The organism is Candidatus Chloroploca sp. Khr17 (assembly GCF_004138165.1).
Classification (GTDB): domain Bacteria; phylum Chloroflexota; class Chloroflexia; order Chloroflexales; family Chloroflexaceae; genus Chloroploca.
Genome location: NZ_RYFF01000018.1, coordinates 1 through 57,033, shown reverse-complemented (window position 1 = coordinate 57,033; position 57,033 = coordinate 1). Strand labels below are relative to the sequence as shown.

Annotated in this window: 48 protein-coding genes, 4 tRNA genes and 1 other RNA gene (1 of these 53 only partly in view); 26 read left to right on the top strand and 27 right to left on the bottom strand. The window is 57.0% G+C overall.

The window, feature by feature from the left end; genetic code table 11:
* Positions 1–646, bottom strand: the 5' end (the start) of a protein-coding gene (locus EKD05_RS12490; RefSeq protein ID WP_129673164.1) for an SUMF1/EgtB/PvdO family nonheme iron enzyme. It extends 1,244 nt beyond the left edge of the window; only the first 646 of its 1,890 coding nucleotides appear in the window; its start codon is at positions 644–646; the stop codon falls past the left edge of the window.
* A gap of 149 nt (positions 647–795) precedes the next feature.
* On the opposite strand from EKD05_RS12490, the gene EKD05_RS12485 reads away from it, so the two are divergent.
* Together EKD05_RS12485 and ffs are read left to right on the top strand one after the other, a co-directional pair.
* On the top strand, positions 796–1,365 hold the full coding sequence (locus tag EKD05_RS12485) for a bifunctional nuclease family protein (RefSeq protein ID WP_129673162.1): 570 nt from the start codon (positions 796–798) through the stop codon (positions 1,363–1,365).
* Positions 1,366–1,656: 291 nt separating this feature from the next.
* Positions 1,657–1,757, top strand: an RNA gene (ffs, locus tag EKD05_RS12480) — signal recognition particle sRNA small type.
* A 52-nt stretch (positions 1,758–1,809) separates the two neighbouring features.
* Here ffs and cdd read toward each other — a convergent pair.
* The 4 genes from cdd to EKD05_RS12460 all read right to left on the bottom strand — a co-directional run bounded on the left by cdd (position 1,810) and on the right by EKD05_RS12460 (position 4,917).
* Positions 1,810–2,223, bottom strand: coding sequence for a cytidine deaminase (gene cdd, locus EKD05_RS12475; protein WP_129673160.1), 414 nt, complete (start codon positions 2,221–2,223; stop codon positions 1,810–1,812).
* Positions 2,210–3,616 (bottom strand): hemolysin family protein, encoded by a 1,407-nt coding sequence (locus EKD05_RS12470; protein ID WP_240695764.1) that lies wholly within the window; start codon positions 3,614–3,616, stop codon positions 2,210–2,212. Before EKD05_RS12470 ends, cdd begins: the two co-directional genes overlap by 14 nt.
* A gap of 116 nt (positions 3,617–3,732) precedes the next feature.
* Positions 3,733–4,671, bottom strand: a complete 939-nt coding sequence (locus EKD05_RS12465) for a ribose-phosphate pyrophosphokinase (RefSeq protein ID WP_129673158.1) — start codon at positions 4,669–4,671, stop codon at positions 3,733–3,735.
* A gap of 172 nt (positions 4,672–4,843) precedes the next feature.
* Positions 4,844–4,917 (bottom strand) — tRNA-Gln (locus EKD05_RS12460).
* 212 nt (positions 4,918–5,129) lie between these two features.
* Here EKD05_RS12460 and EKD05_RS12455 point away from each other — a divergent pair.
* Both EKD05_RS12455 and EKD05_RS12450 read left to right on the top strand, forming a co-directional pair.
* Positions 5,130–5,780 (top strand): O-methyltransferase, encoded by a 651-nt coding sequence (locus tag EKD05_RS12455; RefSeq protein WP_129673156.1) that lies wholly within the window; start codon positions 5,130–5,132, stop codon positions 5,778–5,780.
* Positions 5,781–5,796: 16 nt separating this feature from the next.
* On the top strand, positions 5,797–7,680 hold the full coding sequence (locus tag EKD05_RS12450) for a GAF domain-containing SpoIIE family protein phosphatase (RefSeq protein WP_129673154.1): 1,884 nt from the start codon (positions 5,797–5,799) through the stop codon (positions 7,678–7,680).
* Here EKD05_RS12450 and EKD05_RS12445 read toward each other — a convergent pair.
* From EKD05_RS12445 to EKD05_RS12435, 3 genes are all read right to left on the bottom strand, one after another.
* A complete protein-coding gene (locus EKD05_RS12445; protein ID WP_129673152.1) occupies positions 7,661–8,905 on the bottom strand; it encodes an ATP-binding protein in 1,245 nt (414 codons plus the stop codon). The two genes, EKD05_RS12450 and EKD05_RS12445, sit on opposite strands and share 20 nt — an antisense overlap.
* Positions 8,902–9,603, bottom strand: coding sequence for a response regulator transcription factor (locus EKD05_RS12440; RefSeq protein ID WP_129673150.1), 702 nt, complete (start codon positions 9,601–9,603; stop codon positions 8,902–8,904). Before EKD05_RS12440 ends, EKD05_RS12445 begins: the two co-directional genes overlap by 4 nt.
* Positions 9,604–9,683: 80 nt before the next feature.
* Positions 9,684–9,760: transfer RNA gene (locus tag EKD05_RS12435), tRNA-Pro, on the bottom strand.
* A gap of 185 nt (positions 9,761–9,945) precedes the next feature.
* On the opposite strand from EKD05_RS12435, the gene hisC reads away from it, so the two are divergent.
* The 11 genes from hisC to EKD05_RS12380 all read left to right on the top strand — a co-directional run bounded on the left by hisC (position 9,946) and on the right by EKD05_RS12380 (position 18,256).
* Positions 9,946–11,037: a histidinol-phosphate transaminase gene (hisC, locus tag EKD05_RS12430; protein WP_129673148.1), complete on the top strand. Its 1,092-nt coding sequence runs from the start codon at positions 9,946–9,948 to the stop codon at positions 11,035–11,037.
* A 343-nt stretch (positions 11,038–11,380) separates the two neighbouring features.
* On the top strand, positions 11,381–12,151 hold the full coding sequence (hisN, locus tag EKD05_RS12425) for a histidinol-phosphatase (RefSeq protein WP_165360715.1): 771 nt from the start codon (positions 11,381–11,383) through the stop codon (positions 12,149–12,151).
* Entirely contained in the window at positions 12,151–12,477 is a 327-nt protein-coding gene (locus EKD05_RS12420) for a nucleoside triphosphate pyrophosphohydrolase family protein (RefSeq protein WP_129673146.1), read from the top strand. Before hisN ends, EKD05_RS12420 begins: the two co-directional genes overlap by 1 nt.
* Before the next feature lie 4 nt (positions 12,478–12,481).
* On the top strand, positions 12,482–13,075 hold the full coding sequence (gene hisB / locus EKD05_RS12415) for an imidazoleglycerol-phosphate dehydratase HisB (protein WP_165360714.1): 594 nt from the start codon (positions 12,482–12,484) through the stop codon (positions 13,073–13,075).
* The gene (locus tag EKD05_RS12410; RefSeq protein ID WP_129673142.1) at positions 13,075–14,052 is read left to right on the top strand and encodes a PrsW family intramembrane metalloprotease; all 978 of its coding nucleotides are present in this window, start codon (positions 13,075–13,077) and stop codon (positions 14,050–14,052) included. Before hisB ends, EKD05_RS12410 begins: the two co-directional genes overlap by 1 nt.
* Before the next feature lie 89 nt (positions 14,053–14,141).
* Positions 14,142–14,612: a zinc ribbon domain-containing protein gene (locus EKD05_RS12405; protein WP_129673140.1), complete on the top strand. Its 471-nt coding sequence runs from the start codon at positions 14,142–14,144 to the stop codon at positions 14,610–14,612.
* 117 nt (positions 14,613–14,729) lie between these two features.
* Entirely contained in the window at positions 14,730–15,890 is a 1,161-nt protein-coding gene (locus tag EKD05_RS12400) for a glycosyltransferase family 1 protein (RefSeq protein ID WP_129673138.1), read from the top strand.
* A 9-nt stretch (positions 15,891–15,899) separates the two neighbouring features.
* Positions 15,900–16,544, top strand: a complete 645-nt coding sequence (locus tag EKD05_RS12395; RefSeq protein WP_129673136.1) for a PAP2 family protein — start codon at positions 15,900–15,902, stop codon at positions 16,542–16,544.
* Positions 16,545–16,577: 33 nt separating this feature from the next.
* On the top strand, positions 16,578–16,877 hold the full coding sequence (locus tag EKD05_RS12390; protein ID WP_240695763.1) for a hypothetical protein: 300 nt from the start codon (positions 16,578–16,580) through the stop codon (positions 16,875–16,877).
* Between the two features lie 18 nt (positions 16,878–16,895).
* Positions 16,896–17,825: a cytochrome c biogenesis CcdA family protein gene (locus EKD05_RS12385; RefSeq protein ID WP_129673133.1), complete on the top strand. Its 930-nt coding sequence runs from the start codon at positions 16,896–16,898 to the stop codon at positions 17,823–17,825.
* Positions 17,822–18,256 carry an NUDIX hydrolase gene (locus EKD05_RS12380; protein ID WP_129673131.1) on the top strand — a complete coding sequence of 145 codons (435 nt, stop codon included), beginning with the start codon at positions 17,822–17,824 and terminating at the stop codon, positions 18,254–18,256. Before EKD05_RS12385 ends, EKD05_RS12380 begins: the two co-directional genes overlap by 4 nt.
* A gap of 62 nt (positions 18,257–18,318) precedes the next feature.
* Here EKD05_RS12380 and dcd read toward each other — a convergent pair whose 3' ends face one another.
* Entirely contained in the window at positions 18,319–18,885 is a 567-nt protein-coding gene (gene dcd / locus EKD05_RS12375) for a dCTP deaminase (RefSeq protein ID WP_129673129.1), read from the bottom strand.
* Positions 18,886–19,170: 285 nt separating this feature from the next.
* Between dcd and EKD05_RS12370 the strand changes: the two genes are divergently transcribed.
* Both EKD05_RS12370 and EKD05_RS12365 read left to right on the top strand, forming a co-directional pair.
* Entirely contained in the window at positions 19,171–20,919 is a 1,749-nt protein-coding gene (locus EKD05_RS12370) for an AMP-binding protein (protein WP_205703933.1), read from the top strand.
* The gene (locus EKD05_RS12365) at positions 20,912–21,799 is read left to right on the top strand and encodes a bile acid:sodium symporter family protein (RefSeq protein WP_129673127.1); all 888 of its coding nucleotides are present in this window, start codon (positions 20,912–20,914) and stop codon (positions 21,797–21,799) included. The genes EKD05_RS12370 and EKD05_RS12365 overlap by 8 nt, the downstream gene beginning before the upstream one ends.
* Positions 21,800–21,872: 73 nt before the next feature.
* On the opposite strand, the gene EKD05_RS12360 is transcribed toward EKD05_RS12365, so the two are convergent.
* The 3 genes from EKD05_RS12360 to EKD05_RS12350 form a co-directional block, all read right to left on the bottom strand.
* Positions 21,873–23,549 (bottom strand): ribonuclease J, encoded by a 1,677-nt coding sequence (locus EKD05_RS12360; protein ID WP_129673125.1) that lies wholly within the window; start codon positions 23,547–23,549, stop codon positions 21,873–21,875.
* A gap of 168 nt (positions 23,550–23,717) precedes the next feature.
* Entirely contained in the window at positions 23,718–24,293 is a 576-nt protein-coding gene (locus EKD05_RS12355) for a hypothetical protein (RefSeq protein WP_129673123.1), read from the bottom strand.
* Between the two features lie 10 nt (positions 24,294–24,303).
* Positions 24,304–24,939: a uracil-DNA glycosylase gene (locus tag EKD05_RS12350; protein ID WP_129673121.1), complete on the bottom strand. Its 636-nt coding sequence runs from the start codon at positions 24,937–24,939 to the stop codon at positions 24,304–24,306.
* A gap of 485 nt (positions 24,940–25,424) precedes the next feature.
* Here EKD05_RS12350 and EKD05_RS12345 point away from each other — a divergent pair, with 485 nt between their 5' ends.
* Positions 25,425–26,039, top strand: coding sequence for an SH3 domain-containing protein (locus EKD05_RS12345; RefSeq protein ID WP_129673118.1), 615 nt, complete (start codon positions 25,425–25,427; stop codon positions 26,037–26,039).
* A 145-nt stretch (positions 26,040–26,184) separates the two neighbouring features.
* Here the strand turns inward: EKD05_RS12345 and EKD05_RS12340 are convergent, their stop codons facing one another.
* Together EKD05_RS12340 and EKD05_RS12335 are read right to left on the bottom strand one after the other, a co-directional pair.
* On the bottom strand, positions 26,185–28,728 hold the full coding sequence (locus EKD05_RS12340) for a WD40 repeat domain-containing serine/threonine-protein kinase (protein ID WP_129673116.1): 2,544 nt from the start codon (positions 28,726–28,728) through the stop codon (positions 26,185–26,187).
* Between the two features lie 53 nt (positions 28,729–28,781).
* Positions 28,782–30,695 carry a VanW family protein gene (locus EKD05_RS12335; protein WP_129673114.1) on the bottom strand — a complete coding sequence of 638 codons (1,914 nt, stop codon included), beginning with the start codon at positions 30,693–30,695 and terminating at the stop codon, positions 28,782–28,784.
* A gap of 57 nt (positions 30,696–30,752) precedes the next feature.
* Here EKD05_RS12335 and EKD05_RS12330 point away from each other — a divergent pair.
* Together EKD05_RS12330 and EKD05_RS12325 are read left to right on the top strand one after the other, a co-directional pair.
* A tRNA-Lys gene (locus EKD05_RS12330) sits at positions 30,753–30,827 on the top strand.
* 85 nt (positions 30,828–30,912) lie between these two features.
* Positions 30,913–31,626, top strand: coding sequence for a metallophosphoesterase (locus EKD05_RS12325; protein ID WP_129673112.1), 714 nt, complete (start codon positions 30,913–30,915; stop codon positions 31,624–31,626).
* 198 nt (positions 31,627–31,824) lie between these two features.
* On the opposite strand, the gene EKD05_RS12320 is transcribed toward EKD05_RS12325, so the two are convergent.
* Positions 31,825–32,820: a biotin-dependent carboxyltransferase family protein gene (locus tag EKD05_RS12320; protein ID WP_129673110.1), complete on the bottom strand. Its 996-nt coding sequence runs from the start codon at positions 32,818–32,820 to the stop codon at positions 31,825–31,827.
* Positions 32,817–33,506, bottom strand: a complete 690-nt coding sequence (gene pxpB / locus EKD05_RS12315; RefSeq protein ID WP_240695762.1) for a 5-oxoprolinase subunit PxpB — start codon at positions 33,504–33,506, stop codon at positions 32,817–32,819. The genes EKD05_RS12320 and pxpB overlap by 4 nt, the downstream gene beginning before the upstream one ends.
* A gap of 163 nt (positions 33,507–33,669) precedes the next feature.
* Between pxpB and gyrA the strand changes: the two genes are divergently transcribed.
* Complete coding sequence (gene gyrA, locus EKD05_RS12310) at positions 33,670–37,695, top strand: DNA gyrase subunit A (protein ID WP_129673108.1); 4,026 nt, start codon at positions 33,670–33,672, stop codon at positions 37,693–37,695.
* A gap of 91 nt (positions 37,696–37,786) precedes the next feature.
* Here gyrA and EKD05_RS12305 read toward each other — a convergent pair whose 3' ends face one another.
* From EKD05_RS12305 to EKD05_RS12295, 3 genes are all read right to left on the bottom strand, one after another.
* Positions 37,787–39,124 carry a TRAP transporter large permease subunit gene (locus EKD05_RS12305; protein ID WP_129673106.1) on the bottom strand — a complete coding sequence of 446 codons (1,338 nt, stop codon included), beginning with the start codon at positions 39,122–39,124 and terminating at the stop codon, positions 37,787–37,789.
* Between the two features lie 76 nt (positions 39,125–39,200).
* Positions 39,201–39,791, bottom strand: a complete 591-nt coding sequence (locus EKD05_RS12300) for a TRAP transporter small permease subunit (protein WP_129673104.1) — start codon at positions 39,789–39,791, stop codon at positions 39,201–39,203.
* A gap of 276 nt (positions 39,792–40,067) precedes the next feature.
* Complete coding sequence (locus tag EKD05_RS12295; RefSeq protein ID WP_129673102.1) at positions 40,068–41,906, bottom strand: phosphoenolpyruvate carboxykinase (GTP); 1,839 nt, start codon at positions 41,904–41,906, stop codon at positions 40,068–40,070.
* Positions 41,907–42,048: 142 nt separating this feature from the next.
* On the opposite strand from EKD05_RS12295, the gene EKD05_RS12290 reads away from it, so the two are divergent.
* The gene (locus tag EKD05_RS12290; RefSeq protein WP_129673100.1) at positions 42,049–42,801 is read left to right on the top strand and encodes a LamB/YcsF family protein; all 753 of its coding nucleotides are present in this window, start codon (positions 42,049–42,051) and stop codon (positions 42,799–42,801) included.
* A 33-nt stretch (positions 42,802–42,834) separates the two neighbouring features.
* On the opposite strand, the gene EKD05_RS12285 is transcribed toward EKD05_RS12290, so the two are convergent.
* Together EKD05_RS12285 and EKD05_RS12280 are read right to left on the bottom strand one after the other, a co-directional pair.
* Positions 42,835–43,233, bottom strand: coding sequence for a hypothetical protein (locus tag EKD05_RS12285; protein WP_129673098.1), 399 nt, complete (start codon positions 43,231–43,233; stop codon positions 42,835–42,837).
* A 151-nt stretch (positions 43,234–43,384) separates the two neighbouring features.
* Positions 43,385–46,675, bottom strand: coding sequence for a BTAD domain-containing putative transcriptional regulator (locus EKD05_RS12280; protein ID WP_129673096.1), 3,291 nt, complete (start codon positions 46,673–46,675; stop codon positions 43,385–43,387).
* Positions 46,676–46,770: 95 nt separating this feature from the next.
* On the opposite strand from EKD05_RS12280, the gene EKD05_RS12275 reads away from it, so the two are divergent.
* On the top strand, positions 46,771–47,070 hold the full coding sequence (locus EKD05_RS12275; RefSeq protein WP_129673094.1) for a hypothetical protein: 300 nt from the start codon (positions 46,771–46,773) through the stop codon (positions 47,068–47,070).
* A 72-nt stretch (positions 47,071–47,142) separates the two neighbouring features.
* Here EKD05_RS12275 and EKD05_RS12270 read toward each other — a convergent pair whose 3' ends face one another.
* Entirely contained in the window at positions 47,143–47,886 is a 744-nt protein-coding gene (locus EKD05_RS12270) for a 3-oxoacyl-ACP reductase family protein (RefSeq protein ID WP_129673226.1), read from the bottom strand.
* A 202-nt stretch (positions 47,887–48,088) separates the two neighbouring features.
* Entirely contained in the window at positions 48,089–49,276 is a 1,188-nt protein-coding gene (locus EKD05_RS12265; RefSeq protein WP_129673092.1) for an acetyl-CoA C-acyltransferase family protein, read from the bottom strand.
* Positions 49,277–49,662: 386 nt separating this feature from the next.
* Here EKD05_RS12265 and EKD05_RS12260 point away from each other — a divergent pair, with 386 nt between their 5' ends.
* Entirely contained in the window at positions 49,663–50,214 is a 552-nt protein-coding gene (locus EKD05_RS12260) for a GNAT family N-acetyltransferase (RefSeq protein ID WP_129673090.1), read from the top strand.
* A gap of 167 nt (positions 50,215–50,381) precedes the next feature.
* Here the strand turns inward: EKD05_RS12260 and EKD05_RS12255 are convergent, their stop codons facing one another.
* From EKD05_RS12255 to EKD05_RS12245, 3 genes are all read right to left on the bottom strand, one after another.
* Entirely contained in the window at positions 50,382–51,110 is a 729-nt protein-coding gene (locus EKD05_RS12255) for a DUF2202 domain-containing protein (protein WP_129673088.1), read from the bottom strand.
* 137 nt (positions 51,111–51,247) lie between these two features.
* Positions 51,248–53,245 carry a hypothetical protein gene (locus tag EKD05_RS12250; protein ID WP_129673086.1) on the bottom strand — a complete coding sequence of 666 codons (1,998 nt, stop codon included), beginning with the start codon at positions 53,243–53,245 and terminating at the stop codon, positions 51,248–51,250.
* 106 nt (positions 53,246–53,351) lie between these two features.
* Positions 53,352–53,443, bottom strand: a tRNA-Ser gene (locus EKD05_RS12245).
* Between the two features lie 162 nt (positions 53,444–53,605).
* On the opposite strand from EKD05_RS12245, the gene EKD05_RS12240 reads away from it, so the two are divergent.
* Positions 53,606–54,682, top strand: a complete 1,077-nt coding sequence (locus EKD05_RS12240) for a TRM11 family methyltransferase (RefSeq protein ID WP_129673084.1) — start codon at positions 53,606–53,608, stop codon at positions 54,680–54,682.
* A gap of 21 nt (positions 54,683–54,703) precedes the next feature.
* Here EKD05_RS12240 and EKD05_RS12235 read toward each other — a convergent pair whose 3' ends face one another.
* Positions 54,704–55,312 carry an HD domain-containing protein gene (locus tag EKD05_RS12235; protein WP_129673082.1) on the bottom strand — a complete coding sequence of 203 codons (609 nt, stop codon included), beginning with the start codon at positions 55,310–55,312 and terminating at the stop codon, positions 54,704–54,706.
* A 244-nt stretch (positions 55,313–55,556) separates the two neighbouring features.
* Between EKD05_RS12235 and EKD05_RS12230 the strand changes: the two genes are divergently transcribed.
* The gene (locus EKD05_RS12230; protein WP_129673080.1) at positions 55,557–56,708 is read left to right on the top strand and encodes a M20/M25/M40 family metallo-hydrolase; all 1,152 of its coding nucleotides are present in this window, start codon (positions 55,557–55,559) and stop codon (positions 56,706–56,708) included.
* Positions 56,709–57,033 lie beyond the last annotated feature (325 nt).

The window sequence follows — 57,033 nt, the reverse complement described above, 5'->3', positions numbered from 1 at the left end:
CGGGAGGCAACTGAGGGCCTTGCGTATAGGCGTGCGTACGACAACTCACCACCACTGATGCCTTGCGATAGACCTGGGGCAACCGCTTGATGGCCTCAACGAGGCGCTGACGCGGTGACGGCAGATCGACAGCGGCAGGTTCAGCAACAGAACTCACCGCATCGAGACTATCGAGACAAAGCAAGAGCTTGCGCTGAACAAGCAACGCCTGCAGCGTTTCGTTCGGTAGGCCGGCGTCGGCAAAAGGACGAAAGATGAACGACAGCAGGTGATCGAAATCATACGCTGGATCAGCGGGAAGGGCACACGCAACCTCAGACAACGAGCAGAGCAAGGGCAGACGCAACGTCGTGCGACCGGCGCGCAGACTGGTGGCGAGCGAAAGCGTCAGATGCTGCAGACCAACCGACTTACCGGAACCAGGGCCACCAAGCAGCAAAAGACGCCGTGATGAACCAACGACACTCGCCAGCGTTGCGCCACCATCGGTGATCAATGGCGTATAGACCTTGAGCAGAGGAAGCGAAGCCTCACCGCCAGCGTGACCGACGGGCAACCCATCAAACCCAAGCACGGCATGTTCGGCAATGAACGCCTGCAGATATGCGTCCACAAATTGAGCGAAATCAACCTCGGTGTCATTCATTGACGTGTCACCCCTTCTTCGGAGAGGCTTTCAGGGCAAAAGAGGCAACGGTTCATCCTTGACGTACCCTTTCAGAACGTGGTAACATCCACACAAGTATAACATTGTTGGGCAAACGTTCAGCAATTCTTTCGACGAAAGGCCTGGAGATGATACGCGTCGTGGTAGACAGTATCCGCGTCAGCTTGCTCACCCAGAACAGGGTCGTTGTGCTACGCGAAACCGACAGCAAGCGCTACCTCCCCATATGGATCGGGCCCTTTGAGGCTGATGCCATTGCCATGGCCATCCAGGGCCACGAGCCGCAGCGCCCGATGACCCATGATCTGCTCAAAGCAACCATCGGCGATCTGGGCGGTAGTATTACCCACATCTTTGTCAATGACATCCAGGACAACACCTTCTTTGCGCGCATTGTCATTGAACAACAAGGGAATACGGTTGAGGTCGACGCTCGGCCGAGTGATGCCATAGCCCTGGCTGTCCGCACAGAAGTACCCATTTTTGTTGAAGATCACGTGATTGATCAGGCCGGGGTCTTTTTTGATGAAGACGAGCAGGCTGAGATCAGCGAGCAAGCAACCGGAACTTCAGAAAGCGAATCTGAAGGCGAAGTTGAATCTGAACTAAATGATGATTCAATGTCGATTTTTCGCAATTTCATCAACACCCTTGATCTTGATGATCCCCCCAAGGGCGGGCCAGAACAGGCATCCTAGCATTCAAAGCGTACGATTGTGTGGATAACTGGCGCATATCTGTGGATAACTTTCGACAATTGTGGATAACTCTTCGCTTGACTCGTGGACGATGTGTGTACAGAATTCACTGTGGCAAGGAGAAGCAACAGTTTTCCCCACCTTGTGATCGGCTATCCACAATCTATGCCCAGCGTGCTTTGCGGCATCGGGCTGGCGAATCACTCACGTTATCCACGTTATCCACATGCCTACTGTCATTGCTCTGATCTTACTCCTTTTATCAACATGATCATGAATATGGTATAATACCCCTGGCACTGAAAAACGGCAGATACGTGCTAAACCCCGCCAGGGCCGAAAGGCAGCAACGGTAGGTGCGTTCCTCTGGGTGTTTGGAGGTGCCAAAGCTTTAAATACCAAAACGCCGCCCCTAGGGGCGGCGTTTGTTGTTGGCACAAGATGCTAGCGGTTCGCTTCGTCGAGCTGGCTCGGCCCAAAACTATGCGGCAACAATGCGTGCGGTGTCGTTAAGCGCTGGTGGCCTTGCATGTTGAGCAGTAGTACGTCACACCGTGGTGCTAGCTCGATCATTACCTGACGACACGCCCCGCATGGGCTCGCAACATCATCGGTATCGGTGACCACCGCCAGCGCCAGAATTTCACGCTCGCCTGCGGCATAGGCACTATAGAGGGCAACGCGCTCAGCGCACATCGTCAACGGATAGGCCGCGTTCTCGATGTTTCCGCCGCAAAAGATCTTGCCCGACGCAGTCAAGACTGCTGCCCCAACCTGAAAACGTGAGTAGGGCGCGTAGGCCAGGTTGCGGGCGTTCTGCGCCGCGGTAGCGAGCGCCTCGTAGTCAACCAGGGTCATGCTTCCCTCCTTCGTTCAAGATACTCATCGAGATGGCAAGCCTTGCGGTACTGGAACTTGGCATCCCTGGTGGACTAGGCTCAACAATATCGGGCGTGCCCGGTGTATGGGACGTTTCGTCGCGTACCGGCGAGGAGCGGATGAGTTGCAGTTTCTGGGCACGAATCCCCTTCACTGCCAAGACCCTTACCGTCAATTCGTCCAGCACGATCTCATCATCTACCCGTGGAACCCGTCCTAAGGTCTCGTAAACAAGCCCACCAATGCGTTCAGCCGCCGTCGACGTGATGCTGAGGTCAAGTAACTCGTTGATATCGTAGATGGGGACACGCGCATTGACAAGATAACTTCCATCGGCCAGTGGTTGCACTGATGGGCCTTCGGTATCGTACTCGTCCTGGATCTCGCCGACAATCTGTTCGATCAGGTCTTCAATGGTCGCCAGACCGGCCGTGCCGCCATACTCGTCGACGATGACGGCCAGATGCACCTTGCGGTGCTGCAAATCTTCGAGGAGCGCGTTGACCTTCATCGTCTCAGGGACAAAGTGGGCTGGACGGAGCACGCTTTCAAGCGTCTGATCGAGTTTGCCCTGGCGGAGGATCGGGATAAGATCTTTGGCATAAAGGATCCCCACGATCTGGTCAATCGTCTCGGTGTAGACGGGAATGCGGGAATGACCACTGTTACTCACCATATCGAGCGCTTCTTCGAGCGACGACTCAAGCTCAATCCCCACAATATCGACCCGGGGCACCATAATCTCGCGCAGCAGCGTATCGCCAAATTCAAAAACGCTCTCGATCATCTCGCGCTCGTCGTGCTCGATGAAGCCCTCTTCTTCCCCAACATTCACCAGCATCCGCAGCTCTTCTTCGGTGACAAGCGGGGTGGCTGGCGAGTCTTTCCCGCTCAGCCAGCGGTACAGTGGGCGGAGGGGCAGACTGACGAGGCCAATCAAAGGTGTTAGGAGAACGACAAGCAGACTCATCGGTGCCGCAAGCAGGCGTGCCGTTGCCGCTGGATTGCGTATGGCGAGTGCTTTGGGTACCACTTCGCTCATCGTCAGCATCACGACCAGCAAGCCGAGCAAGCCGGCGACCGTCGCCCACAGGTTCGAGGACCCGACCACCCCAAGCGTCAGACTGGTTGCCAGAATAGTCAGACTGATATTGAGCAGCAGAATCGTCGTTTTGAAGCGATAAGGATCATCAAGCAAGCGGGTAATGGTGCGATGCGTTCGAGGGCTACTCTGATCGAGGAGCGTATGCAAGCGGTGCCGACTGATCGAGGTAAAGGCAGCATCAACCGCCGACGTAAAGGCCAGCAGCACAAGGCAGAGGCCGATACCAACGAACAACAAACTAGGGCCAGGGTCCTCCAACAAGATCATTCCTTCTGCTAATGACCAATTGCCGCCAGTGCGGTGCAGCGGGTACGACTTCAAGCCGTGTACAACAATGAAGCACAGGCAAAGCGCCCCTCCGAGGGGCACTCAACTGGTCAAACTTATGAAAAGAGGGCGCTCAGCGAGAGATCTTTATGAATACGCATAATTGCTTCGGCGAAGAGCGGGGCGACACTAATCGTGCGCACGCGGGCCGACGAAGCCTCGCTACTTTGCGGGATCGTATTGGTAATCAAGGTCTCGATCAGATCCGAGCGTCCAATAATTGAGAGGGCATCGGCTGAAAAGACGCCGTGGGTTGCGCAGGCATAGACTTTGTTGGCTCCGCGCTCAATCAATGCCTCGGCGGCTTCAACGAGGGTACCCCCAGTTGAGATCATATCATCAACAATGATCGCTGTTTTGCCTTCGACCTCACCAACCATTTCGAGCACCTCGGAGGTATCAGGCTCGGGGCGTTGTTTGGCAATAATCGCCAGATTCGCCCCCATGCGCTCACGAAAGCGATTCGCTCGCCCTACACCACCTGCATCCGGCGAAACGACAACCGGATTTGACAAATTCATGGTGTGAATATAATCAGCCAGCAGCGGTCCAGCTTGCAGGTGATCAACTGGGATATCAAAAAAACCTTCGATGGCCGGGGTGTGTAGATCCATCGTCAATACCCGATCAGCCCCAGCGATACGGATCAGGTTTGCCACCAGTTTGGCCGAAATAGGCTCACGTCCGGCTGTCTTCTTCTCTTGCTTGGCATACCCATAGTAGGGAATGACCGCAGTGACCCGGTTGGCGGAAGCCCGACGCAGGGCATCGATCATCAGCAACAGCTCCATCAAGTGATGATCGACCGGATTGCACGTTGGTTGAATCACAAAGACATCGCAGCCCCGGACATTATCGTGAATCTTGATCCTGGTCTCACCGTTCTTAAACTGACCAACCAGCGCACGTCCAACTGACATACGCAGACACGTTGCAATCTCTTTTGCTAACTCGGGGTTGGCTGATCCGCTAAAGATGAGTAGCCGACCGTCCATCACTTCGTTCCTTATCTGTATGACTGATCCACAACCAGAAGCAAGAAAAAAGAAACACAGCGAAGCGGTGCTCCACTGCGTCGGTGATCAGCGGTACTGGCGGTCATCGGAAATGCCGTAGGGCACGTGCTCCACGCTCCATCTTTGATTCTGCCAGTCAGACAACATCCAGTGGCTGCCGGGCCAGGATTTGAACCTGGACAGACGGATTCAAAGTCCGCCGTGCTACCATTACACAACCCGGCACCACGTTTCCATTATAACACACTCTGCCAAGGACTTCACCTCAGGGCCCTACGCAGATCCGGGCGGAGTGTGATACAATCATCGCGTACAAAATCAACCAAGCGTTGCTGTTTTGTTCCTGGACTGTTCGTGGTTCCTTGTTTCATCGGCAAGCCTGGATGGTGCGTATGCCTGAAAAAACAGTAAAGCATAGCATAGAGTGAGGTGAGCTTTTGCGTTACGACATTACGAATATTGCGATTGAGGACTATTTGCTCGATTTGATGCCGCCCCGTGATGAGGTTCTGGCTACCCTTGAAGAACGTGCACGTGTTCACGGTCTGTCGCTGGTTGGCCCCGTGCAGGGCCAGTTTCTTTATTTGCAGGCGCTCTCGATGAAGGTCGGCAAGGCGCTTGAGATTGGGATTACGACCGGCTATGCCGCAATGTATTTGTTGCGGGCACTCGAGCAGACCGATGGGCATCTGACGGCGATTGAACGCCATGCTGATCGGGTGGAATTTGCTTCGCAGTTGATTGCTCAGGCGGGCCTCAGTGAGAGGGTGACCATTCACCACGGTGAATGGGCCGAGGTGATGCCCACGCTTGACCATGATTATGACCTGATCTTTCTTGATGTGCTGCGGAGTGCTTCGAGTGAGGGTCATGCCCTTGAGGCGCTTGAGTTGTGTGTTCCGTTGCTGCGCTCGGGCGGGTTACTCATTGCTGATAATGTGCTTTGTAGCGCTCAGGTGCTTGAAGAGGATGCCCCACCGCTGGTGCGTGGTATTCAGCAGTTCAACCGTACCTTGATGAACCATCCCCAGCTCGAGTCGGTGATCCTGCCGCTGCGTGATGGGGTCGCACTTAGCCGCAAGAAGTAATGCTGTTGAGTTGAGCATGCCTCCTTTTGATAGGCAACAACGCAACAATGATCTCGCGATTCTCAGTGCTTTGGCCGAGACACTGCATCATGCGGTGGATCTGCGCGAGACGCTTGATATTGCCCTGGGTCATATTGTTGACCTGATGGGGCTGACAACCGGCTGGATTTTTCTCAAAGACGAGAGCGATCACTATACGCTGGCGGCGCGCCACCATGTGCCGCCGGCACTTGCCTATCCTGGCCCAGCCTGGGATGGCGATTGTACATGCCAGGATCTTTGTCAGGCTGGTAAACTCGAACACTCGGTGGCAATGCTAGAGTGTTCGCGCCTTCGTGATGCCGTCGGTGATAAACGTGGCCTTGCTCAGCACGCTTCGGTTCCGATCACCAGTACCGATGGGTTGCTGGGGCTGTTGAATGTCGCCACAACGCGCTGGGGGCGCCTTGCGCCTGCCGATCTCCAGTTGCTCACCATCGCGGGTCATATGCTCGGAATGGCGATGGCCCGCCTTCATCTCTACGCACAGGTGAAGGTGCGTCGGGTTCAAGAGCAACGTGCGTTGCTCTCCCTCTCGCAGGATCTTTTGATGAGTGAGTCGCTTGAGCCTGCGCTGCAACGTTTGACGCGGGTGGGAACCCGTTTGCTCGAGGCCGATGCCTGTGCTTTTGTCGAGGCTGATGAACTCGCCGGCCGTGCGGTGCTGCGGGCAGCGCATGGCTGGCAGCTTCCCGCGCATGCACCCTGGCCGTTGCCCCTCGATCCTTCTAGCCCCCACCTTTGGTATTTGCCCGAACGCACGACCAGCTTGAGTGATGAGGCCTTGGCTGAGTTGCCACCGTTGCTGCGCCAGCAACACTTCAAAGGCTATCTTGGGCTACCGGTAGAGTTGGGTGGCGTCCCGGTCGGGACGCTGATGGTGGCGAGCCGTAGCCCGCGGCAGTTTCTTGATGATGAAGCGCAGTTGCTTGGCATTCTTTCTAATTTGCTTGTGCAGACCCTTGAACGTGAACGCCTCCAGTATGAGGCTATGGCCCGCGAAAAGCTTGAGCAAGAGCTTGAGCTCGCCCGTGAGATCCAGGCGAGTTTTTTGCCCAACTGTTGCCCGGTCATGGCTGGCTATCAGATCGAGGCCTATTACCGGGCGGCTCGTCAGGTTGGCGGCGATTTCTACGATTTTATTCCGTTGCCTGCACGTTCTACGCCCCTATCCGCTTTCCCTTCTGTGCAAGCACAGTCTTCTTCGGTTGTCTATCGTGGTGGCACCCGGATAGCAACACCTGAATCGCCCGACCCCTCGACGGCACAGCGCATCGGGGTTGTGATTGCCGATGTGACCGATAAAGGTGTGCCGGCGGCCCTCTTTATGGCCCTCTCGCGCACGCTGCTTCGTGCGACGGCGATTGATGGACGCCGCCCCGATGAGGTGCTCGAGCGGGCGAATCGCCTGATCCTTGCCGACTCACGGGCCGGGCTTTTTGTGACCTGTTTTTATGCGATCATCGAGATCAATACCGGGTTGGTCAGTTTTGCCAATGGCGGCCACAACTATCCGTTGCTGTGGCAAGCAGCTACACGTACGGTACGCCCGCTACGTGCCCAGGGCATTGTGCTTGGCATTGTGCCTGAACCAACCTTTGAGTTGCAAGAGTTTGTGATGGCCCCCGGCGATGTGCTGCTCTTTTATACCGATGGCATCACCGAGGCCATGAATCAGGCCCGTGAGCTCTTTGGCGATGAGCGCTTGACTGAAGTCTTGATCGCCAATCATCAGCGGAGTCCGGAAGAGATTATTCAGGCCATCCTCGCCCGTGTGACGGCTTTTGCCAATGGGCAGAATCAGTCTGATGATATTACGATGGTTGTCATCAAACGCAATGCTACGCCGTCGGCAGGGTAAAGCTGAAGGTGCTGCCCCGCCCTTCGATGCTGTCAACGCTCAACCGCCCGCCGTGCCCCTCAACGAGGTGCTTGGCAATCGCTAGGCCGAGCCCGGTGCCGCCGGCATTGCGCGTACGGGCGCGATCGACTTTGTAGAACCGCTCGAAGATGCGCGGCAGATCCTGCGCCGGAATGCCCACTCCGGTATCACGCACACTGATCTCGATCCATGTGCTGGTGGTTCCATTGTTCGCGCCTTCGTCATTGTTCAAGAGGTGGGTGCAGATGACGACGATGCCCCCGGGTGAACTGAACTTGACGGCGTTGTGCAGCAGGTTGAGCAAGACCTGACCAATGCGATCCCCATCCATCAAGATCGGCAGATCCTCGTGACTATATTCTGCCGAGACCGCGATCTGTTTGCGCTCGGCCTGCGGTTTGATGCGCTCGATCGCACGCTCGATCACCGGCCTGACCGGGGTTGGGGCCAGTTTCAACGTCACGCGCCCCGATTCGATCTGCGAGAGCTCGTGCAGTTCGTCGACGAGTTGGGTGATGGCATCAACTTCTTCGGTCATTTGCCCGAGCATCCGGCGTGTTACATCGGGTGGTGGCTCGGATTGCACCGTCTCAACCAGGAGTTTGAGAGAGGCAAGCGGGGTGCGTAGTTCATGCGAGACATTCGCAACGAGGTCGCGGCGCGAGCGCTCGAGCATGCTGATCTGGGTCAGATCGCGGATCAAGATCAAGGCCCCTGATCCGGGTTGACCTGGTTCCAGCGCGTTGCACGAGAGGCGCAAGATGCGCCCGCTGATGATTGGCTTCATGGTCATCTGACGTGGTTCGCCATCGCGCAACACTTCATCAACCAGCAGATCGGCCTGATGATCACGGAGCAGGGTGATCAAGCCTTGACCGAGCACCGGGCGGTTTAGTTCAAAGGTTTCATTGGCGCTGCGGTTAAGGTAGCGCATCTGACGGTTGCCATCCACGACAACGAGGCCAACGTCAATGGTTGCCGCAACTGCTTGAAAGAGGGGATGCTTCAACTGGTCAATGGGATCACTTGGCCCAGGACGCAGGGCAGGTTCGGGCACCGCCTGGCGCAATGGCGCAACCTTGCTTGGGGAAGTCTGGTTCTGCGGCTTGTGGTCTGCTCTTTGCCTGCCACGGAAGAAGAGCCATGCACTCAGTCCCAGACTGACCAATAATGCGATGGCAAGAACGAGTTCAACCGGGGTCATAGCGGTGTTTCGTCCGGGGCTTCAAAGCGATACCCAATGCCCCGCACGGTCTGGATGTAGCGTGGACGTGCGGGATCGGGTTCGATCTTCTCGCGCAGCCAGCGAATGTGGACGTCGACGGTACGGCTATCACCAATGAAATCGAGCCCCCAGACACGTTCGAGCAAGAGGTCACGTGAGAGGGCGATGCCCCGGTTACGGAGTAGGCAGGTGAGCAGATCAAACTCTTTCTGCGGCAACGTCAATTCGCTACTCTCACACCAGGCTCGGCGGCTACTTGTATCAACCTTGATAATGCCTGCTTCAAGCACCTCGCGTGCGGACGTACGTGGCTGCCGTTCGGTGCGCCGCATAATGGCGCGCACACGGGCGAGAAACTCACCGAGGCTAAAGGGCTTGCTGATATAATCATCGGCCCCTAGTTCAAGCCCTGCGATCCGGTCAACCTCATCCTGCCGGGCAGTTAGCATTATCACCGGTAGATCACTCTCTTGCCGCAGAATACGGCAGACCGAGAAGCCATCAAGCCGGGGTAGCATAATATCAAGCACCATCAGATCTGGCTGTGCTCGTCGGGCAAGTTCCAGCCCCTGCACCCCATCGGTCGCCGTCAGCACTGTGTAGCCTTCGCGCTCAAGATTGTAGCGTAGCGTTTCGGCGAGGGTTGTCTCATCTTCGACGAGCAAGATGGTTGGCATCGGTTTCTCCACAAAAAAACCGGTGCCAGCCTGTTCAGCGCTGGCACCGGTGCCGGTACTTCCTCACCAAGAGGATAAAATGGTCGGGGCGGAGGGATTTGAACCCACGACCCCCGCGTCCCAAACGCGGTGCTCTACCGGGCTGAGCCACGCCCCGTTCTTCTCTAAGAGTAGCAGGAAGCGGGCAGAATGTCAATTCGGGAAATGGTATGTGGTTTTGTGCGGTACGAGCGAACCCCAGCAAAACCATTTTTCTTGGGGGCCGCAGGCTCCCTGACGCCCAGATGGTATACTAAGGGTGCATCGTGCGATGATGAAGAGAACAGATAATGGGACACATCTATGACACTTGCTGCTCGCTGGTTGCGCACAGAGATTGCTGATCTCGAGCCTTATACGCCGATTTTGCCGCTTGAGGTGTTGGCACGCCGCCTCGGGTTGCCGGTCGAGCGACTGGTCAAACTTGATGCCAATGAGAATCCCTACGGGCCTTCGCCAGCCGCGCTGACAGCCCTGACGAGTGAGCAGCACTACCATATCTACCCCGACCCCGGTCATACGGCGTTGCGGCAGGCGCTGGCACGCTACACTGGGCAGCCCGCAGAGGCGCTGGTGTGTGGAGCGGGTGCCGATGAACTGATTGATATGATCCTGCGTCTCTGCCTTAATCCGGGTGATGCCGTCATTGATTGCCAGCCAACCTTCGGGATGTACCGGTTTGATACCCAGGTCTGCGGGGGGCGCGTGATCACGGTGCCACGTGGGGCCGCTTTTGAACTTGATCTTGACGCCATCGAGGCTACCGCCGCAACAAGCCAGGCCAAGGTGCTCTTTTTGACGAGTCCGAATAATCCCACGGGCAATCTGCTTGCCCCCGAGGAACTGGAGCGGTTGCTGCGTTTGCCGTTGCTGGTGGTGGTTGATGAGGCCTATATCGAATTCGCTGGTGTTGGTCAGGGCTTTGCCGAGTGGGTCGCCCGTTACGAAAACCTGGTGATCCTGCGCACCTTTAGCAAGTGGGCCGGTTTGGCGGGGTTGCGTGTGGGCTATGCGCTTGTGTCGGGTTGGCTTGCCGCGCACCTCTGGAAGATCAAGCAACCCTACAATGTGAGTGTTGCCGCCCAGACGGCGGCGCTTGCTTCGCTCGAAGATCGACAATTGCTGCTTGAACGGGTTGCCCGTCTGGTCAATGAGCGTGAACGGCTGCTGCCCTTGCTTGCCGAAGTGTCCTGGCTGCATCCGCAGCCGAGTGCGGCCAATTTCATTCTCTGTCGGGTCGAAGGGCGCAGTGCCCGCGAGGTCAAGGCAACCCTTGAGCAACAGGGCATTCTGGTGCGCTACTATCATACCAGCCTGCTGCGCGACTACATTCGCATCAGTATCGGTACACCGGCTCAGAGCGAGATCTTGCTTGAGGCGTTGCACCACTTGTAGGATATGTATAGGCTGGCTCTGGGCGTGCGGACAGTTCGCCCGCTTCGGGGGCAAAAGCGGGCGGGCCGCCCGCGCGCTCCCAGGTGTATCAACCCGCTGGTGCGTGTGAGGCCATCTGCATGTCACCCTGAGGTCTCACGGCTCGCGGGCCAGTGGCACCGCGAGCCGTGAGACCTCACCGGTCTTCAAGACCGGTGAGGTCTCAGGCGGGTTTTGTTGCTTAAAAACCATTAGACGGTAGTGCGGACTTCAGTCGGCTTCTGGCTCAGCCGACTGAGGTCCGCACTACCTACGGCACAAACGGTAACGTTCCTACGAACCATCTCTAATGAGGAAGGAAGCTATGACCAACGAGTTGCAGGATATGCTTGATTTTGCCCATCGGCTGGCGTGGCAGGCGGGCAAGATCACGCTGCGCTATTTCCAGAGCGATCTGCTGGTTGATCGCAAGGCTGACGATTCGCCGGTGACGATTGCCGATCGTGAGACTGAGACCTTTCTGCGGGCCGCGCTTAGGGAGCGTTATCCCGATCACGCGATTCTTGGCGAAGAAGAGGGCTTGACTGGCGTGGCGACGAGCAGTTATCGCTGGATCCTCGATCCAATTGATGGTACCAAAAGCTTCATTCGGGGGGTGCCGCTCTATGGGGTGATGATGGCCCTCTTGCGTGAGCACGAGCCAGTGCTGGGCGTCGTCAATATGCCGGCAACCGGCGAGATGGTGTACGCGGCGCGAGGAGCGGGTTGCTGGTGGAATGGGAGGCCGTGCCGGGTTTCGTCGGTCAGTCGCCTTCGTGAGAGCCTGGTGGTTGCGACGATTGCGCACGGTTACGAGCAGTATGGCAAAGATGCTGCGCTTGCCCGCATCCTCAATGCGTGTGGGCTCTTTCGGACGTGGGGCGATTGTTATGGTCATTTGCTCGTTGCGACCGGGCGCGCCGAGGTGGCGCTTGATCCGATCATGAATATCTGGGATAACGCGGCGTTGCTGCCAATTCTTGAAGAAGCGGGCGGCACTTTTACTGATTGGCAGGGTGTGGCAACGATTGAACGTGGCGATGGCATCAGTACCAATCGCCTCGTCCTTGACGAGTTGATGGAGGTGATCGGCTGATGGAAGCGAATGACTACCAGCGTCTGGCCCTGCGCACCGAGGCCCCTGGACGTGAACGTGACGACCGGTTGCTCAATGCAGCCCTTGGGCTCAGTGGCGAGGCCGGTGAAGTGGCTGATACGCTCAAGAAATGGGCCTTTCACGGCCATCCACTTGATGAAACAGCCCTGCGCAATGAGCTAGGCGATGTGCTCTGGTATGTGGCGCTGGCGGCTGATGCGCTCGGCTTGACGCTTGAGGAGATTATGGAGGCGAATATTGCCAAGTTGCGCCGACGCTACCCCGAGGGGTTTAGCCGTGAACGCAGCCTGGAACGTAGTGAATAAGCCTATGGAACAACGTATTGCCACCATTACGCGGACGACGGGCGAAACCGAGATTACGCTGGCCCTCAACCTTGATGGCAGCGGTGCGTCCACGCTCAACACAGGGATCGGTTTTCTCGATCATATGTTGACGCTCTGGGCGAAGCATGGCCTCTTTGATTTGACGGTCAACGCCCGTGGCGATCTGCAGATTGATGAGCACCACACGGCCGAGGATACGTGCATCTGCCTGGGCCGCGCCCTTGACCAAGCGCTCGGTGAGCGGCGGGGCATCACGCGCACCGCGCATAGTTTTGTGCCAATGGACGAGGCCCTGGCGCTGGTCGCGGTCGATCTGGGGGGCCGCCCCTATTGTGTGGTACAGGCGGAATTTGTCACCCCGCGGGTTGGTCAACTTGGCACCGATCTGATCTTCCATCTTTTTGAGAGCATCGCCATCCACGGGCGCATGAACTTGCACGCGCAGGTACTCTATGGGCGGAACGACCACCACAAGATCGAAGGGCTCTTCAAAGCCTTCGGGCGGGCACTTGATGCCGCGACCCGCTTTGATCCACGCCTTGCCGGTGCTGTGCCGAGTACCAAGGGGGTCTTGTAATGGCGTTTCTCATTGCGGTACTGCTGAGTTTCATTCCGGCCTTCTTCTATGCCTCGATCGTCTACTGGCTCGATCGTTTTGAGAAAGAGCCGATGCGTCTCCTGGTGGGTGCCTTTTTATGGGGGGCGCTCGTTGCGACCATCGGGGCGATCATCTGGACCTCGGCACTTGAAGTTGGCGTTGCGATGTTCATTGCTGATGAATTGATGCTTGAATTCACTGGCACAGCCCTGTTGGCCCCAATTGTGGAAGAAGTACTGAAGGGCATTGCGGTGGGGCTGATCTTTTTGATTGCGCCCTACGAATTTGACTCAGTGCTGGATGGGATGGTCTATGGGGCGATTACCGCGCTGGGTTTTGCGGCCACCGAAAATGTGCTCTACCTCTATTTTCTTGGCTACCAGGATGGCGGCTACGAGTCGATGTTTGCGCTCTTTATCGTGCGCGTGATCCTGGGTGGCTGGGGCCATGCTGTCTACACGGCTTTTTTTGGCATGGGCCTTGCGTTGGGGCGCTTGCGGCGCGGAACCTTCAGTCGGATCTTCTTCCCGCTGCTGGGGCTCTTCATTGCGATCTTTTTGCATGCCTTGCATAATGGCATGGCGGTGCTGCTTGGTGAAGCACTTGGCGTGGTCGGGTTGGCGTTGCTCTTCATAGTTGACTGGATCGGCTGGTTGGTGGCGTTGGGGGTCGTGATCTGGGCGCTCATGCGTGAGCGACGCTGGCTCAAGACCTACCTGCGTGAAGAGGCGTCGCGTGGCACCATCAGTGTTGCGCAGTACGAAACCGCCTCATCGTTGCGCAAACAATTGCTTGCCCGCTGGCGCAGTCGTGAAGCCCGGCTCTTCTACCAGACCTGTGCGGAACTGGCGCAGAAAAAACATCAACTTGCCAAAATGGGTGAAGAACGAGGGAACTCGGCGATGATTCTGCAATTGCGCAACCGCCTCGCTGATCTCTCGCCTCAGGTTGGCTAGAGGGCTATGCTACAATAGCTGCATCCAGGCGAAGATCAGCGTCGTCATATCAGAAGCAGAAATAGCTTAACAACAAGGGAGGTATCCCGATGGGCTTTCTTGATCAGATCAGCAAACAGATTTCCCAGGGGGTTGATCGGGCGAAATTTGAGGCTGAAAAGTTTCAGAAGACGACACGGCTGCAGGGTGAAGTCAATGAAGTGCAGCGTCAGGTTGATACGCGGATGTACGAACTGGGGCAGCGGGCCTATGAATTGTTGCGGGCTGGACAGATTCATTCGGCCAGTCTGAATGAACTCTCGGCAGCTATTGATCAGTTGCGTTCTTCATTGGTAGCCAAAGAAGAGGAACTGAAACAGGCTCAGACCGAGGTTTTTGTCGAGCCACCACCGACATATACTCCGCCGCCACCATCGCAACAGGTGCCAATTAGCTACGAAACCCCGCCCGCATCAGACCCGTATACGCCACCGCCACCAACGAAAGTCTGTGGTGCCTGTGGTTTTCAGATGCCGGTGACGGCGATGTTTTGTCCGAATTGTGGGTCACGCGTAGCCTGACTCGGTTGGGGTCTACGCCCCTAGGAAGCGTAGGCTACTGGCGCAAACAGCCCGCATAGCGGGCTGTTTGCGCCAGTAGCCTATGGGTTTCATGACGGGTTAGAGGGCGCTAGCCATATGATCATTGGGGTAGACTACACGGCTGCAGTATGGCAGGGGGCCGGGATTGGGCGTTATACGCGTGAGTTGATCCGCGCTACGGTCAAACAGGCCGCCACCGGGGTGCAGTTCAAGCTTTTGTATGCCGCGGGCGGCCTTCCTCCAGATGCACCGTACCTCGCCGAGTTGCAGTCCCTCTGTCGCGCGTATCCCCATGTACGTGCGCACCCGATTCCGTTTACGCCACGTCTGTTGACCATTCTCTGGCAACGGCTGCACGTGCCGCTTTATGCTGAATGGCTTGTTGGGCCAATCGACCTTTTGCATGCGCCCGATTTTGTCTTGCCGCCGACCCGTGCCCGCACGCTGTTGACGGTTCACGATCTCACCTTTCTTGTCTATCCCGAGTGTGCCGAGGCTGGGTTGCGGCGTTACCTCACCCGTGCCGTGCCACGTGCGTTGCGCCGCGCCGATCTCGTGCTTGTTGATTCGCAGGCTACCGCAGGTGATCTCGAACGCTTGCTGGGCGTCAGTGGCCCGCAGGTTCGCCTGCTCTATCCTGGGGTTGACCCGCGCTTTCGTCCGCTTCCGCAGGCTGAACTTGCTTCGGTGCGTGCTGCGCTGGGCCTGCCGGCACGTTTCCTGCTGTTTGTGGGTACCCTTGAGCCGCGCAAAAATCTGGTGCGCTTGGTTGAAGCCTTTGCGCAGGCGGATCTTCCGTTGGAGATGCACCTCGTTCTTGCCGGACGGCGCGGCTGGCTCTATGAAGAGGTTTTTGCGGCGGTTGAGCGTTGCAGTGTCACAACGCGTGTCCATTTTGTTGATTTTGTTGCTGATGAAACTCTTCCCGCAGTGTATAATCTGGCAGAAGCCTTTGTCTACCCATCGCTCTATGAAGGCTTTGGGTTGCCTGCGTTGGAGGCACTGGCGTGTGGTGTGCCGGTCGTGACGGCAGATGGGTCAAGTTTGCCCGAGGTGGTTGGTGATGCGGCGGTGCTGGTTGATCCGTTGAGTGTGGCGTCAATCGCTGAGGGGATCCAACAGGCATTGCAGCAGGCCACCTTGTTGCGGCGCAAGGGGCCAGCGCAGGCGTACCAGTTTACCTGGCAAGCGTCGGCCCAGACCTTGCGAACCTGTTATGCTGAACTGGGTGCCAGACGCCGTATAGCTACGGGATAGAGAGTTCTTATGTCATTACAACACAACGACCTGTCCGCCGAGGCGTTGCGTCGAGGGGCCATGCCAGGTCGAGGGTATATCGTCGCACGCCTTATTTCACAGGTGCTGCACCCGGTGATTCTTGGGGTCGTCAGCATCTTCATTGTTGGCCTGCTCGGCATTAGTCCGTTGCGCACCGGCTTGCTCTGGGCGTTGCTGGCGACGTTTTTGCAGGTCGTCCCGCCGCTGATCTTTTTTGCTATGCGCTTGCGTCAAGGGGTCTACACCGACGATGATATTTCGGTACGCTCGCAGCGCAACGAACTCTACCTCTTTGGCATTATCAATCTGCTCGTTAGTTTGTTGATCCTGCTCTTTGTCGGGGCCCCGTTGCCAATGCTGGCGATGGTAACGTCGGCGCTGATTTTGAGTGTCGTAGCATGGTTTATCAATCTCTACTGGAAAATCAGTGTGCATGCCTCGACGATGGGTTCGACGGCAACGCTTGCCTCACTCTATGCCGAACCGCTCGGCCTCTTCTTTTGGCTCTGCGCACTTGCGCTTGGATGGGCACGGGTGCGTACCCGCAACCATACGTTGATGCAGGTTGTCGCCGGTCTCGCACTGTCGGCACTCTGTGTTGTGGGTACATTTATGGCCTTTGGTTTGTTATAATAGAATATCAGCGATAAAGCCGAGGAGTATGGTATGGTGACGATGCAGCCCCCACCCGACGATGTGCAGGCGATTGTTGCAGCAAGTGATGAGCGCCTCAAGACGATCTTTCCTGCTCCTGCGCTGGTTTGGATTGTTGATGAGCATTACGATGCCAGTGGCCCGCTCTGGCGGGTGACCCTCGTTTGCCAGGAGCCAACAGGCCAGTGGGTGCGGCGGCGTTATCGTTATGATGTGCCGAGTGATACGCTCCATTTTGCTGGCGCACAACCAATCAATGAACAAGAGTTGCTAGCCGCTCGACGCAAGGGTCGGCGTCTGGTCGTTCGTTAGCTATGAGGAAGGATCATTATGTCGTTTCAGCCGATTGAGGCTCCACCTCAGGTGGTTGAGAAGCCCCTCCGTTCACGGCGTGGCTTGCTTGCGTTTGGCCTGATCGGTGCGCTTGCGCTGATTGTCGTTATTCTGAGCCTCAATACTAGTGATGAGGTTGGTTATCTGACCGGTGGTTCAAGTGTGCTGATTCTCGCCATCCCTGTCTTTTTGACGGGGTTGCTCAGTTTTCTGTCGCCGTGTACGCTGCCCATCTTGCCTGCCTATTTTGCCGTGACGTTTCAGGCTCAACGGCGTAGCATCTTTGTGATGAGTCTGGCCTTCTTTTTTGGCCTCGCGACGACCCTGACCCTGCTCGGGGGGGCCATCAGTGCGCTCAGCGGGTTGCTCTTTGGTTTCCGTGATACGTTGATGGTCGTTGGCGGCATTGTGATCATGATCTTTGGTGTGCTTGGGATCTTTGGGCTCGGCTTTGCCGGGGTGCAGATCAACGAGCGCCCCGCGACGACGCTGCTTGGCTCGTACCTCTATGGTGCGACCTTTGCCCTTGGGTGGACGGCGTGTGCCGGGCCGCTCTTTGGCTCGTTTATGACGATGCTCGCCGCGTCGGGCAATGTGGCGGTGCTTCAGGGTGCGGTGCTTGCCTTCATCTATGCGTCGGGGCTCGGTCTTCCGCTGATCTTTCTTGCGACCTTCTTCAATCGCCTCGGGCGTGGCTCCACCTTCTGGAAGATGATCAGCGGCAAGGGGTACGAAGTGACGCTCTTTGGCCGCCAGTTCTATCTCCATACGGTTGGTGTGATTGGCGGCGTGCTGATGATTCTCATTGGCGCAATGCTCGCCACCGGACGCCTTGAGATCCTGACCCAGATGGCCGGCAATAGTAGCCTCGGGGTCTGGTTTGCTGATCTCGAGACGGGTATTAGCAGGCTGTTCGGGTTGCAATGAGTAACCGTACGATTCGTGCCGCCGGAGGGGTTGTCTACAGCTATGCGCCCGATGGGTCGCTGCAGTTGCTGTTGATCTGCGACCGGTATAAAACCTGGACGTTGCCCAAGGGCCATCTGGAGCCGGGTGAGGATGATGAGACGGCGGCGATCCGCGAGATTGTCGAAGAGACGGGCATTACCTGTGTCGTCGAGCGCCCTCTGTCGCGGGTACGTTATCCGATCTATAAACGTGGGGTCTGGCGCGACAAAGAGGTTGCTTACTTCCTCGCCCGTGCCCCCTACGATCCGCCTACCCCTGCCATTGATGAAGGCATCATCCAGGCGACCTGGGTTTCCCCTGAAACCGCCTTGACCACGCTGGCCTACGCCCAGGTGCGCGAGGTCGTGCGCCGCGCCCTCGCCATCATCAAAACCCAGGGCGAACCCTAAAGAAGATGGCGCTAAAAAAACCGGCATTGCCGGTTTTTTTAGCGCCACTTTTTATGCGAACGCTACGCCTTGCGATCGATGCGTGGCAAGACAATGCCGTGCTGATCCTGGTATTTGCCCCGCTTGTCAGCGTATGAGACCTCGCAGGCCTCGTCGCTTTCAAGGAAGAGCACCTGACCAATGCCTTCATTGGCATAGATCCGCGCTGGCAACGGGGTCGTATTGCTGATCTCGATCGTCACAAAGCCTTGCCACTCTGGTTCCAACGGCGTTACGTTGATAATGATGCCGCAACGTGCATACGTTGATTTGCCAATGACGATGGCGCTGATGGTGCGTGGGATGCGAAAGAGTTCGTATGATTGCGCGAGGGCAAAGGAGTTGGGCGGGATGTCGATGTGGTCGGCTTCGATGTCCACAAACGAGCGCGGGTTGAAGTTTTTCGGATCTACCAGGGCGTTGAAGACGTTGGTAAAGACTTTGAACTGGTTGGTGACCCGCATGTCGTAGCCGTATGAGGTGAGCCCGTACGAGATGATGCCTTCACGCACTTGCCGGTCGACAAATGGCTCGATCATCCCCTGTTCGAGCGCCATTTTGCGAATCCAGTGGTCGGCTTTAATTGACATAGTTTGATCTACTCCACCTGATGTGCATAATTTTGCTTATGATACCAGATTCTTGCCAGTAGTTATCGCTTCACCCTTGTGCGAACGCGGGCGGCACGCCTGCGTTCGCACAAGGGTAAAAATTCCCTCTCTGCCCTGCGTAGAATCTCTCTAGGGTGCGTTGCGCTGGCGCTTTATACTAGTCTTCAGCCATGTATTGGAAAGTTCAAATACTTTGCTGGCGCTGCCTCTAAGGGCGGCTCTCGCTTGTTTGTGCTGCTCGCAACAGTGTCAGTTGGGAGGCCTATGTCTATTGTAGAGCTCGATGCACTTGTGGAGAGTCGCGCTACGCCGCTCTCGATGCCTGTTCCGTTACCTGCTCGCCATATCGCCGAGTTGGTGGAAACGACCTGTGCGCGTTATGCGCGCCAGCATGCCTTTACGGCGGTGCTGCCGAATGGGATGTATGGCAACCTGAAGTTTGACCAGGTCGCTCAGTATACCGATCAAGTCGCCGCGTATCTGCGGGTTGAGCTTGGTCTGGCCGTCGGCGACCGCGTGGCCGTGCAGTTGCCCAACAGCCTGGCCTATCCGCTCTGGTCGTTTGGGGCGCTCAAGGCTGGTTGTGTGCTGGTCAATATGAATCCGCTCTATACCATCCCCGAGATGGTGCATCAGCTCAACGATAGCGGGGCACGGGTTCTGGTGCTCGTCGATCTCTTCGCGGACAAGTTGCCCGAGGTGGTGGCCCAGACGAAGGTTGAGCATGTGGTGCTGGTGCGCATCACCGATCTCTTCCCGCGTCTGATTGGCTTCATTGCCCACAATATCATGAAGTACTGGAACCGCATCATTCCTGCTTGCACGGTTCCGGTGACGACGGGCCTTGAGGCGATGGCGAAGGGCGAGGCGATCCTGCGCGACGGCAAAGCCGACATCCACTCGTATACCGCCGACTTTGGCCCCGACACATTGGCTGCATTGCAGTACACTGGCGGTACGACCGGGGTGAGCAAAGGCGCGATGCTGACGCACGGCAATCTGCTGGCGAATATCGCCCAGATCGAAGAGCGTGTCGCTGGCAATGTGGAGCATGGCAAAGAGACGGCGCTGGCAGTCTTGCCGCTCTATCATATTTTTGCCTTCACCGCCAATCTGCTCTACTTCTTCCATGCTGGGGCGCGCAACATCCTGGTTGCCAGCCCTCGCCCGCTCTCAAACCTGCAACGCGCCATCGAGAACTATCCCGTCTCGTGGATCCCCGGGGTCAATACGCTCTTCAACGGCATCCTCAACGAAGAGTGGTTTACTGACTATCCGCCGCCCCAACTCAAGGGCAGCATTGCCGGTGGCACCTCGCTGCACGCTGCCGTTGCTGAGCGCTGGGAGAAGGTCACTGGTTCACCGGTGATCGAAGGCTACGGCCTCACCGAGAGCTCGCCGGTGGTTACGCTCAACCCGTTTGTTGGCAGTCGTGCCGGCAGCATTGGACGCCCCGTGCTTGGCACCGAGGTGCGCCTGCTCGATGTGTTCGGCGAAGACGCTGCGCCCGGCGAGGCCGGCGAGCTTGCAGTGCGTGGCCCGCAGGTGATGCTCGGTTACTGGCAGCGCCCCGACGAGACCGCCCTGACGCTGCGTGACGGCTGGTTGCTTACGGGTGACGTGGCCCAACAGGATGCTGATGGCTTCCTGCGCATCGTCGACCGCAAGAAGGATCTGATCATTGTCAGCGGCTTCAATGTCTACCCCAACGAAGTCGAGGATTGCATCGCCCGCCTCGAGGGGGTCAGCGAAGTCGCCGTGATCGGTGTCCCCGATGCCAAATCCGGCGAGGCGGTCAAGGCGTTCATCGTGCCTCGCAATGGGGCCACGATCACCGCCGACCAGGTACGCGAGCATTGTCGTGCTAGTATCACTGGCTACAAGGTGCCGAAATCTGTCGAGATCCGCAGTGAACTCCCCAAGACGAATGTGGGCAAAGTATTGCGCCGTGCCTTGCGCGACGAAGCGCACCAGCCGGTGGCCGAGCGCACCTTAGGAGGAACCAATGGTTAGTCAGACCGAACAGTTGCTGCTTGCCCTCATGATTGGCGTGATCATGCTCGGCATGGGTTCTTCGCTCACGTGGCGTGACTTCCGTCGTGCCTTCAAACGCCCGCAGGCGATCCTGATCGGCTTTGCCTCACAGTATGTCTTGATGCCGCTGATCGGCTTTCTCTTGGCAATTGTTTTGCAGTTGCCCCCACCCCTGGCGGTTGGCCTGATCCTGATTGCCAGCATGCCGGGCGGCTCGACCTCGAATATCTTCACCTACTTCTCGAAGGGTGACTTGGCGCTCAGCGTCACGATGACCACCTTTTCGACCCTGGCGGCCTTTGTGATGACGCCGGTCGCCATCTTGCTCTATGCGAGTCGTTTTATGACGAGCGAGATCAGTGTTGGCATGGGCAGTGTGATTAGCGGCCTCTTTGTGATGCTCATTCCGGTCATCATTGGCATGTTCATTCGTCGGCGCAATGCCAACGTCGGGGCGGTACTCGAATTGATCGGCGGGATCATGGGCGTCGTGATCATCCTGGTGCTGATCCTGAGTTGGGTACCCCGTAACGCCAGCCTGCTCGCCACGACGCCGTGGCAGGTCTATGTAGCGGCGGCTGGGATCGGTGCCATTGGCTTCTTCTTTGGCTTGATTACGGCGACCCTTTCAAAACTGGGCTTTCGTCGTTCAGCGACCGTCTCGCTCGAGACTGGCATCCAGAACGGGCCGCTCGCCCTCTCGATAGTGCTGCTCAGCTTCACTGGTGCCATCGCCAACGACATCGTCCTCATCCCGGTGCTCTACTCACTCTTCATCGTGATCATCTCCTCGGGAGTCACGATGATCTACCGCCGCATCAACAACCAGTTGCAGCAGCGTACAGTGGCGCTGTTGTAGGGTGAGCCTAAAGCCCGCACGCAAAAAAGCCAGCATAGCTGGCTTTTTTGCGTGCGCACCCTAGCAACCTGGCTCAGACCTCCATCACGACAGGCAGCACCATCGGGCGGCGCTTGGTCTCGCGATAGAGGAACTCGCTCACCACATCCTTGATCTTCCGGCTCACAAACGCACCATCAATGCTCCCGGGCATAGCCCCATTGCGCACCGTCAGGGCCGAGCGCACCGCATCTTTGGTTGCCTCAACGAGATCGCGGCTCTGGCGCATATAGACAAAGCCACGTGACACCACATCGGGGCCAGCGACGAGCTCGCCCGAAGACATATCAATGCCGACCACAACAATCAGCATCCCATCCTTGGCAAGCATCTGGCGGTCACGCACCACCACATTGCCAACATCGCCGACGGTCGTGCCATCAACATAGATATAACCAACGGGCGCCTTGCCGACCACCTTGCCCGAGCCGTGCGAAAACTCCATAATCGAGCCAGGATCGGGAATGATCACATTCTCTTCAGTGAACTTGCCACTGATACTCATCGCCAGTTTACGATACAGCACCATATGGCGATAATCGCCGTGGAACGGGATTACAAACTCGGGTTGGAGCAGGGCGAGCACGAGTTTGAGTTCTTCCTGCGCGGCGTGCCCCGAGACGTGGACTTTCGCCTCGCCGCCATAGATCACATCGGCACCGAGGCGGAAGAGGTTATTGATGACCCGACTGACACTCACCTCATTGCCGGGGATCGGGGTTGCCGAGACGACAACCGTATCACCCTCTTTAATCTTGAGATGGTTGTAATCGCGATTCGCCATCCGATTCAGCGCGGCCATGGGTTCGCCCTGGCTCCCCGTACAAACGACCGCAATCTGGTCATCGGGATAGGCTGCGAGTTCACTGGGGCGAATGAACGTGCCTTGTTCAGCGCGGAGGAAGCCCATTTCGAGCGCGATCCGCGAGTTGTTCTCCATGCTACGCCCGGCAAGCATCACCTTGCGGCCATAGGCTTCAGCTGAATCGATCACCTGTTGCACGCGGCTAATATTTGACGCAAAGGTTGCCACGATAATGCGCCCGGGGGCAACGGCAAAGATATTATCGAAGGCTTCACCAATCGTCGCCTCACTTGGCGTATAGCCTTTCGACTCGACGCGCACACAGTCGGTAAGCAACACCAGGGGCTTGCGCTGTGCCAGATCCGACAGTTTTTGAATATTGGTTGGCTTACCGTCAACCGGCGTATGATCGAGTTTCCAGTCGGTCAAATAGATCACCATCCCTGCCGGGGTCGTCAGCGCAAAACCGACGGCATCGGGAATCGAGTGAGCAATATGGAACGGCTCAACCGTGAACGGGCCAACCTGGAAGGTGTCGGTATCATTAATGATCACCTGGGTCACCTTATCAAGCAGGCGATGCTCTTTCAGCTTATTGCTGAGCAGACCGTGCGCGAGGCGTGTGCCGAAAATCGGGGGGAACCCGAGATCACTGATCAAATGGGGCACGGCCCCGATATGATCTTCGTGGCCGTGGGTCAGCAAAATGCCTTTAATTTTGCTCGTCTTTTCGCGCAAATAGGTAATATCGGGCAGCACCAGATCGACACCGAGCATATCGGCTTCGGGGAACATGACTCCACAGTCGAGAATGACAATTTCATCGTCATACTCAACGACCCACATGTTCCGTCCGACCTCACCAACACCACCGAGGGGCAGGACGCGAACTTTGTTTTTAGCCATAAGTCGTTGCTGAAGTCGCCAGAACCAGTCCACAGGCTGGAAGCAAACTTCGTCTCCTTTCGCAATTTGCGTGCTATCTCGTCATCATTGCCTTGGTACGAGCGTAGCAACGCCTGTTTCTTTTGCCATTGTCACCAGATCGGCGGGGGGCAATGGTTCCAACATTGATCAAACAGCTGGCGCAGTTTCAGCCAGCGGGTCAGCCATCCGGGTCGCACGGCGAATCTCGGCGAGCAGTTCATCGCGTGTTTCAACACCTGCATAGATAGGCAGGCGCAGTGACCCATAAGCCTGACGATAGAGCAGCCGTACGAGCGGATTGCGAATTTGGGTTGTGCAATCGGTCGTTAACACCAGTTCATCAAAAGGCTCTTCGCGATCATCATCAGTACGCCGAAGTTCACTTACGGCAGCCCATGGATACTCGATTTGTACCCCGAGCGAGGCAAACCGCAACCCATCTGGGGTCGGTGTATAGGCGGCGGCCCATTCGATGAGCAGATTCCAGATCAAAAAAGGCGTGGCGATGATCAAAACAAACATGAGCAAAGCAGGCACAAGCTGCCCAATACCAGGCCCCGACGCCAGGGTTGCTTGCAGACTTGGCCAGAACTCCAGCGGGTTATAACTCAAGCGAAGCGTACTCGCAAAACTCCAGATCGCAAAGGCCCAGATCAGCAGGGCGGCAATTAACAGAATAAGCACCAGACGCCGACCAGCGGCAGAGAGACGATAGGTATTCATGAACAACAGTTTAAAACAGGCTAAGCTGCTCGAGCGGTGGTTCATCGTTGGGACGCGTGGCTGGTGCAGGTGCAGGAGCCTCACGTTCAACGGTTGCCAGTAACTCGGGCAGGCGGCGAAAATCAGCTTCGAGCAGCGGACGATTCTGTGGCTGGTGCAAAGCCGCTGCTGGATGGAGCATTGGCACAATCAGGCGTCCCTCAACGATCCGTGGTTGCCCATGGATGCGTGAGATCTTTTCACCAGGTAAAAAGAGATTCATCGAAAAGCGCCCGAGTGTGACAATGACTTTAGGGTTGAGCGCTTCGATCTGGCGAAAGAGATAGGCCTGCGTGCATGTTGCTACTTCATCCGGTAACGGGTCACGATTCTTGGGTGGACGGCACTTGATCACATTGCCTATGAAGACATCAGCGCGTTGCAGCCCTGCCAGGGCCAGCAGATCATCAAGCAATTGACCAGAAGGCCCGACAAAGGGGCGCCCCTGACGATCTTCATGGTATCCAGGCCCTTCGCCGATTAGCATGACCTCGGCGCTTGGGGGCCCTTCACCTGGCACAGCCCGCGTCCGCCCGGTATGCAAGGCACAACGGGTACAGGTCTGCACCTCGTGAGTGATGAGTTGCAGGATGTCAACAGCAGTCAATGTTCTATCCACTAAGCTGAAAACCACATTGTACTCTTTCCATTATACGCGATCAGAGGTGAATGAGACAAGAGGCAGATTGTTCGGCTCACATCTTGCCGTTGCCTGCTCGCTGTGCTACTATGCCTGCATGATTGAATGTACGAACTATGTGCGCCCTCACGACGTCGAAGCTACGCTCCATGCTTTTGTCGAGCGCTATCCGACGCTCTGTTTGGCTTTCGTTACCATCCCCGCAAGCTGATGACTGGGGCGTTTGATGATTGGGCCTATGACCTTCCCCCGGGGAGGCGTCTGGCTCCCTCCCCCAACGGGGGAGGGCTGGGGAGGGGGCAAAGCAGGCTCGCAAAACACTACAAAACGTACTTCACAGACTAAATTAGTGTTTAGTAGTCTGTCAACAAAGTTTCCCGATGCTTTGTCACCCTGAGCGCAGCGAAGGGTCTCAGGTGTTCAGAATTACCTAACAACAGGAGGAGCGAGTCATGATCAACTTTGGCAACAAGAAGAAGCAGGAAGAGGAAGAGAAGGCCCGGGCCGAGCTCGAAGCGCAGAAGGAGCAGATGTCGAAGGCGATGCGCGAGATGAGCGGCCAGGTTGAGGCCAAAGCGAAAGAGGTTGCTGAACTCGAAAAGAAGCTGGAGGCAGCCAAAAAGGATGCCGAGAAAGTGGACGTGGCCAACAAAGCGGTTGCCGACGCTCAGGCGAAGATGCGTCAGATGCAGGCCGAGCTCAACAAGGCTCAGCAAGAGGCGAATAAAGCCAAAGCCGCGGCTGCATCAGCCGCAACCAGCACCGCGTCGGCTGCGTCACAGGCTGTTGCCGAGGGTAGTCGCGTTGTCCTTGGTGGCGCACCAAAACCGGCCGTGCTTGCCGTTGGCGTCACCGTCTGGGTGCAAAAGGCTGGCGGCAAGAACCTGCGCCTCCGTGATAAACCCGGGCTCAATTCCAATGCGTTTGATGGCCTGGCCCCTGGTACCCAGATGACCTTGCTCGAAGGCCCGACGCAACTCGATGGCTACCCCTGGTGGCGTATTCGTGCCGCCGACGGACGCGAAGGTTGGGTCGCCGGAACTGAACTCGTTTTGCAACCTGAATAGCTTATAGGGCCTGCGGTCCACAAAAAGCTTTCTTTCGCAAAAAAAGCCAGCGCAGCTGGCTTTTTTTGCGAAAGAAGCCGGTTTTTTAGGGCGGCATCCCTAAAGTTCAACTGTCACCCGGCAGGCGTTAGCCTCGTCAAGAGGCTCACGCCTGCCAGAAAAGAATCTTCCCATCGCTCCCCCCCGAGGCCAGCAGATCACCCTCAGGGCTAAAGGTGGTGCGTAAGACGCCCCCACTGTGCCCGCTCAGCGTCTGGCACAGGTGGCCGTCGTTTGTCCGCCATAGCTTGATGCTTCCATCGACGCCGCCTGACGCGATCAACAAGCCATCGGGATGGATTGCCAGGGTACGGATCGCATTCTGCTGGGCCTGAATCGTCTGTTGCAATGTGCCACGCTCGTCATCCCAGAGACAAATAAGCCCGTCGCTGCCGCCCGAGGCCAGCAGGCTGCCATCGCGACTATACGTTACGCAGTTTACCTCACTCCGATGCCCACTCAGGCTCGCTTGCAGGTGTCCTTCTTTCCCGTCATAGAGCCGGATCACCCCGTCGCTGCAACCAACAGCAAGCACTTGCACATCGGGACGGCACGTGAACGAAAGGGCGCTCTTGACGGTCTGGATTAGTTTCACCTGCTTGCCATCGCGGAGTCGCCAGTAGCGAATGGTTCCATCATTGCCATTGCTGATCAGCGCTTGGCTGTCGTAGCTAAAGTAGATATTTTCTTGATAGCTGACATGACTGGGGATCGTCAGTACCAGTTTGCGCTCGTGGGAACGCCAGATTTTGATCCCGGTATCGCTTGCCGTGATCGCGATCAAGAGGCCATCAGGACTATAGCTCGCATTCAAGGCATTGCCTGCCTGCTCATCAAGGTGGCTTACCAGACTGCCGTCAGCAACCCGCCAGATCCGTGCCATTCCATCTGCCCCCCCCGAGACCAGGTTGTTCGTATCAGGGCTGAAGGCAAGCGCCCAGACTCCACCGCGGTGGGCCTGGATGGTGCGTAGCAGCCGTGCATTGCCGACTGTCCAGTCGTTGCTACGGCTCCCGGCGACACTGCGGAGAAAGGCCCGCCAGCGCGAGAGGCGGGCCTGGAGTTCAATCTGAAAACCAGCCCCCGTCGCATCTCTCAGGATCAGCATGTCATGGAAGATGCCACTATCTTCCACCCGCCGCATATCGGCAGTAAGTTTCAGGCGCTGGTGCGTGCCGGGGGGCAAGCTCACGCTCTTGGCCCCTGGAATGACCCAGCGCGGGGTTTGAAGCGTCAGTTGGAGATAACGTCGCCCCTTGTTACTAAGCTTGAGCCACATATCGCGACGTTCATCCAGGCTCAACGCTCCAAAGTCAATGCTCCGTTGATCAGTCACTAGTTGGGGACGCTCGGCACCAAAGTTTTCGGGATCGAGGCGTGCGAGCAAGGCATCAAGGCCTGCGTGCATATCATCACTATGGGTAGCAACGGCCCGGCGCATATCAGCCGCCAGTTTGTTCCGCCCCCACAATTGCTCAACCTGGTCAGGTAAGTTGTTGTAGAGCCATGTCGCTGCATCTGTCCAGTGGGCTTCGGCCCATTGCCGCAAGGCTGTTTCGTCGGCAAGTTCACTGCCATCAGGGGCTTGCAAGTCGGTATGACTAATGGGCATCAAGAGTTCGCGCACGGTCGCAAGGAAACCCTCTGCATCAGGCCGTTGCTCGGGTTCCAGGGCAAGGCCACGCATCAAGAGCGCCTCAACTTCGAGGGGGAGCTCCGCATCAATGGTGCGCAGCGGAGGATAGGGCTGAACCTTGCCAAGCAGGAATTCGCTCAGGTTCTCACGCGTCAACGCTGGTTGAAAGCCCGTGAGCAGAATATAGAGCGTGGCCGAGAGCGCGTAAATATCTGAGCGTGGCTCGGCTTTGCCGTGCCATTGTTCAGGCGGCGTAAACCCGAGGGTGCCGGCCAATTGGGTGTCATCGGGCTTGATTTCGCCTTGTACCGGCGCAACGCGTGACAGGCCAAAATCAATGAGCCAGACCCGTCCAGCGCTGTCAATCAAGATATTTGCCAGCTTGATATCGCGATGGAGCACCGGCTCGGGTTCGCGTGCGTGCATATAGACCAGGGCATCGGCGATATCACGTGCAATCGTCAGGCTCTCTTCGACGGTGAGCCGCCCGCCCTGTTCATGCACAATCAGCCCGAGGTCGCGGCCTTCGACATACTTCATCACCAGAAAGCGCTGCTCGGGCAGATACTCATAAATCTCGGGGATATTGGGATGCCCGGGCGTATTCAGGGTGACAAGCAGGCGGGCTTCGCGATGAAAATTGCGCAGGGCTTGCTCACGCGTACGCACATCCCATTCAGGATTAGTGATCTGGCGTTTGGCCACACAGTAGCGTTGCAACTGGCGATCAAAGGCAAGGTAGGCATGGCCAAAACCACCCTGACCAATCGCTCGGGTGAGCATATAACGCCCGGCGGGATCAATGGTGATCCCGGGCATCAGCGTTTCAGCGTCAAGCTCACTCACTTCTGTTTCAGGCTGAGCCTGCGTTCGTTCGTCGTCACTCGCTCCGCTCTTGCGTTGCAAACGAAGGGGACGAATGAAGAGCAGGGAACTGCCGCACGCATTGCAAAAGCGTGAGCCCGGCGGATTGAGATGGCCACACGCACGGCATTTGATAGGCTCGAGGCTCATGGCTTTCTTGTACCTCTAGATCAGAATGCTTTAGCCTTCAGCGCTCGGCACCGCTAGCCAGTACCACGCAGAAAGATATTCGGCCAGGCGCGAAAACGGGTCACAAAGGTGTCACGGCCAATCTCGGCCCCGTTGCTGAGCAGGACGCGCTGGATGGTGATGTCACGTCCGTTGCGGGCCACATCACTCTGGCGCACTATCCCACGGGCCAGGGTGGGATCATCAATATAGACTGGCTGGGCCGGGGCGCGCACTTCGTTGCTGATCAACGGGCCTTCTAGGCGCACCTCGCGCGCCAGCGGGGTGCCATACAATTCAATGGTAAGCATCTGGTTGGCTTCGTCCATCCTGCTCTGCATCAACAGCCAATTGCCGGTATCATTGACGAACTTGAGATCCGTGACCCCGGTATAAATCGCGGCATCGAGGCCTTGCCCATCGCCGTTGGGCCCCAAACCAAAGCGATCGTACCAGCTAATATAAAAAGCATGGGCGTGGCGTTCGGTAATCGGCAACCCGGCCCAGAACGCGCTGCGAAAGACCGTGGTCGAGACCTGGCAAACCCCACCACCCCATTCGAGTTGGGTCCGGTTGCCAATGATCGCGTAGCCTTCGACAAAACCATTGGCTGCGTCAACTTCGCCAAGCTGGCGATTAAACGAAAACTCCTCGCCTGGCGCAATCAAGACCCCGTCCATGCGTGCAGCCCCAGCGCGAATGTTGGTGATCCGGTAAGCCGCCGAGCCAACAAAACTGCTTTTGCCTTCGGCGACCAGCGTATTGATGCCAAGCTCGGTGATGCGGTCAGCCGTGATCTCGGGTTCAAGCTGATCGACAGGGAGCGCGAGGGTTCGCGTGGTGGGAGCGCTGCTCAAGAGCACATTCGCAATTTCGTTGGCGGCATCTTCTTGCCGGAGGCGCCAGCCCGGGCGGCCTTCTTCAATAATCCGTACTGTCCCACCCTCAAACCGCAACCGGGGTTCGGCTGTACCTGTATCAACAATCTGGGCCAGCCCCTCAACGGCGCGCTCAAGGCGTTGCGGATCGACGCGTACTTCGAGGCGGTCTTCAACCGGTTCGACCTGGAGCAATTCAGCCAGACGCTCGGGTGCCCAGATCCAACGCTGTTCGTTGAGTTGCAGTTCGAGCGGTGTTTGCAACACCTCGGCCACCCGCGCCTGCGCTTCAACCAGGGCCTCATCACCAACCCCTGGCGCAAGCGAGCGGGTACGGATCGTTACTTCCTGGGGGCGCAACTCGAGCAGGGCAAGCAGAATATCGTTGGCGGTGGCATCAACGAGCACCTGCACGCCAGGTGTACTTGGGGTGCCAACAATTTTCGCCGAGGCGATGCTGAGCGCCGCATCCTGGGGCGGGTACTCGATCCATGGTGTCAGCGTGAGCAGGTAGCTCTGCAAGGCACCCTGGTCGACACTCAAGGCTGGCGCGAGTTCGAGCCCTTCACGCCAGAGTTGCCAGAGTTCGCGCACCCGGGTGAGTGGGTCGCCCTGCCGTCCGGCTGCGAGGGCCTGGCGGGCGATCGCTTCGCTATCGAACCGTACGCCGAGATCGGCCAGCGGCGGCTGCCAGCTTTCGTCGCGATAGATGAGCGCAATCGGGTGGTGCAAAAATTCAGCGTAACGGAGATCGATCATTGCCGCAATCTCGTTACGGTTCTTGCCTGCCACCGACTCACCTTGAATCGACACGCCTGGCAGCGCCTGGTCGCGCAAGACGAAATTGAGACCGTAGAGTGCCAGCAACGGGACAACGAGAATCAGCCCTGTGATGGGCAAGAGGCACCCCCACCAGTTGCGGCGAACGCGCTTTGGGCGACGGCGGCGCGGCTCGCGGCGGCGCGGCTCACGCGGATCCTCTGGCGGTTGTTGATCTTGTTCGCCGATCCCTGTCGTGCCACGACGCCGCCGGATCGGGCCATATTCCTGATAGTAATCGTCAATCGGCATGATTTTATACTAGTTTGACAGTCTGAAGGGAGCTTTGTATAATTATAGGCGATCTTGGGGCCTCTAGCTCAATGGTAGAGCAGTTGACTCTTAATCAATTGGTTCAGGGTTCGAGTCCCTGGGGGCCCACCATGTTGAGCGCCGCGCCGAGCAATCGAGCGCGGCGTTTTTCTTCGGGGTATGGGCGCAACTCACCTTGCGTCTGCGAGCAATACATATGATCTGGACCATTTCTGACCTACACCTTTCTCATGCTCACCCCAAACCGATGGATATCTTTGGTGCCCATTGGAGGGATCATGCGACCCGTATTGCGACGGCATGGCGTGCTCGGGTGGCACCTGATGATTGGGTACTGATCGCTGGTGATATTTCGTGGGCGCTCAAGCTCGCTGATGCACTGGTGGATCTGCGGTGGATTGATGCGTTACCGGGGCGCAAGGTTTTGATCCGTGGCAATCATGACTATTGGTGCCAGCGCAAGGTCGGTTCTATGCGTCGCCACATGCCTCCCTCGCTGAATTTGATCGGGGCTGATGCCTTTGATCTTGGTTCAGCCGTTGCCTGTGGTACCCGCGGCTGGGTGACACCCGAAATGCCGGGCTATGATGCCGTGACTGATGAGCCGATCTATCGCCGTGAGCTGGGTATGCTCGATCGGGCGATTGCGCATGGACAGCAATTGGCCGCCAACAAGCGCCCGCTTATCATCATGCTCCACTACCCTCCGTTTGTCAACCAGCAGCCCACTGAGTTTGCGCACCGGATCGCGGCTTCCGGGGCAAGCGCCTGCATCTATGGGCACCTCCACCGTGTCCATGATCACCAGAATGCGATCAACCACACCATCAATGGGGTGGCCTATCAACTTACCTCAGCCGATTTCATTGGCTTTGGGCCGGTCGCGGTGCGCGGGCTCAACAGTGTGTAACAGAAGGTTTCTGGGGTCGTTCGCCGACCACGAATTGGGGCCACGAATAAACGAATACGTGCGGCACCAAGCCCCTATTCGTATATTCGTGCTCAGTATTCGTGGTCGGCGGCACTCCCTTTGGCACAGTTATTCGTCGCACGCTTGGCGTCCAGATGTGCTCTCAATCCCCTTTGCGCCTTTGCGTCAACACGAGTGTCACCCCCCCGCCAGCGCGAGTTGCGCGACGGTATCGTCAGGCTCTAGTGGCGTTGCTTGCCATCTGGCGTAGTCGCGGCGGGCTTCAATTGCTTCATCTTCGCCGATGGGCTTTAATTGCAGCCTATCGCCTGGCAAGAGTTGCGCTGCCAGGTCAAGATCGGGCGCGCAGACGACCCCGATGATCGGGTAGCCACCTGTTGGCTGGGCGTCGGCCATCAGCAACACTGGTTTTCCGTCAGGCGGTATCTGGATGACACCAGGCAAGACGCCGAGTGAGGGCAGGTTGCAGGGATGGGTCAGTTCTACGGTATGCCCGTCGAGCCGGTAGCCCATCCGATTTGCGTGGTCGCTTACCCGTAGCTCTGCTTGCGCGAGGGCTTCGATGCTCGTGGCACCAAAACAATGCTGGTGCGGCCCCGCAGTGAAACGGAGGCTCGGCTTTGGCCCATAGGCTGGACGCGCCTCGGCAGGCCAGGGTTGCCCGGCTCTTCGCAAGGGGTCATTCGGTTGCTCCCGGAGCATCACCAGGTCGCCTGCCCTCAAGACTCGCCCTGCAAGCCCTCCAAACCGCCCTGACAGGTGCGTTCCACGTGATCCCAGTACCACAGGAACCTCAACACCTCCTGCGAGCGCTAGGTAGCTCCGTGCGCCCCAGCCGTGGCGTTTCCCGGCGAGATAGATGCGATCACCCGGCCGCGCCAGGATCGTTGTCCAGAGTGGCAGTGGGGCGTCGTTCCAATATGCTTCGATGGGTGCGCCGGTGAGGGCGAGCAAACTCGGCTGCAAGACTTCAAAGCATACCTCACTCACTAGCATTTCCACGCCAGCCTCGTCGGGGGCATTGCCCACCAGGCGATTTGCCGCAAAAAGCGCAAAGCGATCCATGGCGCCGCCTCGCGGCACGCCATAGCGCAGTGCCCCCAGGCGCCCCTGATCTTGCACCGTCGTCAATAACCCCCCTGTAACCACCCGCAAGCCGGCCCCTCGCCTCATCGCCCCCCCTCTGCGCCTCTGCGCCTCTGCGCCTCTGCGTTAAAGCGTACCCCATCCCCCGGCACCACCAGCGTCGGCGGATCACGCAACGGATCAAAAAGTTGTGCCTCAGTTCGCCCAATCACATGCCACCCACCAGGCAACCGATCCGGATAGATCCCGGTCATGCCGGCGGCGATCGCAACCGAACCAGCCGGAACCGCTGTGCGTGGCGTGCTACGTCGGGGCAGATCAAGCGCCGTTGGCAACGGCCCCAGATATGGAAACCCCGGCGCAAAACCGATCATCATCACCCGATAGATCTGGCTCGTGTGCAACGCAATCACCTCGGCCTCACTCAACCCGAGACGTGCCGCCACCTCGGCCAGATCGGGGCCATCCTCGCCCCCATAGCGCACCTGGATGTCTATCACCCGCGCAGGCCGCGCTGGGGCGGGCTCAACTTCCCGCACCAACGCACTCAACACCGCCTCAAGCCTTGCTCGCGTCAGGCAAAGTGGATCAAACAACACCAACAACGACGCCCATGCTGGCAAGGCCGCCTCAAGGCCTGGCAGATCGAGGGCCGTCACCTGATCGGCGAGGGCAAGCATGCTACGATTCGTCAGCGTATCAACGGTTGCACATTCAAGCAACAACGCCCCCTCACCAAGCGGCTGCATCGACCATGTCAAAGAAATATTCATAGAAACAAATGTTTGATAATACTAGACAAAAGCCACCGGATCGAGTATAATGATAACCGATAAACAGCGCATCAGAAAGCCGTAATTCGAGGAAACGAGCCTATTGTATTGCTTAATCTGACGGGGGCGCAGAGCCCCCGTTTTCGAGTCGATGGAGTATGACATGGAGATTGGCATTGTCCGGCCCATCAGTATCACCAGCGAAGTGCGCACCGCCTACCTGAGCTACGCCATGAGCGTCATCGTCTCACGGGCCTTACCTGACGCCCGTGACGGTCTCAAGCCAGTGCAACGGCGCATCCTCTATGGCATGTGGGACATGGGCTATCGTAATAATCGGCCCTTCAAAAAGAGTGCCGGCATCGTCGGCGACGTCCTCGGCAAAATGCACCCCCACGGCGACAGTGCCGTCTACGATGCGCTCGCACGCATGGCCCAGCCGTGGAGTATGCGGTATCCGTTGGTAGATGGTCAAGGGAATTTTGGTTGTTTTACTGGGGATACCCGCATCAAGTTGCTCGATGGCACTGAGCGTACGTTTGCTGAACTAGCAGAGCTTTCGCCTGACGAGATCTTCTACGTCTATTCAGTCAACAGCACTGGGCAGATTGTTATTGGTGAAGGTCGCTACTCACGCATTACTCGTCGCGATGCAGAACTGGTTGAGCTCACCTTCGATGATGGCTCGACCGTGCGCTGTACGCCCGACCACCGCTTCATGCTCCGTGATGGTACCTGGAAGCAGGCCCACGAACTGACGATTGAAGACAGCCTGATGGCTGGGTACTTTGATACTGCCCCGGTTCGACGTGGCTCGAATGACTACTTGCGTGTCTTACAACCAGCGACTGGTGAGTACGAGTTCGTTCACCACCTGGCTGATCGCTACAATGAGCAGCGTGGCTTTGTCCGCCCAAGTGGTAAGACGTTTGTTCGTCACCATCGTAACTTTAACCGCTTTGATAATCGGCCCACCAACATCGAGCGCATGGGTTGGCTAGAACATCTGCATCTTCATGCAGCGCATCTTGAGCAACTCTGGAGCGATGATACATTCCGTGCGGCGCAGGCGGCTGGGGTGCAGACATACTATGATGCTCATCCAGAAGTGCGTGCAGAGCGGCGTCAACGTATGATCGAGCAGAATCAGAATGTAGAATTTCGTTCTGCAAATGGCCCACGCGTAGCAGCATCGCTCCGTGAACGCCATCAGCGCAACCCCGATGAAGCACGTCAGCGGGGCGATTATTTGCGCCAACTCTGGCAAGATCCTGTCTACCGGGCCAAGATGAGTCGGGCGCTGCGTGGGATTGAGAAGCGCCCTTTGACAGAATCACAGCGTGCTCGAGTTGCTCAGATTGTTGCGGCGCGTAGTAAGGATATGTGGGCTGATCCCGAGCAACGGCAGCGGGTGATTGCGGCCATTACCTTTGCTATGAGTGATCCTGCTGTGCGTGAGAAGTTGCGCGAAGGCTCCCAGCGACTCTGGCTCGATCCTGATTATCGAGCGCGTTTTGCCCCTGACCACCATCGCATGATGGCACGCCGTCTGTGGGCGAATCCGGCTATGAAAGCGGTACACCGCGAGAAATTGGCCCGTCAGTGGACTGATCCCCGTTTCCGTCAGGCCCAGGCTGAGGGTGTGCGTTTGAGCAATGCGCGGCGGCTTGATGCTAATCCGGCACTGATGACTGAGTTGGCAACTCGATCAGCCGAAGTGCTCCACGCTAAGTGGGCTGATGACGCATATGCCCGTCGGGTGATGCGTACCAAAGTTGCTGGCTATGCCGCCCGCCTCGTCGCTGAGTTTGGCCGTGAGGCGGTTACCCCAGAGCTCTATGACGCTCAGCGCAACGCCAATTGGATTCCCCGTAGCACGAAGCTGACGCGTTATTTCACCAGCTTTGAGGATTTGCTCCAGGTTGCTGCGACGCATAATCACCGTGTTGTATCCGTGCGTTGGCTTGATGAGCGGGTTGATGTGTACGACATTACGGTTGATGAGCATCACAATTTTATGCTCGCCAACGGTTGCGTTGTGCATAATAGTGTCGACGGCGATCCTCCGGCGGCGATGCGGTACACTGAGGCGCGGCTTACCGCGATTGCCGAAGAGTTGCTCTTTGATATTGAGAAAAATACCGTTGATTTTCGGGATAATTTCGATGGTTCGTACCGCGAGCCTTCGGTGTTGCCGGCCACGCTCCCCAATCTCTTGCTCAATGGTGCCTCGGGGATTGCTGTCGGGATGGCTACGAATATCCCGCCCCACAATCTCAATGAAGTTTGTGATGCGTTGATTCATTTGATCGATGCCCCCGAGGCGACGATCGAAGAGTTGATGAAGTTCCTGCCTGGCCCCGATTTTCCGACCGCAGCGAGCATTCTTGGTATCGAGGGGATCCTGGCGGCCTATTCGACGGGCCGCGGCCAGATTATCCTGCGGGCCAAGGCTCATATCGAAGAGGGCTCGCGGGGTGCCTTCAATATTATTGTCACTGAATTGCCCTATCAGGTCAATAAAGCCCGTCTGCAAGAGCGTATGGCGGAACTGGTCAAGGATCGCAAGATCGAGGGCATCCGTGATGTCCGCGATGAGTCAGACCGCACCGGGATGCGGTTGGTCATTCTGCTCAAGCAGGATGCGCAACCCAAAAAGGTGCTCAATGCACTCTATAAGCATACGCAGATGCAGACGACCTTTGGCATCAATATGCTTGCCCTGGTCGATGGCGGCCGCCAACCACGGGTGCTCACGCTCAAGCGGATGTTGCAGGAGTATATCAACCATCGGCAGGAGGTGATCCGCCGCCGGACTGAGTTTGATCTGGCGAAGGCCCGTGCCCGCGCCCACATTCTCGAGGGCCTCAAGATTGCACTCGATAATATTGATGCGGTGATCCGCACCATTCGTGAGTCGCGGACGACCGACAGCGCCCGCAACAACCTGATGCGCAACTTCTCGCTCAGCGAAATTCAGGCCAATGCCATCCTCGATATGCAACTCCGGCGTCTTGCGGCGCTTGAGCGTAAGAAGATCGAGGACGAGTATAACGAGGTGATCAAACTGATCGCCGAGCTTGAAGATATCCTGGCCAACCCCAAGCGGGTCTTGCATATGATCCAGACCGATCTGCGCGGGCTCAAAGAGAAGTACGGCGATGAGCGCCGCACGCGCATTGTGCCCGATGTGAGCGGCGAGGTGAGCGACGAAGATCTCATTCCTGATATTCGGGTGATGATTACGCTCACGAACCGTGGGTATATCAAGCGCCAGATCGCCGATGTGTATCGCACCCAGCGCCGTGGCGGGCGTGGGGTGAAAGGGATGAAGACCCGCGAGCAAGATATTGTCAGCCACCTGCTCACCTGTAGCTCGCTCGAGAATCTGCTCTTCTTCACCGACAAAGGCAAAGTCTATCAACTCAAGGCCCACGAGGTGCCCGATAGCTCGCGCACCGCCAAAGGCTTGCCGCTGGTCAATCTGATCTCGCTTGAACCAGGCGAACAGGTGACTAGCATGCTGGCGGTGTCTAGCTTTGATGGCGAGTATCTTGTGATGGCGACGCAGCGAGGCAAGATCAAACGTACGCTGTTGCGCGAATATAGCCAGGTGCGCTCAAATGGCCTGATTGCCATTGGTCTCGAAGATGGCGATGTGCTTGGGTGGGTGCATGTAAGCCACGGGAGCGAGGATATCCTGCTTACGACGATACGCGGCCAGACAGCACGCTTCAAGCAGAGCGAAGTACGTCCAATGGGCCGCCCTGCCACAGGGGTTAATGGGATCAGCCTCGACGCGAATGATCGGGTCATCAGCATGCAACTTGTCCAACCGGGTCAGGATCTGCTCGTGGTCACAGCGCGTGGTATGGGCAAACGCACGGCTCTGGCCGAATATCCCACCAAAGGCCGTGCCACGGGTGGGGTTATTACCATGAAACTTCGCCCTGGCGACGAAATTGCAGGGGCTGCCATCGTTACCGACAACTGCCTCTTGACCTTTATCACCGCGGCAGGCGTCGTTATGCGGACGAGTGCTGATGAGGTTGCCCAACTCGGACGCAATACGCAAGGTGTCATTGTGCTCAACCTTGATCGCGATGACCGCCTAGCGGCCCTCTCGGTTGAAGAGCTCGAAATGACCGACAATGACCACGAGTCGCCGATGCTGATCAGCCCCAATTAGCGCTTCACGGTACGGGCATGCACAAAAAGAGGCCAGCATTGCTGGCCTCTTCTGCTACCTCAAACTTTCGCGCCTTTGCGCCAAACCTGCTCTAACGGCTGAAGGAGACCGAGGGCAGATAGGTGACTAGTGACGGGAAAAGAACGATCACAATCAGCACCATGACCTGAATCAGAATGAACGGAATGACGCCGCGATAGATATCCGTTGTCTTGATCTCGGGTGGCGCGACGCCGCTCAAATAGAAGAGCGCAAAACCAAAGGGCGGCGTCAGGAACGACGTCTGGAGGTTTGCCCCCATAATGACGCCAAACCAGATCATATCAATGCCGAGCGCCTGCGCCACGGGCACAAAGAGCGGAATGACGATGAAACAGATCTCGAAAAAGTCAATAAAGAAACCAAGGACAAAGACGAGCAGCATACTGGCGCCCATAAAGCCCCAGACCCCGCCGGGCAAGTTGGCGAGAATATCAAAGACAAACTTATCGCCTTCAAGCGCACGAAAGACCAGGGCGAAGGCTGTCGAGCCAATCAGAATAAAGAGCACCATCGTCACACTGCGCAGGGTCGAATCGGCGACATTGCGAAACGTGCTGAGGCTCAAACGACTATTGGCGAGGGCCAGCAAGGTTGCCCCGAGGGCACCGACAGCACCGGCTTCGGGGGCCGTCGCGATACCAAAAAAGATCGAACCAAGTACCGCAAAGATCAGCAACAGCGGTGGAACCATCACCCGCATCACCTGCGACGCAAGTGCCCATCCCTTGACCGTACGGGCCGAGAGGGGCAGCGCAGGGGCCACCGCTGGCCTGAGTTGGGCAATCACCCAGCAATAAAAACCGAGCGAAAAGGCGAGCAGCAGACCAGGGATCAGCGAGCCAATGAAGAGGCGGCCTACCGAAACCCCCATCTGGTCACCAAGCACGACCAGCACCACTGAGGGTGGGATAATCTGACCGAGCGTCCCCGAGGCACAGATAACACCACACGCTAGTCCCTTATCATAGTTATAGCGCAGCATAATCGGCAATGAGATCAGGCCCATTGCCACCACGGTCGCCGCCACCACACCGGTCGTCGCCGCCAGCAGTGTCCCCACAAAAACGACCGCAATTGCCAGGCCGCCGCGGATTGGCCCGAAGAGCACGCCCATCGTTTCAAGCAAATCTTCGGCTAAGCCTGACTTTTCGAGCATCGAGCCGAGAAAGATAAAATAGGGGATCGCCAGCAGCGTAAAGTTAGACATAATGTTAAAGATACGCGACGGCATCGCCCGGATCAAAATTGGATCAAAGACCCCCAACGACGTACCGATCAAACCGAAGATAATCGCCACCCCGCCCAACGAAAAGGCCACTGGGTAGCCAATGCCCAGAATCACCAGCGCTCCCAGGAACATCAACGGTCCAAGCCACTCGTAATCCATACAATTCTCCGTTAGACAAGGTCTGAACCCACTCACTGATGCTTGCTCGCGTGAAGCCCCAAACCGCACACCTGCGCTATTTCCCCTTGTCTATCCGTAGTTGCTTTGTCATTGCCGAATGTTCTTTCCCTGTTCCCGTCGAATCGCTATAGCCCATCAAGAAAGCCGCGTTCTTGATCGCCTCGGAAATACCTTGAATGATCAGGAGCACAGGACTGACAAGAATAAATGTCTTGAGAGGATAACGGGGCAAGCCGGCCGATCCATCAGGTGAGCCTTCAAGGATCTGCCACGAGTTCTGGACATACGGCAACGTAAAATAGATGAGCAGCAGACAGAATGGGATGAGAAAGAGAAATGTCCCAAGCAGATCAACCCATGCCTTGCGTCGAGGCGAGTATATACTATAAAAGACATCAACCCGTACGTGTTCACCATGCTTTAGGGCATATGAACCACCCATTAAAAAAATAATCGAAAAGACATACCACTGAGCTTCAATATAGAGATTTGAACCTAGTGTTCGTCCAATCGCAAGCCCGATATAGCGATTGCCAACGTTCCACACGCCGATTCCAACCACAATCGGCACCAACCAGATCGTAATGTTTCCAACAAACTCGGTAAAGGCATCAATGCCTTTGGAGAGACGCAGCAATCCTCGCACGCGGCAACCTCCCTGCTGATCCAGTGGCACACGCTTTGCCTGGTTCAACAAAACAATACGGCGTACCTGCATAGCCTTTGGTCGGCAATGCTCCCGTATTATGGCAGTCGACTCATATATGACCGAAACTTGTGAGGGGCTCGTATCCTATGGTACACGCAAGGACATCTTCTGTCAAAAGAATCGGCCCACCAGAAAATGATGGAGCTGCGTTGTGATCGCAAAAGGGCTGACCCTGTCAGCCCTTTTGCGATCACAACGCAGCTTGATGGAACCCTATTCGTGGGTTGGCCCCCAGTTGGTGGGCGTCCGCCAGAGGCTCGAGAGGATCAACTCACGCATATTGATCAACTCTTTTGGCAAACGATCATACAGCTTGATAAACAGTTCCTCGTGCAGCAATACTTCCTGCTGCCAATCACTGAGGCTCATGTTCATCACCTTATCGAACTGATCGCGGCTGAAAGCGAGCCCGCGCCAGTCAAGGTTCTCATAGTTCGGAATCCAGCCAATCGGACTCTCAACACTGACTGCTTCGCCATGCGAGCGTTGCACAATCCACTTGAGCACCCGCATATTATCGCCGAAGCCCGGCCACGCAAATTTGCCATTCTCGTCTTTGCGGAACCAGTTAACCCCAAAAATACGTGGTGGATTGTAGATCTCGCGCCCAAACTGGAGCCAGTGGTTAAAGTACTCGCCCATATGGTACCCGGCAAAGGGCAGCATCGCAAACGGATCGCGGCGCACGACACCCTGCTGTCCAAAGGCAGCGGCGGTTGTCTCTGAGCCCATCGTGGCAGCCAGATAGACGCCATAGTTCCAGTTGAAGGCCTGATAGACCAGTGGCACCGTCGTGCTGCGTCGGCCACCAAAAATAAACGCCTGAATCGGCACACCTGCCGGATCGTCCCACGCCGGGTCAATCACTGGATTATTCAGCGCCGGGGCGGTAAACCGTGCATTGGGGTGAGCTGCCGGTGTAGTGCTCTCGGGTGTCCAGTCGTTGCCCTTCCAGTCAATCGCATGGGCCGGCTTCTCTTTCGTCATGCCTTCCCACCAGATATCGCCATCATCAGTCAGGGCCACGTTCGTAAAGATCGTATCCTTGGCACAGCTCTCCATCGCACTCGGATTGGTATCGTACGAGGTTCCCGGAGCGACGCCAAAGTAGCCTGACTCGGGATTGATCGCATAGAGCTTGCCATCGGGGCCGGGTTTGATCCAGGCAATATCATCACCAATCGTCGTTACGTCCCAGCCCTCATCCTTAAAGATCTTGGGTGGCACCAGCATGGCAAAATTGGTCTTGCCACAGGCCGACGGGAAGGCTGCCGCCACATACGACTTGCGCCCACTCGGCTCTTTCACCCCCAGGATGAGCATATGCTCGGCGAGCCAGCCCTCTTGACGGGCCATCACCGAGGCAATCCGCAGGGCCAGACACTTCTTGCCGAGCAGCGCGTTGCCACCGTACCCTGAGCCATACGACCAGATCGCCCGCTCTTCGGGGTAGTGGACGATATACTTGGTGTTTGAATTGCAGGGCCAGGGCACATCCTTCTGACCTGGCTCAAGTGGTGCCCCGACCGTATGGGCACATGGGACATACTCACCATCTTCACCGAGCACATCATAGACAGCCTTGCCCATGCGGGTCATCAATTTCATATTGACCACCACATAGGGTGAGTCGGTGATTTCGATGCCAATCTGGGCAATTGGTGAACCAAGCGGCCCCATGCTAAAGGGGATCACATATAATGTCCGCCCACGCATACATCCATCAAACAGCCCCGCCATGATCTCCTTCATCTCTTTCGGTGCCATCCAGTTGTTCGTCGGACCGGCATCATTCTTGGAGATCGAGCAGATGTACGTGCGATCTTCAACCCGGGCAACGTCACTAGGATCCGAACGGGCCAGGAAACTATTTGGGCGTTTCTCGGGATTGAGACGGATAAAGGTACCAGACTCAACCATCTCTTCACAGAGGTTGGCGTATTCTTCTTCTGAACCGTCACAAAAGTGAACCTGCTCCGGCTTACACAGATCGACCATCTCGCTGATCCACTGCTTCAGGCGCTCGTGCTTGATGTAATCAGGGAACTGCATCTGTTCCTCCCCTCTTTGCTATGTCGAAACGTACGCTGCGACACCATTGATTCGACAGGACGCTTCTGGACGGCTCAATCATACCACAAGCAATCCGGATGTGGTACGGTAAAATGTAACGGATCTTGCGAAAGGGTACAACATGCACATTGATCTCAATTGTGATTGTGGTGAGAGCTTTGGCGTATGGGTCATGGGTGATGATGCCGCCGTGCTGCCCCATGTGACCTCGGCGAACGTGGCCTGTGGAGCGCACGCTGGTGATCCTCTGGTGATGCGGCAAACGATCCGTTTATGCAAGCGCTTTGGGGTCGCAATTGGGGCGCATCCAGGCTACCCTGATCGCGAGGGGTTTGGCCGACGGGTCTTGCCGATGAGTGTCGAAGAGCTCGAGGCAAGCTTGCTGGCCCAGATCGGGGCTTTGCAGGCCGTTGCGCGTGCTGAAGGGGTGTCTTTGCGCCATGTCAAGCCCCATGGTGCGCTCTATAATCTTGCTGCCCAAACCCCTGTGGTGGCCGAGACTATTGCCCGCTCCGTCGCCGCCATTGATCCAACCTTGATCCTGGTTGGCTTTGCTGGTTCGTTCCTCATCACCGCTGCGCAGAACCTAGGTTTGCCAGTTGCCCGTGAGGCCTTTCTTGACCGTGGGTACGCGGCTGATGGCACGCTCTTGCCCCGCAGTCAACCTGGTGCGCTGATCACCGATCCGGCCGCCAATCTCGCGCAAGCCCTTCAGATCGTCCAGCAAGGCACTGTTACAACTGCCTATGGCCTTCCGCTTCCCATCGAGGCCGATACCCTCTGTTTCCATGGCGACACCCCGGGGGCCGCTGACCGCGCTGCGTATCTGCGCGAAGGCCTGCGGGCTGCCGGGGTGCAAGTGTGTGCGCTCTAGCGCCACCTTCCTGGGTGGGGCTTGCCTGGTTGACTAATTTTGCAACGCTACAATGACGGTGCTCAGCACCAGCACGAGCAAGAGCAAGAGGGTCACCAGCGGTCCCCACCGCCCCAGTTTTGCCAGCGGGCCTCCTGGGCTGATCGACATATGGCCCACTCCAGCGGCAAGAATGCCCAATATCGGATGCAAAATAAACGGAAAACTAAAGAGGCGTTCCTGACTCGCCCCACTCGTATTCCAGAGCAAAAACGACCAGTAGATAATGCCAAGACCAACTTGCAGATCGACGAGCACCGGGAACAAACGCGCAAAACGGGGTGACTCAATGCCCGGTTTATAGGTGACGGTCAGGAAGATCGCCATCAGAATAATGAGAAAAGGCAGGACACGCTCACCGAAAGTGCTGTGGATCCAAAAAACCGTTGCCATGCTTTCGCTTACTCCATACAATGATGATCCTTCAGGGGACACACCTCATGCATATCTTATCACATCCCACCCTGCGATCGAGCGCATCTCGCTTTTGCTCCCAGAAATCTTGCCTGAGCGGTGTAAAAAACACCACCTTCGCTGGTGTTTTTTACACCGCCTCATTCCGTTTGAGCGCCTCATAGAGCGCCTCGGTCTCTGGCAGCGCCTCCATCCCCAGTTCATCACGAAGGGACTGGACACACCGATTATAGCTTCGCAAGGCTTGCGAGCGACTACCGGTACGGGCGTGGGCACGCATCAAGACCTGATAGGCCTCTTCATAACAGCGGTCACGGCGCAACACCTGTTCACAGAGTTGAATAGCCCGGGCCTGATCGCCTTCATTGCTCAACCGGGCTGCATAACGCACGGCAATGGCCAGAAAGCGGGCCGTCAAACGCTCGCGTTCTTCGGTTGTCCAGGGATCATAGAGTGACTCGGCCAGGTAATCACCGCGATAGAGGCCAACCGCGATCTGGGCACTGCGCCGGGCAAAATCGGCATCATCACTGGCAATGGCGGCAGCGGTGCGCAACTCAAACTCATCGACATCAATCCAGACCCCATAGGACGGGGCAAAGCTATAGGCGAGCCCCTGGCGACGGACAAAGAAGGGCGCGACCCGCGGTGGACGCGCTGGTTCGAGGGCGGCATTGAGCGCATTGAGGGTTACCTTGAACTGGCGTTCAGCCGCTTCAAGATCGGCCTCGGGCCAGAGCCACGCACAGATCTGCTCACGTTGCACCCAGTGTCCGCGATAGGTCAAGAGCAATTGAAAGAGTTGCCGCGCCTTCTCGCGTTGCCACTCGCGGGCCTGGATCTCTTGGGCACCCCGCCAGACGCGGAACGTGCCGAGCATCTGCACACGCAGTGTATAGCCGGGATGATAATCCTCGACGGTATCATCAGCGGCAATCGTCGGAAAGCCCTGGCGCAACAGCAACCGGGCGAGTTCCGCATGCCCATTCAGCGACCGACCCCGCAACAAGAGCGGCACCAGTGACGCCATATCACGCGGCCCAAAGAGGCTTGGCCCCATCAAAATCCCGACATAGCGAAGCTCGGCGGCGGCGTGCAGCACTTCAGAAATCGCCTGATCGGCGACCTTCATCTCACCGGCACGCCAGGCCGCAATGGCTCGCCAGAGGGTTGTCACCGCGAGGCCGTAGGCATCACCACCACGCGCAAAGCGCTGGCGTGCCTGTTCGAGCCATTCGCCGGCACGGTGATCGCCACCGGCAACGGCGGCCCCACCGAGGGCTAACAGAATCAACGCTGCCGTCCACTCATCACCGGCGGCTGCGGCAATCTGCAAGCCCTCGCGGGCATCGGCCTCGGCGTGAGGCAGGTCACCCGCATGCCCATAGAGCAACGTCAAGCCCATGTACCCCTCGGCGCGGGTACGGGTGACGCCGACCGACTGAATGAGGTTCATTGCCTCGGCATAGCGCTGGATAACCGGCTGCATATCATTTGGGCTCACCAATTGATAGGCGTGTCCGACGCGCAACAGCGCGATGGCTTCGGTCAGACGCGACCCAACCTGTTGAGCCTCAACGAGGCCACGTTGTGCCATGGCGAGCGCACGGGTGCCACTGCCAAGCATGCCATAGATCAAGGCCAGCAAGAGCAACGGCTCACGATGGGCGGAAAGTCGCGCCCCATCGGGTGAAATAGCTGCTTCTGCCCAGAGCTGCGCTTCGAGTTGCTGGCGTGCCTCGTCGAGCCGTCCGGCGCGCAATAACAAGCGGGGTGGCAAAAGATCGCGCGGTGGGCCGTTTGTTGGGCGTTGTTTTGCCTCATCATTGCTCCGCCGCTGATTGCCATGTTCCTGACGGCGGGCGGCCTGTTCAAGGATCAGGGCCACATCGGCGCGTCCTCGATTGGCCCAATTTTCGGCTTGCATGCGGAGCAAATCGGCCCGTTCGACCGTGCGCTCAGGTGGCAAGAGGCGAAAGGCTTGTTTGAGCAGATCGGTTGCGTGGGCCGGTTGCACCGTATCAAGATAGACCGCTGCCTGCCCATGGAGCGAGCGTACCTGGCCTTCGAGATCATCGACCGCGGCAAAGGCGTTGCTAGCGGCAGCATAGGCTTGGAGGGACTCTTCATAATGCCCCAGGCGGCGCAGTGCTGCCGCCTGGATCTCGCGCAACTCGGGCCTATCACCATGGGTCTGGATCAGACGCACGGCCCAGGTCAGTACCTGCTCGGCATGTCCAGTATCAAGCAGCGTGGTGGCCCCCTCGATCAATCGTGCCGTTGCCGCATCATGATCCCCTGCGAGCAACAGATGATGCATCACACCTTCCCTGTCACCGCGTTCGTGATAATAGGTTGCGGCTTGCTGGTGCAAGAGCGGCCAAGTCGTCAGTTCCTGCTCGGCGACCCGTGCCAGAAACGAGCGAAACACGGGTTGGATCCGGGCAATCCCTTCGGCATCGCGTTCAATAAAGAGCCGTTTTCGTTCCAGGTGCGCAAGCTGACGCCCGGCCATCTGATCATCCACCAGCAAGGCACAGAGATCCGGTTCGAGCTGACGTAAGCCAGCCGTTTGCAACAAAAACCGCTGCAGATCCGGTGCAAGCGGATCGAACACTTCACGCTTGAGATAGGTGTCAAGTGGTGCCGATCCACGCAAGCCCAGCGCGACCGGCCAACTATCAGCCGCCAGACCAGCTTGCACCCCCAGCGGCCACCCGCGGGTCACTCGAATCAACTCGTCGAGATCAGATGGAATCTTTGTCCCGAGCAGGACGGCGAGCGCTCGGGCTTCATCAGTGATAAACGCCAGATCGCGCTCATCAATACTCAAGAGTTCCCCGCGGATCCGCGCCGTCTCAACCGCCATAAGATGAGGTTCAACACGGGTGACGAGGGCCAAATGCAAGCGGAGGGGTTGAATCGCCAGCAGGCGTTCAAAGATAGCCTGTAAGTTCGGGTTCTGATCGATGACATGATAATCATCAACCACAAGTAGCGTATCATCATCAAGCGCAGCCGCCAGTTCATTGACGAACGTATCAATCCCCGCACCCAGTGGATCATCTGTTGCACGCTGTAAGGCCGTAGCGATGTGGCCTTCGTCGAGTGTGGCAATAGGCCGAAAGGCTGCGGCAAGATGGCGCAGTAAAAGGGCCGGATCATCAGAAGCTCGGGCACGACACCACGCCGCAGGCCAGCCACCATAGGTTGCCAGCGCGGCCATCGCGGTCGTTTTCCCGCTGCCTGCAGGCGCAACCACCAGACAGATAGGATAATCAAGGGCTGCCGAGAGCGTTGTCTCGACCCGTTGGCGGCGTAAGAGGCGTGTTTGTTGCGCAGGTGGGGTTAGCCTCGTGAGCAAAAGCCCATCGTGGCTGGTTTCGTCACCGAACTGACCTGTAACTGTCGGTGATACCATCGTCTTGATTAGCAATCTAGCTCGTATGAATACGCGATAGTCATATTGAAATTTGACGCAGCGCGTTATGAGTAGTATACACCGGAGGAACTCCCATGGCAAGTAATGAGGTAGAACAGCTTCAAGAACGTATGCGCCAGCAATACACTGATACCACCGAAATAGTGATGCGTTCGATGCGAGCCTGGAATGAATTGATGACGGCTAGCACTGATCTTGCCTTTGACGTGGTACTGAAAAACTGGGACTACAGCCGCAGCATGCGTGGCTCAGCCGAACAGGCCATTGCCGATGCCATTAAACTCCAGCAGCGCATGAACAAAGAGATGCTTCAGGTTTGGGAAGGCTACTCGAGCGAAATCAAAGAGATTCTCGAACGAAGCACCAAGCCCTAAGCGAGAGTGAGCAATGAGCTACTGGCCCCATACCGCGCTCATTGCTCACTCTCTTGGCCGAGCAGCGCGGTTTTACATGTACGCGCCACCATTTACATTGATCTGCGTACCAGTGACATAGTCACCATCAGCAGCCAGGAAGACTACCGCCCGTGCGATCTCCTCAGGCGTACCAAATCGCCCCATCGGAATGCGGGTCTTGATCTGGTTTTGTACCTCTTCGGGTACTTTCGACAGCATATCGGTGAGCGTAAAGCCCGGTGCGATCGCGTTGACCGTGATATTGAACTTGGCTAGCTCAAGCGCGGCTGTCTTGGTAAAGGCAATAATACCGCCTTTACTGGCCCCATAGTTGGCCTGTCCAAAGGCAGCGGTCTGCCCATTCATCGAGCTAATGTTAATAATTCGCCCGAACTTCTGCTCAATCATTGGCTGCATCGCTGCGGTCGTGCAGAAAAAGACCGCATTGAGGTTCGTCTGGATGACTTCGAGCCAGTCCTGATCCGTCATTTTGCGGATCGATTTGTCGCGGGTGATGCCTGCATTATTGACCAGGATGTCAATGCGGCCCCAGGTGTCGACGACCCGTTTGACCATCTCGCGAGCTTCTTCAGGGTGCGCAACATCGGCCTGATCGAGTATGCACTCGCCCCCAAAGGCACGAATTGCTTCGGCTACCTCTTCAGCCCGGGCCTGACTATTCTGAAAATTAATGGCGACTTTTGCTCCCTCGCGGGCAAGTTCAATCGCGATCCCTCGGCCAATCCCCCGTGAAGCACCGGTTACCAGTGCCGTCCTGCCATCAAGACGCCCCATCTGCATACCTCCTTGATAATCGTTGTAGAGCATACCTTACTCCGCGCCGCACCTGGTACTTCATTCACCTAAGATCGTTCTGAAATATGCAATCGACCCTAGTGGAGTGCCGACTTCAGTCGGCTAAGCCAGAAGCCGACTGAAGCCGGCACTCCCTGCACGGAGTGCGACCCTCCCGTTCAACAGCGAGCTTGTTCTGGCGCTACATCCGCTCAAAGAGCGCTGCAATTCCCTGACCACCGCCGATGCACATTGTCACCAGGGCATAGCGTGCCCCAATACGATGCAGTTCATACACTGCCTTGACCGTCAAAAGCGCCCCGGTGGCCCCGATCGGGTGACCGAGCGAGATGCCGCTGCCATTCGGATTGGTCTTATCTTCGGGCAAGCTCAGATCATTGCAGACCGCGAGGGCCTGGGCCGCGAACGCTTCGTTGACTTCGAAAATGTCAATCTCGCCGAGGCTCACCCCGGTGCGCTCTAGCAAACGGTGGACAGCAGGAACTGGCCCCATCCCCATATATTTCGGCTCAACGCCAGCGTGCGCATAGCCGACCAACCGTGCCATTGGCTTGTACCCACGCCGTTCGGCAGTGGCCCGTTCCATCAATACGACCGCTGCCGCCGCATCATTGATGCTCGAAGCATTGCCAGCCGTCACACTCCCATCTTTCTTGAAGACGGGACGCAACTTGGCAAGCTTCTCGATGGTCGTGTCGGCACGGGGATTCTCGTCGGTGTCGAAAATCTGGGTGCCACCCTTGACCTTCAGTTCCACTGGCATGATCTGCGCTTTGAAACGGCCATCGGCAATGGCAGCGGCGGCACGCTGGTGGCTAATGACCGCCAGGGCATCCTGTGCTTCACGGGTAATGCCCCACTTCTCGGCCACATTCTCGGCGGTGACACCCATATGCAAATCGTCAAATGGATCCGACAGAGCACCAACCATCATGTCCACGGCTTTGCCGTCGCCCATCCGAGCGCCCCAGCGCATGCCTGGCAAACTGTAGGGGCTGCGGCTCATGACCTCAGCGCCACCGCCAATAGCCGCGTCAGCATCGCCTAGTTGGATTGCCTGCGCCATCGAAACAATTGCCTGCAACCCGCTCCCACACAGCCGGTTCAGCGTCATCGCCGGCGTTTCAACCGGAACGCCACCCTTCACTGCGGCGTAGCGACCAAGATACATATCGTGCGGTTCGGTGTTGATGACATGGCCGAACGCAACGTGCTCGATCTCTTTGCTTTCGATGCCCGCCCTTGCAATTGCTTCACGCACTATTGCTGCCGCAAGTTCAGTTGGTGGCTGATCTTTCAGGCTACCATTGTATCCACCAATAGCTGTGCGAACTCCGCTGAGTACCACTACCTCTCGCTGGTTGCTCATCGCGACATGACCTCCTTGTCACCCTTGAGTTCTCAACTCTCACGGGCGTATGATTCTTCATTGGGGCCGTTAGGATAAGAGCCATTATAACAGCAAAACAGCGCTTCTGCCGGGTTTTTTAGGGTAATCCTGGTTCTGTTTTGGGATGTCTACCAGCACTTGCTTGTCGTGACTGGGGGCTATGACCTTTTGTAGTGCCTTCTCTGTGCCGATGTGTGTTGGCGCAATCGTTGTGTATGCCGAATGTCCTGTAGAGAAATCATTCCATACCGAAGATATTTTTTAACTAAAGTAACCACGTTGTAACTATTCATGTTATAGTTCATTCCATTACTTGACAGCCCTATATAAATCCACTGAGTGTGAGCATATAAAGGAGGCAGGGCATGGCCCAACGCACTGAAGCGGCAAGCAGCAGCGTAGCATTGAAGGATGGTCGTCAGGTTACTATCCGTAACTTTATTGAGAACGATAAGTCAGCCCTATCGCAATTTGGTCAGGCTCTTCCGAAAAATGATTTGCTCTACCTTGAGGATGATTTTACCCATCCCGAGATTATTACCCGCTTGGCGAATGCTGCCCACGCCGAGAATTGGCGTCAAGTGATTGCTGTCACTCCAGAACATGAGATTGCGGGCTATGCTGCTGCGTTGCGACTTCCCGGTTGGTCGCATCATGTGGCGAATATTCGCTTGATTGTGTTGCCGAGCTATCGGCGCAGTGGCCTTGGTATGCATCTCGCCCAGGGGATTGTTGAGGCTGCTCGTGAACTCGGTGCTACCAAGGTCACGGTTGATATGCTCGCGGCGCTCACCGCAGGTCAGGCGATCTTTAGTCGCCTCGGCTTTGCCGTTGAGGGTCAGTTGGCTCGCCACGCGATTGATCGCGATGGCAATTTGCACGATATTGTGATTATGTCGGCGTTTGTGCGCGTCTGAGTGTCTTCGTAGACGATCGAGCTCGTTGCCGTTTCACAACAAAGAGCGCCAGCATTGCTGGCGCTTTTTGTCGTGGGGGCGGAGTGTTTGACGCAAAGGTGCAGAGGTTTGATGTATGTGTATGCTCTGTTCCCTATGCTGTGCCGTGCTCAGTTTGTCTGTTGTTATTATTGCCCGCGTCGCTCCTTGCCCTGCCCTTGATTGCCCTGCCCTTGATTGCCCTGCCCTTGGTTGCCCTGCCCTTGATTGCCCTGCCCTTGGTTGCCTTGACCGGCTGCTTCCATAATAGCGGTGTATTCTGCCATCGACAGGTATTGTGGCTCATAGGATGTGCCGGTCTGGTTTTCGTACTGGCTCACAAAGGCGCGCAGATGGTTCTCTGATGCGGCTTCGAGCTGGCTGTACACCCGGGCAATGTCGGCAGGCAGATCGTTTGTTGCCCGTTCGCGTAGGTCCAGAATGTCAATTTCTTCAACCGCAGCACCAATGCTGAGGGCTGCTGTGACCGAAGTTTTGCCCTGGGCCAACAGGTCATTGTAGAGTGCTTGCAGAGCTGGATCGCTGAACACGCCAGGTGCCGTGCTTGCCGCCGGATCGGCGATGCCATAGCGCTCCAACAAGGTCTTGACGGCGTCGGTGTGCGTCTGCTCGCTTGCTGCGATGTTGCTAAAGACGGGAAGGTTCCATGCTGCACCTAACGCTATGTAGAGATCGTGGGCCAGTTTTTCTTCTTCACGCATAAAGACGAGGCCGTCACGCTGTTCCTGACTCAGGGTGGTTGCGGCAACCGTCGCTGGATCGCTCGGCAGTACGCTGCTTGGACTTGCACTCGTTGGTGCGACGGCACATCCGGCGAGCATTGTGATGAGGAGAAGGACGATCATTGCTGTACGCATTGTTGTTTCCTTTGACTGGGCGGCTTGCTTCGCTACTTGCCGCTGAACGGTATGATCCCAGTCTAGCAGGCAGCTATGGAGAAGCGATGGAGTTACGTTGCAAAGGTGGTGGAATGTTTGCAGACTCTGCGTTATGCTCAGCCCTTGCGTTTCAAGCGGATACCTGTCCCGAGCATGGCACTTCCGGTGACGATGATCAGCAGTGCGCCAATCCAGGCGCGTGGCCCGGTCAATTCGGTGCGCGGCAGATACCAGGTCCAGTGGTCAAGCAGGTGCTGGTTGGGCGGATCGTAGTACCAGGCCCAGCGTGGCCGTGGTCGTGTCGGCAGCGGGGCAATGGCGGTGTCGGCAATGGTGATCAGCCCGCCCTCTTCTGTGCGCCCCCAGAGCGCCATCAGTTGTGGCCCGAGTTCGTCGTTGCGCTCACTAAAGCCGATGGCCTGCGGATTCCATGTGACTGCCTCAATTTTCAGCCGTGCCTGACCTGGTGGCATCAGGAGGCGATAGGTGCGGATGGTGCCTGTTGGTGGCGTGGCGATAGGCTCCTCATTCAACCAGAGGGTCAGTTGGCTTGTGGGGGCCTGGGCTGGACGGCGATCATCCAGGGTGAGCGTGAGTTGGCTGCCGGCGGTGGTACATCTAAGCTTGCCCTGCGCCCCTGCACGTCGCGGTAGCAGCGCCCCTCCCGGGTCTTCACTGGCATACCAGCCATCCCCGAGACGGCAGATCGGTGCCGGTGCGGTATACGCACTCCAACGCTCCGCTACCATTCGCCAGTGCCCAAGCAGCGGTGAACCAGACAGCGTGTAGACTTTGTCAGCCGGTGTGTCGAGCACGACGTAGGTGCTGAAGTTGAAGAGCACACCGCCCAGGTTGCCAACAAAGCCGATCGTTCCCACGAGGATCACCAGGCCAAGGCGACTGCGACCCCAGGGAGCCTGCCCTTGATCAGGGTTGTCTTGCCATAACCCGGCGGCTAGCAGGATCAGCGGCGGGATGGCAGGTAACAAAAAGCGCGGCCCCCAGACGCCGCCGCCTTGCCATTCGCCCCAGCGCGCATAGAGCAGCAGGTGGCTCAGAAAGAGTCCCAAGCCAAGCAGCACTGCCTCGCGCTGGCCGCCTCGCCAGAGCACCACTGCTCCTGGCAAGGCCAGCAAGACCGGTGGGGCAAACAAGAAGAGACTCTTGCCCGGGCTAAGGAGCAACCCATAGAGACCTTCGGTGAGCGGTGCCGTAAAGAGGTTTGCTTCACTCGCGTACCCCGAGGCGAAGGGTGTGCCAAAACGAGCCAGGTTGTACCATACGAGGATGGCAAGGCCAGGCAACAACCCGATGCCCCAGGCAATTGGGACAAGCCAGGCTTCACGGTACCGCCGTTGTCGCCACGCCTCTCCACTCATCCAGAGCAGATAGAGACCGAGGATCGGCAGCGCCACGCCAGCGGCGATCCGGGTTGTCGGCAACAGGCCCGCCGCCAACCCAGAGCAACAGAGCATCAGGGAACCCGATGCGAGAGGCTCTGTTAAAGGCGAACTTGAGCGCGTATAACTGAGGTGTGGTGGTGTCGACCCAGCCAGGCGAAGGAACTGGCCTGCGCTCCAGGCGCGTTCGGCAGCAAGCAACAGCAATAGAGCCGCAACTGGTTCAGAAAAAAAAGTCCGTGCATAAGGCCACGCGAAGGTTGCCAGGCCATAGAGGAGAGCCATGAGCACAGCCCAACGATGGCGTGCGCCCAATTTGAGCGCCCACCAGGCGATCAAGGCTGCGGTAGCTGCGGTGATCGGTCCATTGAGCATCATCACCGCAAAGCGGGCTGTATAACTGCTGGTGGCCGGATCGCTGCCTCCGAACCATGACCCCAGGGCATAGAGCGGCAAGGCAAGCAGCGATGGCAAGACACCATACGGTGAAAAGGACTGACCCTCACGACCGGGCCGCAACGCTGAAAACGGGGCATCAGCGTCATTGCGCACCACCACATCACCCTGTTCAAGCAGACTCCGCGTGACGGCCAGCATCGTCTCTTCATCGGGCGAATAGGTATGCCCACTCATCGTCAGCAGATACCATCCGCTCAAGAGCAGGGTCAGGGCGACAAAGAGCGTACGTGAGCGAGGGTGCGGTGACGTGATCATAGGCACCTGACGGGCAGCCGACAGCAGTCAGCACTTCATTGATCTACCGGGGCATCGGTATTGGGCTATAAGACAAGGATTTAGAAGATAGAAAAGAGGAAATAGATGGCGGGCAGGGAGGGATTCGAACCCTCGACAGCGTTGCCGCTGTACGGCATTTCCAGTGCCGCGCACTAGACCAGACTATGCGACCTGCCCAATGCTGGCGATTGTACCATGAGGTGAATGCTGGTGCAACACGCGGATGGGTTTAGCGGAGGGGTGAACGCTTCTTGCCATATATCGAGTAAGATAAGGGTTGTGTGATGGCTGTGATGCGTACCTGGAATGCCAGCGCTTTTGCCAGAGAGAGAGCCCCGTATGTCGACCGACGAACCGCTGCGTTTCAATGTAGTGAGCCTGCTTGAACGACTGTCGCAATGGAAGGCAAGCGAATCGCTTGCCCTTTTGCGTCAGGGGCTTGCCGCATTCAAAGCCGAACTAGCCTTGGCGTCGCCTTGTTGGCCTGCCGATGCGATCGATGGAGCGAGCGTTGAGCTTGGTCGGAGGTACCTCGAGCGCGAGCTTGACCAGATTGCAGCCTCACTCACGATGGAGCGGGCGGTCTACTATCTTGAGCGCCTGATCCGTGCTATTTCGGAAGTGCGAACCGGAGCGATCAACGACATCAACCTCAATCGTTGGAAAGAATACGAAGACATCTTGACTGACAGCCTGTGGCTGATCGACCGGCGTGACGACTCGGGTGCGCACACAGCAGGCTACTGGGGCAACTTCATTCCACAGATTCCCAACCAGATGATGCGTCGCTACACCAAAAAAGGTGACTGGGTACTCGATACCTTTGCTGGCTCGGGCACCACCCTGATTGAAGGGCAGCGTCTTGGGCGCAACACGCTGGGGATTGAATTGCAAGCGCGCATGGTTGCTTCTGCCAAGGGCTTGATCGAAGCCGAGCCGAATCCGCATCAGGTTGTGCGTGATGTTGTGCAGGGCAATAGTGCGACCCTTGATTATCAGGAACTTCTGGCGCGGTACGGCCAGCGGAGCGTCCAGTTGGTGATCATGCATCCGCCTTATTTTGACATTATTCCCTTCAGCGACGATCCGGACGATCTTTCCAATGCGGCATCAGTTGATCATTTTCTGACCTTGATGGGAACCATTGCCGAACGGGCGGGCGACGTGCTTGACCAAGGGCGTTACCTTGTGGTGGTCATTGGCGACAAATACACGCGTGGCGAATGGATTCCGCTGGGCTTTCAGGTGATGAACGCCATTCTCGATAAAGGGTTTGCCTTAAAGAGCATCATTGTCAAGAATTTCGAAACGACCACAGCGAAACGCGAACAGAAAGAACTATGGCGTTACCGTGCGTTGCTGGGAGGTTTCTATATCTTCAAACATGAGTATATCTTGCTCTTCAAAAAGCGATAAGGCAAGAATATGTCTTTCTCCTCAGACAAAACCAAAAGTCGTTTCCACCACACCTGGCAAAAAGCGATAGATCGATGCCCCGAGCATTGTCTCGAACTCAGCCTGCAGCTGCATTGTTGCACGCCAGCGCGCAGGAAGTATCTCGGACACACCATAGCGGAGGGTGACATCAATAAAGCGTTTTTCAAGAAGGCAGAAGCCTTCTGGCAGCGCAAGGGCATCACATAGTTGCAAGAGTTGATCTTCGAGACGATAGGTCACCTGTTCAAGGAAAGTCTCGACGAAGGCAAACTCCTCTTGGGAACAATCCCACACACCGATAGAAAAGCGGATATCTTTAATCGGAAAAGAGTGGGTAAGGGCAATGCGGGCAGCTTCGGCAAAGCCCAGTTGAGTAAGAAACGCATACCCATCGATAATGTGGCGCATGCCGGTAATCCCAAAGCGTCGTCCAATGTCATGGACAAGCCCGAGGCTGCGCACATGGTCGGGATCAAGGCCTGGAATATGCACAGCAAGCCGTGCAGCTGCATCTGCGACATAATAGGAGTGGCGAACCCAGGGACCTGGATTGGAGATACTTGCTTCGGACAGCAAGCACTCAGCTTCTGATAAAGATAAGTTGCCCATATGTATAATGCGAAGCCCAACAAGCTGAAATGGTATAATCTAACTGGAACAGTGCCGAGTAGTCAACTTCTATCTATTGTATATGCTATGGAGTTGTTCCTCAACAAGTATCAAGGTGTAGATCATCGAACAGGAAAGGCGTAGCGATGCGGTTCTGCCTTATCAGTTCGACTTTTTGAGCAATGGATCAAATTTCGTGAGGCCGAATAGCATCAAACCGGCCTCTTGCATATATTGGCAGCTTATGGATATTCAGCGTTGGCGTGCCCATCCACTTGTTCGTTCAGCCTTAGCTGAACTGGCTGATTACCGTCCCATCCTCGCAACCGCCCTGGCGGTTCAGCGGATCCCTGCTCCCACTTTTGATGAAGGTGAGCGCACGGCGTTTGTGCTCGAGCGTTTTCGTGCGCTGGGCCTACAGGATGTTACCTGCGATGACCTTAACAACGTCTATGGTCGGCGACCGGGGCCAGTTGGTTCACCGGCCCTGATCGTTTCGGCCCATATTGATACCGTCTTTCCGCGCGAGACCGACCTCACGGTGCGCTACGAGGGCGACCGGGTGTATGGGCCGGGACTTGGTGACAACAGTACTGGGGTAGCGGCCTTGATTCATCTGGCGCAGACGTTGCAGCGTCACGATTTGCCGCATCAACGTGATATCTGGTTTGTGGCTAATGTAGGCGAAGAGGGTCTTGGCGATCTTTGTGGCATCAAAGCAGCATTGGCACGCCTGCACAAACAGAGCGGGCAGGTGATTGTGCTCGAAGGATGCGATTTTGGGACGTTGCACCATCAGGCTATCGGCGTGCGGCGTTATCGGATTGAGGCTACTTCGCCGGGAGGTCATTCATGGGCCAATTTTGGCGTGCCGAGTGCCATCCATGCCCTGGTGCGTCTGGCTGCCCAGATTGCGGTGCTTCCGGTGCCGCGCACACCGCGCACGACCTTTAATATCGGTGTCATCGAAGGTGGGACATCGGTCAATACGATCGCCGAACATGCAAGCATGCTGCTTGATATGCGTTCGGTTGATGCTAGGGCGTTGCAACATCTGATTGCCCAGGTTGATCGCCTCGTTGCGACGGCGGCAGCGGAGACCGAGACCATTCAATTCAAGACGATAGTGGTTGGTGATCGTCCTTCGGGGGCCATTCAACGCGAGCATCCGCTGGTGCAGATGGCTGTCTCGGCATACCATGCGGTTGGGGCAACGGTAAGCTATCAGCATAGCAGCACCGATGCCAATATCCCGTTGAGCCAGGGTATTCCTGCGATCTGCATTGGTTTGACCGAGGGTGGCAATGCACATCGCCAGGATGAGTATATTGTGCCCGCCAAACTTGGACGCGGCCTCCAGGCGTTATTGTTGATGACGCTTGCGGCAAGCTCGTAGCTGTTTCACGTGAAACACCAGACGCGGGTAGGGTTTAGGGCCTAGGGGCAATACCTTTCAAATAAGGCGATTGTTTTGACGCAAAGGCGCAAAGTTTTTAGCGTACGTGAGCGAAACCTTCGCGTGAGCTTATTTGAAAGATACCGTTGGCAAACTTGGCCCTCTTGAGCGATACTACTGGTATGGGCAGTCGAACGTTGGCCTAGTGAGGAGAGAGTGCGATGTCGCTGAAACCACAACCGTCGCGGCCGATGCCAGAAGATCTGGCACGACTCGGTGAACTGCTCCTGCCTGCGGAGAGTCCCTACCGTCTGATTGGCGAGCG

What these genes read in the sequence shown, in the direction of transcription:
- hisB (WP_165360714.1), top strand. Translation starts at nt 12,482, where the DNA reads ATGGAACAACGTATTGCCACCATTACGCGGACGACGGGCGAAACCGAG.
- EKD05_RS12255 (WP_129673088.1), bottom strand. Translation starts at nt 51,110, where the DNA reads ATGCGTACAGCAATGATCGTCCTTCTCCTCATCACAATGCTCGCCGGA.
- EKD05_RS12470 (WP_240695764.1), bottom strand. Translation starts at nt 3,616, where the DNA reads ATGATCTTGTTGGAGGACCCTGGCCCTAGTTTGTTGTTCGTTGGTATC.
- pxpB (WP_240695762.1), bottom strand. Translation starts at nt 33,506, where the DNA reads ATGAATATTTCTTTGACATGGTCGATGCAGCCGCTTGGTGAGGGGGCG.
- EKD05_RS12265 (WP_129673092.1), bottom strand. Translation starts at nt 49,276, where the DNA reads ATGAGCAACCAGCGAGAGGTAGTGGTACTCAGCGGAGTTCGCACAGCT.
- EKD05_RS12280 (WP_129673096.1), bottom strand. Translation starts at nt 46,675, where the DNA reads ATGGTATCACCGACAGTTACAGGTCAGTTCGGTGACGAAACCAGCCAC.
- EKD05_RS12250 (WP_129673086.1), bottom strand. Translation starts at nt 53,245, where the DNA reads ATGATCACGTCACCGCACCCTCGCTCACGTACGCTCTTTGTCGCCCTG.
- EKD05_RS12445 (WP_129673152.1), bottom strand. Translation starts at nt 8,905, where the DNA reads ATGACCCCGGTTGAACTCGTTCTTGCCATCGCATTATTGGTCAGTCTG.
- EKD05_RS12295 (WP_129673102.1), bottom strand. Translation starts at nt 41,906, where the DNA reads ATGCAGTTCCCTGATTACATCAAGCACGAGCGCCTGAAGCAGTGGATC.
- EKD05_RS12485 (WP_129673162.1), top strand. Translation starts at nt 796, where the DNA reads ATGATACGCGTCGTGGTAGACAGTATCCGCGTCAGCTTGCTCACCCAG.
- EKD05_RS12450 (WP_129673154.1), top strand. Translation starts at nt 5,797, where the DNA reads ATGCCTCCTTTTGATAGGCAACAACGCAACAATGATCTCGCGATTCTC.
- EKD05_RS12365 (WP_129673127.1), top strand. Translation starts at nt 20,912, where the DNA reads ATGGTTAGTCAGACCGAACAGTTGCTGCTTGCCCTCATGATTGGCGTG.
- EKD05_RS12260 (WP_129673090.1), top strand. Translation starts at nt 49,663, where the DNA reads ATGGCCCAACGCACTGAAGCGGCAAGCAGCAGCGTAGCATTGAAGGAT.
- cdd (WP_129673160.1), bottom strand. Translation starts at nt 2,223, where the DNA reads ATGACCCTGGTTGACTACGAGGCGCTCGCTACCGCGGCGCAGAACGCC.
- EKD05_RS12385 (WP_129673133.1), top strand. Translation starts at nt 16,896, where the DNA reads ATGTCGTTTCAGCCGATTGAGGCTCCACCTCAGGTGGTTGAGAAGCCC.
- hisN (WP_165360715.1), top strand. Translation starts at nt 11,381, where the DNA reads ATGACCAACGAGTTGCAGGATATGCTTGATTTTGCCCATCGGCTGGCG.
- EKD05_RS12440 (WP_129673150.1), bottom strand. Translation starts at nt 9,603, where the DNA reads ATGCCAACCATCTTGCTCGTCGAAGATGAGACAACCCTCGCCGAAACG.
- EKD05_RS12290 (WP_129673100.1), top strand. Translation starts at nt 42,049, where the DNA reads ATGCACATTGATCTCAATTGTGATTGTGGTGAGAGCTTTGGCGTATGG.
- gyrA (WP_129673108.1), top strand. Translation starts at nt 33,670, where the DNA reads ATGGAGATTGGCATTGTCCGGCCCATCAGTATCACCAGCGAAGTGCGC.
- EKD05_RS12305 (WP_129673106.1), bottom strand. Translation starts at nt 39,124, where the DNA reads ATGGATTACGAGTGGCTTGGACCGTTGATGTTCCTGGGAGCGCTGGTG.
- EKD05_RS12345 (WP_129673118.1), top strand. Translation starts at nt 25,425, where the DNA reads ATGATCAACTTTGGCAACAAGAAGAAGCAGGAAGAGGAAGAGAAGGCC.
- EKD05_RS12360 (WP_129673125.1), bottom strand. Translation starts at nt 23,549, where the DNA reads ATGGCTAAAAACAAAGTTCGCGTCCTGCCCCTCGGTGGTGTTGGTGAG.
- EKD05_RS12400 (WP_129673138.1), top strand. Translation starts at nt 14,730, where the DNA reads ATGATCATTGGGGTAGACTACACGGCTGCAGTATGGCAGGGGGCCGGG.
- EKD05_RS12355 (WP_129673123.1), bottom strand. Translation starts at nt 24,293, where the DNA reads ATGAATACCTATCGTCTCTCTGCCGCTGGTCGGCGTCTGGTGCTTATT.
- hisC (WP_129673148.1), top strand. Translation starts at nt 9,946, where the DNA reads ATGACACTTGCTGCTCGCTGGTTGCGCACAGAGATTGCTGATCTCGAG.
- EKD05_RS12235 (WP_129673082.1), bottom strand. Translation starts at nt 55,312, where the DNA reads ATGGGCAACTTATCTTTATCAGAAGCTGAGTGCTTGCTGTCCGAAGCA.
- EKD05_RS12420 (WP_129673146.1), top strand. Translation starts at nt 12,151, where the DNA reads ATGGAAGCGAATGACTACCAGCGTCTGGCCCTGCGCACCGAGGCCCCT.
- EKD05_RS12325 (WP_129673112.1), top strand. Translation starts at nt 30,913, where the DNA reads ATGATCTGGACCATTTCTGACCTACACCTTTCTCATGCTCACCCCAAA.
- EKD05_RS12320 (WP_129673110.1), bottom strand. Translation starts at nt 32,820, where the DNA reads ATGAGGCGAGGGGCCGGCTTGCGGGTGGTTACAGGGGGGTTATTGACG.
- EKD05_RS12335 (WP_129673114.1), bottom strand. Translation starts at nt 30,695, where the DNA reads ATGCCGATTGACGATTACTATCAGGAATATGGCCCGATCCGGCGGCGT.
- EKD05_RS12230 (WP_129673080.1), top strand. Translation starts at nt 55,557, where the DNA reads ATGGATATTCAGCGTTGGCGTGCCCATCCACTTGTTCGTTCAGCCTTA.
- EKD05_RS12410 (WP_129673142.1), top strand. Translation starts at nt 13,075, where the DNA reads ATGGCGTTTCTCATTGCGGTACTGCTGAGTTTCATTCCGGCCTTCTTC.
- EKD05_RS12405 (WP_129673140.1), top strand. Translation starts at nt 14,142, where the DNA reads ATGGGCTTTCTTGATCAGATCAGCAAACAGATTTCCCAGGGGGTTGAT.
- EKD05_RS12380 (WP_129673131.1), top strand. Translation starts at nt 17,822, where the DNA reads ATGAGTAACCGTACGATTCGTGCCGCCGGAGGGGTTGTCTACAGCTAT.
- EKD05_RS12340 (WP_129673116.1), bottom strand. Translation starts at nt 28,728, where the DNA reads ATGAGCCTCGAGCCTATCAAATGCCGTGCGTGTGGCCATCTCAATCCG.
- EKD05_RS12270 (WP_129673226.1), bottom strand. Translation starts at nt 47,886, where the DNA reads ATGGGGCGTCTTGATGGCAGGACGGCACTGGTAACCGGTGCTTCACGG.
- EKD05_RS12285 (WP_129673098.1), bottom strand. Translation starts at nt 43,233, where the DNA reads ATGGCAACGGTTTTTTGGATCCACAGCACTTTCGGTGAGCGTGTCCTG.
- EKD05_RS12370 (WP_205703933.1), top strand. Translation starts at nt 19,171, where the DNA reads ATGTCTATTGTAGAGCTCGATGCACTTGTGGAGAGTCGCGCTACGCCG.
- EKD05_RS12275 (WP_129673094.1), top strand. Translation starts at nt 46,771, where the DNA reads ATGGCAAGTAATGAGGTAGAACAGCTTCAAGAACGTATGCGCCAGCAA.
- EKD05_RS12395 (WP_129673136.1), top strand. Translation starts at nt 15,900, where the DNA reads ATGTCATTACAACACAACGACCTGTCCGCCGAGGCGTTGCGTCGAGGG.
- EKD05_RS12240 (WP_129673084.1), top strand. Translation starts at nt 53,606, where the DNA reads ATGTCGACCGACGAACCGCTGCGTTTCAATGTAGTGAGCCTGCTTGAA.
- EKD05_RS12390 (WP_240695763.1), top strand. Translation starts at nt 16,578, where the DNA reads ATGGTGACGATGCAGCCCCCACCCGACGATGTGCAGGCGATTGTTGCA.
- dcd (WP_129673129.1), bottom strand. Translation starts at nt 18,885, where the DNA reads ATGTCAATTAAAGCCGACCACTGGATTCGCAAAATGGCGCTCGAACAG.
- EKD05_RS12465 (WP_129673158.1), bottom strand. Translation starts at nt 4,671, where the DNA reads ATGGACGGTCGGCTACTCATCTTTAGCGGATCAGCCAACCCCGAGTTA.